This is a genomic window from Promicromonospora sp. NPDC052451, assembly GCF_044547525.1.
Classification (GTDB): domain Bacteria; phylum Actinomycetota; class Actinomycetes; order Actinomycetales; family Cellulomonadaceae; genus Promicromonospora.
Window position 1 is genome coordinate 113,132 of record NZ_JBIUAP010000001.1, and the last position, 57,671, is coordinate 170,802.

47 protein-coding genes (2 of these 47 running past the window's edge) are annotated in these 57,671 nt (G+C 72.5%); 19 read left to right on the forward strand and 28 right to left on the reverse strand.

Features of this window, described 5'->3' with window-relative positions:
• Window positions 1-508 carry the beginning of an immune inhibitor A domain-containing protein gene (locus ACIG47_RS00495; protein ID WP_397429179.1) on the reverse strand. Its footprint begins 1,799 nt before the window's first position, so only the first 508 of its 2,307 coding nucleotides appear in the window; its start codon is at window positions 506-508; the stop codon falls past the left edge of the window.
• Between the two features lie 267 nt (window positions 509-775).
• Between ACIG47_RS00495 and ACIG47_RS00500 the strand changes: the two genes are divergently transcribed.
• Window positions 776-2,008: an MFS transporter gene (locus ACIG47_RS00500; protein ID WP_397429180.1), complete on the forward strand. Its 1,233-nt coding sequence runs from the start codon at window positions 776-778 to the stop codon at window positions 2,006-2,008.
• On the opposite strand, the gene ACIG47_RS00505 is transcribed toward ACIG47_RS00500, so the two are convergent.
• Complete coding sequence (locus ACIG47_RS00505; protein WP_397429181.1) at window positions 1,989-2,534, reverse strand: septum formation family protein; 546 nt, start codon at window positions 2,532-2,534, stop codon at window positions 1,989-1,991. The genes ACIG47_RS00500 and ACIG47_RS00505 overlap by 20 nt on opposite strands.
• A 270-nt stretch (window positions 2,535-2,804) precedes the next feature.
• On the opposite strand from ACIG47_RS00505, the gene ACIG47_RS00510 reads away from it, so the two are divergent.
• On the forward strand, window positions 2,805-4,133 hold the full coding sequence (locus tag ACIG47_RS00510; RefSeq protein WP_397429182.1) for an endonuclease/exonuclease/phosphatase family protein: 1,329 nt from the start codon (window positions 2,805-2,807) through the stop codon (window positions 4,131-4,133).
• A 90-nt stretch (window positions 4,134-4,223) separates the two neighbouring features.
• A complete protein-coding gene (locus tag ACIG47_RS00515; protein WP_397429183.1) occupies window positions 4,224-6,422 on the forward strand; it encodes a S9 family peptidase in 2,199 nt (732 codons plus the stop codon).
• A gap of 53 nt (window positions 6,423-6,475) precedes the next feature.
• Here the strand turns inward: ACIG47_RS00515 and ACIG47_RS00520 are convergent, their stop codons facing one another.
• The 7 genes from ACIG47_RS00520 to ACIG47_RS00550 form a co-directional block, all read right to left on the reverse strand.
• Window positions 6,476-7,780 (reverse strand): glycoside hydrolase family 3 N-terminal domain-containing protein, encoded by a 1,305-nt coding sequence (locus ACIG47_RS00520; RefSeq protein ID WP_397429184.1) that lies wholly within the window; start codon window positions 7,778-7,780, stop codon window positions 6,476-6,478.
• Window positions 7,781-7,864: 84 nt separating this feature from the next.
• On the reverse strand, window positions 7,865-8,989 hold the full coding sequence (locus ACIG47_RS00525; protein ID WP_397429185.1) for a threonine aldolase family protein: 1,125 nt from the start codon (window positions 8,987-8,989) through the stop codon (window positions 7,865-7,867).
• Window positions 8,990-9,069: 80 nt separating this feature from the next.
• A complete protein-coding gene (locus ACIG47_RS00530) occupies window positions 9,070-9,852 on the reverse strand; it encodes an ABC transporter ATP-binding protein (RefSeq protein WP_397429186.1) in 783 nt (260 codons plus the stop codon).
• Window positions 9,849-10,889: an ABC transporter ATP-binding protein gene (locus ACIG47_RS00535; RefSeq protein WP_397429188.1), complete on the reverse strand. Its 1,041-nt coding sequence runs from the start codon at window positions 10,887-10,889 to the stop codon at window positions 9,849-9,851. The genes ACIG47_RS00530 and ACIG47_RS00535 overlap by 4 nt, the downstream gene beginning before the upstream one ends.
• Window positions 10,879-11,865 (reverse strand): branched-chain amino acid ABC transporter permease, encoded by a 987-nt coding sequence (locus ACIG47_RS00540; RefSeq protein ID WP_397412029.1) that lies wholly within the window; start codon window positions 11,863-11,865, stop codon window positions 10,879-10,881. The genes ACIG47_RS00535 and ACIG47_RS00540 overlap by 11 nt, the downstream gene beginning before the upstream one ends.
• Window positions 11,866-11,878: 13 nt before the next feature.
• Window positions 11,879-13,288 carry a branched-chain amino acid ABC transporter permease gene (locus ACIG47_RS00545; protein WP_397412031.1) on the reverse strand — a complete coding sequence of 470 codons (1,410 nt, stop codon included), beginning with the start codon at window positions 13,286-13,288 and terminating at the stop codon, window positions 11,879-11,881.
• Window positions 13,289-13,642: 354 nt separating this feature from the next.
• Window positions 13,643-14,935: an ABC transporter substrate-binding protein gene (locus tag ACIG47_RS00550; RefSeq protein WP_397429189.1), complete on the reverse strand. Its 1,293-nt coding sequence runs from the start codon at window positions 14,933-14,935 to the stop codon at window positions 13,643-13,645.
• 377 nt (window positions 14,936-15,312) lie between these two features.
• Between ACIG47_RS00550 and ACIG47_RS00555 the strand changes: the two genes are divergently transcribed.
• Window positions 15,313-15,516 (forward strand): cold-shock protein, encoded by a 204-nt coding sequence (locus tag ACIG47_RS00555; protein WP_020017413.1) that lies wholly within the window; start codon window positions 15,313-15,315, stop codon window positions 15,514-15,516.
• Window positions 15,517-15,637: 121 nt separating this feature from the next.
• Complete coding sequence (locus ACIG47_RS00560) at window positions 15,638-16,465, forward strand: hypothetical protein (protein WP_397429190.1); 828 nt, start codon at window positions 15,638-15,640, stop codon at window positions 16,463-16,465.
• A 181-nt stretch (window positions 16,466-16,646) separates the two neighbouring features.
• On the opposite strand, the gene ACIG47_RS00565 is transcribed toward ACIG47_RS00560, so the two are convergent.
• Window positions 16,647-17,207, reverse strand: coding sequence for a hypothetical protein (locus tag ACIG47_RS00565; RefSeq protein ID WP_397429191.1), 561 nt, complete (start codon window positions 17,205-17,207; stop codon window positions 16,647-16,649).
• Window positions 17,208-17,454: 247 nt separating this feature from the next.
• Window positions 17,455-21,456, reverse strand: a complete 4,002-nt coding sequence (locus ACIG47_RS00570) for a TM0106 family RecB-like putative nuclease (protein WP_397429192.1) — start codon at window positions 21,454-21,456, stop codon at window positions 17,455-17,457.
• 143 nt (window positions 21,457-21,599) lie between these two features.
• Here ACIG47_RS00570 and ACIG47_RS00575 point away from each other — a divergent pair, with 143 nt between their 5' ends.
• Window positions 21,600-22,778, forward strand: coding sequence for an excalibur calcium-binding domain-containing protein (locus ACIG47_RS00575; protein ID WP_397429193.1), 1,179 nt, complete (start codon window positions 21,600-21,602; stop codon window positions 22,776-22,778).
• A 120-nt stretch (window positions 22,779-22,898) separates the two neighbouring features.
• Here the strand turns inward: ACIG47_RS00575 and ACIG47_RS00580 are convergent, their stop codons facing one another.
• From ACIG47_RS00580 to ACIG47_RS00595, 4 genes are all read right to left on the reverse strand, one after another.
• Window positions 22,899-24,269 (reverse strand): hypothetical protein, encoded by a 1,371-nt coding sequence (locus ACIG47_RS00580; RefSeq protein WP_397429194.1) that lies wholly within the window; start codon window positions 24,267-24,269, stop codon window positions 22,899-22,901.
• Complete coding sequence (locus ACIG47_RS00585) at window positions 24,266-24,886, reverse strand: SigE family RNA polymerase sigma factor (RefSeq protein WP_397429519.1); 621 nt, start codon at window positions 24,884-24,886, stop codon at window positions 24,266-24,268. Before ACIG47_RS00585 ends, ACIG47_RS00580 begins: the two co-directional genes overlap by 4 nt.
• Before the next feature lie 279 nt (window positions 24,887-25,165).
• Window positions 25,166-26,494 (reverse strand): hypothetical protein, encoded by a 1,329-nt coding sequence (locus tag ACIG47_RS00590; protein WP_397429195.1) that lies wholly within the window; start codon window positions 26,492-26,494, stop codon window positions 25,166-25,168.
• Complete coding sequence (locus ACIG47_RS00595; protein ID WP_397429196.1) at window positions 26,491-27,066, reverse strand: SigE family RNA polymerase sigma factor; 576 nt, start codon at window positions 27,064-27,066, stop codon at window positions 26,491-26,493. Before ACIG47_RS00595 ends, ACIG47_RS00590 begins: the two co-directional genes overlap by 4 nt.
• Before the next feature lie 187 nt (window positions 27,067-27,253).
• On the opposite strand from ACIG47_RS00595, the gene ACIG47_RS00600 reads away from it, so the two are divergent.
• Window positions 27,254-28,015, forward strand: a complete 762-nt coding sequence (locus tag ACIG47_RS00600) for a response regulator (protein ID WP_397429197.1) — start codon at window positions 27,254-27,256, stop codon at window positions 28,013-28,015.
• Window positions 28,012-29,049 carry a sensor histidine kinase gene (locus tag ACIG47_RS00605; protein ID WP_397429198.1) on the forward strand — a complete coding sequence of 346 codons (1,038 nt, stop codon included), beginning with the start codon at window positions 28,012-28,014 and terminating at the stop codon, window positions 29,047-29,049. Before ACIG47_RS00600 ends, ACIG47_RS00605 begins: the two co-directional genes overlap by 4 nt.
• Window positions 29,050-29,075: 26 nt before the next feature.
• On the opposite strand, the gene ACIG47_RS00610 is transcribed toward ACIG47_RS00605, so the two are convergent.
• The 10 genes from ACIG47_RS00610 to ACIG47_RS00655 all read right to left on the reverse strand — a co-directional run bounded on the left by ACIG47_RS00610 (window position 29,076) and on the right by ACIG47_RS00655 (window position 38,864).
• Window positions 29,076-29,882 carry an amino acid ABC transporter ATP-binding protein gene (locus ACIG47_RS00610; RefSeq protein ID WP_397429199.1) on the reverse strand — a complete coding sequence of 269 codons (807 nt, stop codon included), beginning with the start codon at window positions 29,880-29,882 and terminating at the stop codon, window positions 29,076-29,078.
• Window positions 29,879-30,850, reverse strand: coding sequence for an amino acid ABC transporter permease (locus ACIG47_RS00615; protein ID WP_397429200.1), 972 nt, complete (start codon window positions 30,848-30,850; stop codon window positions 29,879-29,881). Before ACIG47_RS00615 ends, ACIG47_RS00610 begins: the two co-directional genes overlap by 4 nt.
• Before the next feature lie 103 nt (window positions 30,851-30,953).
• Window positions 30,954-31,883, reverse strand: a complete 930-nt coding sequence (locus ACIG47_RS00620; protein ID WP_397412058.1) for an ABC transporter substrate-binding protein — start codon at window positions 31,881-31,883, stop codon at window positions 30,954-30,956.
• A 281-nt stretch (window positions 31,884-32,164) separates the two neighbouring features.
• Window positions 32,165-32,341, reverse strand: coding sequence for a methionine/alanine import family NSS transporter small subunit (locus ACIG47_RS00625; RefSeq protein ID WP_397429201.1), 177 nt, complete (start codon window positions 32,339-32,341; stop codon window positions 32,165-32,167).
• Window positions 32,338-33,900, reverse strand: coding sequence for a sodium-dependent transporter (locus ACIG47_RS00630; RefSeq protein WP_397429202.1), 1,563 nt, complete (start codon window positions 33,898-33,900; stop codon window positions 32,338-32,340). Before ACIG47_RS00630 ends, ACIG47_RS00625 begins: the two co-directional genes overlap by 4 nt.
• Window positions 33,901-33,975: 75 nt before the next feature.
• Window positions 33,976-35,232, reverse strand: a complete 1,257-nt coding sequence (locus ACIG47_RS00635; RefSeq protein ID WP_397429203.1) for an FAD-binding protein — start codon at window positions 35,230-35,232, stop codon at window positions 33,976-33,978.
• Between the two features lie 46 nt (window positions 35,233-35,278).
• On the reverse strand, window positions 35,279-35,659 hold the full coding sequence (locus ACIG47_RS00640) for an STAS domain-containing protein (protein WP_397412066.1): 381 nt from the start codon (window positions 35,657-35,659) through the stop codon (window positions 35,279-35,281).
• A gap of 278 nt (window positions 35,660-35,937) precedes the next feature.
• Window positions 35,938-36,405 (reverse strand): aminoacyl-tRNA deacylase, encoded by a 468-nt coding sequence (locus tag ACIG47_RS00645; protein ID WP_397412068.1) that lies wholly within the window; start codon window positions 36,403-36,405, stop codon window positions 35,938-35,940.
• Window positions 36,406-36,454: 49 nt separating this feature from the next.
• Entirely contained in the window at window positions 36,455-36,763 is a 309-nt protein-coding gene (locus ACIG47_RS00650; RefSeq protein WP_397429204.1) for a DUF2087 domain-containing protein, read from the reverse strand.
• 79 nt (window positions 36,764-36,842) lie between these two features.
• Window positions 36,843-38,864: a D-alanyl-D-alanine carboxypeptidase family protein gene (locus ACIG47_RS00655; protein ID WP_397429205.1), complete on the reverse strand. Its 2,022-nt coding sequence runs from the start codon at window positions 38,862-38,864 to the stop codon at window positions 36,843-36,845.
• Window positions 38,865-39,174: 310 nt separating this feature from the next.
• Between ACIG47_RS00655 and ACIG47_RS00660 the strand changes: the two genes are divergently transcribed.
• From ACIG47_RS00660 to ACIG47_RS00670, 3 genes are all read left to right on the forward strand, one after another.
• Window positions 39,175-39,447, forward strand: coding sequence for a hypothetical protein (locus tag ACIG47_RS00660; protein ID WP_397412074.1), 273 nt, complete (start codon window positions 39,175-39,177; stop codon window positions 39,445-39,447).
• A gap of 166 nt (window positions 39,448-39,613) precedes the next feature.
• Window positions 39,614-40,123 carry a hypothetical protein gene (locus ACIG47_RS00665; RefSeq protein WP_397412076.1) on the forward strand — a complete coding sequence of 170 codons (510 nt, stop codon included), beginning with the start codon at window positions 39,614-39,616 and terminating at the stop codon, window positions 40,121-40,123.
• Window positions 40,124-40,348: 225 nt separating this feature from the next.
• Window positions 40,349-41,023 (forward strand): HNH endonuclease family protein, encoded by a 675-nt coding sequence (locus tag ACIG47_RS00670; RefSeq protein ID WP_397429206.1) that lies wholly within the window; start codon window positions 40,349-40,351, stop codon window positions 41,021-41,023.
• Between the two features lie 25 nt (window positions 41,024-41,048).
• Here ACIG47_RS00670 and ACIG47_RS00675 read toward each other — a convergent pair whose 3' ends face one another.
• Window positions 41,049-41,684, reverse strand: a complete 636-nt coding sequence (locus ACIG47_RS00675; RefSeq protein ID WP_397429207.1) for a hypothetical protein — start codon at window positions 41,682-41,684, stop codon at window positions 41,049-41,051.
• A gap of 281 nt (window positions 41,685-41,965) precedes the next feature.
• Between ACIG47_RS00675 and ACIG47_RS00680 the strand changes: the two genes are divergently transcribed.
• The 5 genes from ACIG47_RS00680 to ACIG47_RS00700 all read left to right on the forward strand — a co-directional run bounded on the left by ACIG47_RS00680 (window position 41,966) and on the right by ACIG47_RS00700 (window position 50,407).
• Window positions 41,966-43,612 carry a glycoside hydrolase family 76 protein gene (locus ACIG47_RS00680; RefSeq protein WP_397429208.1) on the forward strand — a complete coding sequence of 549 codons (1,647 nt, stop codon included), beginning with the start codon at window positions 41,966-41,968 and terminating at the stop codon, window positions 43,610-43,612.
• 97 nt (window positions 43,613-43,709) lie between these two features.
• Entirely contained in the window at window positions 43,710-48,338 is a 4,629-nt protein-coding gene (gene hrpA / locus ACIG47_RS00685; protein ID WP_397429209.1) for an ATP-dependent RNA helicase HrpA, read from the forward strand.
• 105 nt (window positions 48,339-48,443) lie between these two features.
• Window positions 48,444-48,641 carry a PspC domain-containing protein gene (locus ACIG47_RS00690; protein ID WP_397412086.1) on the forward strand — a complete coding sequence of 66 codons (198 nt, stop codon included), beginning with the start codon at window positions 48,444-48,446 and terminating at the stop codon, window positions 48,639-48,641.
• A gap of 1 nt (window position 48,642) precedes the next feature.
• Window positions 48,643-48,831, forward strand: coding sequence for a PspC domain-containing protein (locus tag ACIG47_RS00695; protein ID WP_397412088.1), 189 nt, complete (start codon window positions 48,643-48,645; stop codon window positions 48,829-48,831).
• A gap of 142 nt (window positions 48,832-48,973) precedes the next feature.
• Window positions 48,974-50,407: an alpha-amylase family protein gene (locus ACIG47_RS00700; protein WP_397429210.1), complete on the forward strand. Its 1,434-nt coding sequence runs from the start codon at window positions 48,974-48,976 to the stop codon at window positions 50,405-50,407.
• Between the two features lie 107 nt (window positions 50,408-50,514).
• On the opposite strand, the gene ACIG47_RS00705 is transcribed toward ACIG47_RS00700, so the two are convergent.
• Window positions 50,515-53,010, reverse strand: coding sequence for an esterase-like activity of phytase family protein (locus ACIG47_RS00705; RefSeq protein ID WP_397429211.1), 2,496 nt, complete (start codon window positions 53,008-53,010; stop codon window positions 50,515-50,517).
• Window positions 53,011-53,250: 240 nt separating this feature from the next.
• On the opposite strand from ACIG47_RS00705, the gene ACIG47_RS00710 reads away from it, so the two are divergent.
• Both ACIG47_RS00710 and ACIG47_RS00715 read left to right on the forward strand, forming a co-directional pair.
• Window positions 53,251-54,552, forward strand: a complete 1,302-nt coding sequence (locus ACIG47_RS00710; protein WP_397429212.1) for an MFS transporter — start codon at window positions 53,251-53,253, stop codon at window positions 54,550-54,552.
• 106 nt (window positions 54,553-54,658) lie between these two features.
• The gene (locus ACIG47_RS00715) at window positions 54,659-55,063 is read left to right on the forward strand and encodes a hypothetical protein (protein ID WP_397412095.1); all 405 of its coding nucleotides are present in this window, start codon (window positions 54,659-54,661) and stop codon (window positions 55,061-55,063) included.
• On the opposite strand, the gene ACIG47_RS00720 is transcribed toward ACIG47_RS00715, so the two are convergent.
• Entirely contained in the window at window positions 55,023-55,856 is an 834-nt protein-coding gene (locus ACIG47_RS00720) for a hypothetical protein (RefSeq protein WP_397429213.1), read from the reverse strand. The two genes, ACIG47_RS00715 and ACIG47_RS00720, sit on opposite strands and share 41 nt — an antisense overlap.
• Before the next feature lie 120 nt (window positions 55,857-55,976).
• Here ACIG47_RS00720 and ACIG47_RS00725 point away from each other — a divergent pair, with 120 nt between their 5' ends.
• Window positions 55,977-57,671: the 5' portion of an SNF2-related protein gene (locus ACIG47_RS00725; protein WP_397429214.1), read on the forward strand. Its footprint extends 1,608 nt past the window's final position; only the first 1,695 of its 3,303 coding nucleotides appear in the window; it begins with the start codon at window positions 55,977-55,979; its stop codon lies beyond the right edge, outside the window.

Here is a 57,671-nt window from a genome sequence, read left to right on the forward strand (position 1 = left end):
TGCCCGCGAACGACTCGCCGTCCTGGTCCTCCAGGCCGGTGAAGAACATCTCCTGGTAGTGCTCGCGCGAGAAGTCGGACTCCCAGTACGTGGAGTTGTCGTCCGCCGCCGGCTCCGGGATCGAGTTGTGCACCGGGCCCGCGGTGGCGTCCGGGTAGCGCTCGTCGACCTCGTCACCGAAGTCCACGAGGATGCTGAAGAGCTGCGCCGTCTCCTCGACCCCGTACTCCACGTACTCGCGCGGGGAGATCTCCACGACCTTGGACCGGTGCTTGCCCGTGCCGCGGGTCTCGACCTTGGCCTCGCCGGTGGCGACCATGTCGACGGCGAGCTGCCGCCGCTCGGTCTGCTTCTCGGCCAGGGCGTCCGGGCGGTTGTCCTCCTTGGCCGGGGCCGCCTGCTGCGGCGGCTCCTCGACGGGCGGTGCCGCGGAAGCGGTGATCGGTACGACGGCGGCCGAGAGCAGCAGTGCTGCTCCCGCGCCGACTGCACAGATACGAGAGTTCATCTTTCCTCCGTGAAGAGAGCCGCGTCCGGGACGAGGAGGTACGTACGGGTCGCCGGACCTGCTGGACACCTTTGTCCACGGAGGAGGAAACCAGGGAAATATTACGACAATGTTGCCTAGGACACACGCCAGGTTCACCCAGTTGTCCGGGTATGCGGGTGCCGAATCGGTTCGATCCCGCGTACCTTGGCGTTGCCGAGTGCCCACCCGTCGCCGGGTCCGGACCGGCCCGCTCTCACAGCGCCGCTCCCACTCCCCGGAGAATGCATGACCTCGAACAGGCCCACCGCCGCCGCGGAGTTCGCCGCTCCCCCGGTGGACCAGCGCCGCGCGATCGTCGCACTGGTCGCGCTCAGCGTCAGCGCCTTCACCTTCGTCACGGCGGAGAACCTCCCCGGCGGCCTGCTCACCCTCATCGCGCCCGACCTGGGCCGCAGCACCTCCGAGATCGGACTGCTCGTCACGGCGTACGCCGTGGTCGTGGTCGTGGCGTCCCTGCCGCTGACCCGCCTCACGCGGCGGTTCCAGCGCCGCTGGGTGCTCGCGGCGACCACCGCGGTCTGCGCCGTCGGCTCGCTGTGGTCGGCCTTCGCGATCGGCTACGCCGACCTCATGGCGGCGCGCATGGTCACGGCGCTGGGCCAGGCGCTCTTCTGGTCCATCGTCACCCCGGCCGCCGCGAGCCTGTTCGCCCCCGCCGTGCGGGGCAAGATGATCGCGCGGCTCGCGGTCGGCAACTCGCTCGCGCCGCTGCTGGGCGTGCCGCTCGGCACCTGGGTGGGCCAGCAGACGAGCTGGCGCACGGCCTTCCTGCTGTTCTCCGCAGTCAGCCTGGTCGCGTGCGTCACCATGGCCGTCTCCATGCCGAACGTCGACGCCGAGCAGAGCGGCACCGCGCGCGGCACCCACCCGGACCTGCGCCGCTTCGTGATGCTCCTGGTCGTCACCGTGCTGCTCGTGACCGGCGGTTTCATGATGATCACGTTCGTCACGCAGTTCCTGCTGGAGACGGCGGGCTTCCCCGACCGCTACCTCAGCGCGCTGCTGCTGGGCCAGGGCGCCGCGGGCCTGGCCGGCACCCTGCTCATCGGTCAGGTGCTCGACAAGCGGCCGTGGCACACCGTGGTCGTGGCGCTCGTCGCGCTGACCGGTGCGCTGCTGCTGCTCCGGACCCTGGGCCACGTCCCGGCCCTCGCGCTGGTCGGGCTGGCCCTGTTCGGGCTGGCGTTCAGCGCCATCCCGCCCGCCCTGTCCTTCCTGTCGCTGCGGGTCGCCCCGGGCGCCACCGAGTCCGCGACCGCGATCTCCAGCTCGGTGTTCAACATCGGGATCGGCGCCGGGTCGGCGCTCGGCGCGCTGGTGGTCGCCACCGCCGGCGTCACGACGGTGCCCCTGGTCGGGGCCGTGTTCGTGCTCGCCGCGCTGGCGGTGCTCGGGGTGGACCTGTGGGCGGCGGCGCGCGCCGCCGCCCGCGGGGCCGCTACTTCGCGGCGCCCTTGAGGGTGCCCGTCACGGGCTCCTCGGAGCTGATGATGCACTGGAGGGTGCGGTCGTCGAGCTGCTCCCAGGTGGCCTGGGTCGGGTAGAAGCCGGTGTAGCCGTACTGCGACTCGTCGTAGGACAGCCCCACGAACTTGCCGAACTCGGCGTAGCACCACTCGTCGAACTTCTTCGACATGCCCTCGTCGCCCGGGTACTCGTCGGTGTCCATGACGAGCTCGGCGAAGACCTCGCCCGTGTGCGGCTCCGCGCACGGGACCACGGGAACCGTCTCGACCTCGTACTCCTCGCCCTCCGCGGCGTCCCCGTACCCGTCGAGCGCCTCCAGGTCGATGCAGTCGCCCTTCAAGATCTGGAACGCGTCCGCCTCGGCGGAGGCGGTGATCTCGCCGCCCGGCTCGTCACGCGGCGCGTCGCCACCCGACGTGATCTGGTCGAGCACACCGCAGCCGGTCAGCAGGGTCAGCGATACGGTGGCGGCGGCCGCGGCCACCAGCAGGCGGGCGGGACGGACAGTACGGTTCATCGACTCTTCCTCAGGATGTGCCCGACGGCGCACGCCAGCGGGGCGGCGGTACGGCCGCCCCGGAAAAGTACCGTCCGCCACTGACACACCGGCGCCGGAACGGCAACGATCCGGTCACGACCCCGCCCCGGCAGCTCCCGGTACCCCGGCACAACGGTGTTCACGCGGTGTTCACCCCGGCGGGACGACGGCGACCTACCGTGGCTCGCGGGCACCCGGGTGGTGCCCGAGCAAGCCCCCGAAGCACGACACCCCGAAGAAGGAGCAGTCATGCGAGCCAGTACCCCCGGGCGCCTGACCGGCGCCGCCGCCGCAGCGGCCCTGCTGGCCGGCGCCGTCCTCGTCCCGGCGGCGACCGCGGCGACCGCGGCCCCGGCGTCGGCGTCGGCGTCGGCGTCGGCGAGCCAGCGCGACGTCCCGGCGGCAGCCGGCGCGACCACGGACCGGGGCCTTGCCGGCCACGGCCACCGGACGCTGCGAGCGGCCACCTACAACCTGTCGCTCAACCGGGCCACGCAGGGCGAGCTCGTCGCCGACCTGTCCACGGGCGACGACGCGCAGGCCGCGACGGTCGCCGAGGTGATCCAGCACGCGGACCCCGACGTCGTGCTGCTCAACGAGTTCGACTACTCCGGCGACGCCGACCCGTACGCCGCCGCGGACCTGTTCCGCGAGAACTACCTGGAGGTGCCGCAGGGCACCGGCGAGCCGGTGGAGTACCCCTACGCGTTCGTGGCGCCGTCGAACACGGGGATCCCCAGCGGGTTCGACCTGAACAACGACGGGACCGTCGGCGGAGGCGACGACGCGCTCGGCTTCGGCCTGTTCCCGGGGCAGTACGGCATGCTCGTGCTGTCGAAGTACCCGATCCGGCACGACCGGGTCCGCACCTTCCAGGACTTCCGGTGGGCAGACATGCCCGGCGCGCTCCTCCCGGACGACCCGGCCACCCCTGCCCCGGCCGACTGGTACTCCGCCGAGGAGCTGGCCGTGCTGCCGCTGTCGAGCAAGTCCCACTGGGACGTCCCCCTGCGCGTGGGCCGCGAGACGGTGCACGTGCTGGCGGCGCACCCGACCCCGCCGTCGTTCGACGGGGCGGAGGACCGCAACGGCCTGCGCAACCACGACGAGATCCGGTTCTGGGCCGACTACGTGCGCGGCGGTCGCAGCGCCCGGTACCAGTACGACGACGAGGGCCGCCGCGGCGGTCTGCGCCCCGGGTCCTCCTTCGTGATCGTGGGCGACTACAACGCCGACCCCGTGGACGGCGACTCCGTGGACGCGGCCATCGACCAGCTCCTGGACCACCCGCGGATCACCGACCCGCAGGCCACGTCGGCGGGCGGGCCGGAGGCCGCGGCGCTCCAGGCGGGCGCCAACCTGACCCACCTCGGCGACCCGGCGCTCGACACCGCCGACTTCGCGGACACGACGCCGGGCAACCTCCGCGTCGACTACGTGCTGCCCTCGCGCGACCTGCGGGTCCGGGGCGCTGGCGTCTTCTGGCCGGCCGCCGCCGACCCCCTGTCCCGCCTCACGGGCGTCTACCCGTTCCCGAGCAGCGACCACCGCCTGACCTGGACGGACGTCACGCTCTGACGCCACCAGGCGCGGGGGTCGCGCCGTCCGGGCCTGCCCGGCAGGCGGGCTCCCGCGCCCGGCGTCAGAGAGCGCGGATAGGCTGACGCGGTGTCTGATGCACTGACATCCTTCGGGACCGAGTCCTCCGCCGACGCGCCGCCCGCCACGCCGCGCCGCCCCCACCAGCGCACCTTCCACGGCGACACCTTCGTCGACGACTACGAGTGGCTCCGTGCCAAGGAGGACCCCGAGGTCGTCGCGCACCTGGAGGCGCAGAACGCCTGGACCCTGGAGCGGCAGGAGCACCTGGCACCCCTGCGGCAGACCCTGTTCGACGAGATCAAGGGCCGCACGCTGGAGACCGACCTCTCCGTGCCGTCGCGCGACGGCGACTGGTGGTACTACGCGCGCACCGTCGAGGGTCAGCAGTACGCGATCCACGCGCGCTACCCCGCCGCCGGGCCGGACGACTGGACGCCGCGCGTGCTCGAGCCGGGGGCGCCCGTGCCGGGCGAGCAGGTGCTGCTCGACCAGAACGCCGAGGCGGAGGGGCACGACTTCTTCGCGCTGGGTTCGCTCGACGTGTCCGAGGACGGGACCCGCCTGCTCTACGCCACCGACACGGCGGGCGACGAGCGCTACACGCTGCGGGTCCGCGACCTCGCCACGGGGCAGGACCTGCCGGACGAGGTGCGGGACACCGCCCCCGGCGCCCTGTTCGCGCCGGACGGCGAGCACGTCTTCTACCTCACCGTCGACGAGGCCTGGCGCCCCTGGCGGGTGTGGCGGCACCGGCTCGGCACCCCCGGGTCCGACGACGTGGTGGTCTTCGAGGAGCCCGACGAGCGGTACTGGGTGGGCGTCGGCCTGTCCCGGTCCCGCACGTACCTGCAGATCGAGCTCGGCTCGAAGGTGACGAGCGAGTCGTGGCTGCTGGAGGCGGACGACCCGACCGGCGAGTTCCGGGTCGTGTGGCCCCGCCGCGAGGGCGTGGAGTACACGGTGGAGCACGCGGTGCTGCCGTCCGCGGACGGGCCGCGCGACACGCTCCTGATCCTGCACAACCACGACGCCCTGAACTTCGAGCTGGTCAGCTCCCCGGTTCCCGCGCCGGGTGCACCGATCGCCCCGGAGGCGGCCACCGTCGTCGTGCCGCACGACCCGGCGGTGCGCCTGGACGGCGTGAGCGCGAGCGAGCGCTACCTGGTGCTCTACTACCGCCGCGAGGCGATCTCCCGGTCGGCCGTACTGCAGCTTCCCGCACAGGAGCCGGTGACCTGGGACTTCCAGGAGATCTCCTTTGGCCAGCCGCTGGAGTCGGTCGGCGCGGGCGTGGGCGTCTGGGAGCAGCCGAACCTCAAGGTCGGCTACACGTCGTTCGTGACGCCGCAGTCCCTCTACCTGTACGACGTCGCGTCCGGCGAGCGCACCCTGCTCAAGCAGCAGCCCGTGCTCGGCGGCTACGACCCGGACGACTACGACCAGCGCCGGGAGTGGGCCGTGGCCGACGACGGCACGCGGGTGCCGGTCTCGCTGGTCTGGCGCAAGGACAAGGTGCGGTTCGCCGACGCCGGCGACGCGCCCGCCGACCCCGCACCCCTGCTCCTGTACGGGTACGGCGCCTACGAGTACTCGATCGACCCGTACTTCTCCGTGCCCCGGCTGAGCCTGCTGGACCGCGGCATCGTGTTCGCCGTCGCGCACGTGCGGGGCGGTGGCGAGATGGGCCGCGCCTGGTACGACGACGGGAAGCTCGGCGCGAAGCGCAACACCTTCACCGACTTCGTGGCCTCCGGGCGGCACCTCGTCGACACCGGCTGGACCACGCCGGACCGCCTCGTGGCGGACGGCGGCAGCGCCGGCGGCCTGCTCGTCGGCGCCGCCGTCAACCTGGCGCCCGAGCTGTTCGCGGGGGTGCTGGCCGGCGTCCCGTTCGTGGACGCCCTGACCTCCATGCTCGACCCGACCCTGCCGCTCACGGTCACCGAGCGGGACGAGTGGGGCGACCCCCTGAACGACCCCGAGGTGTACGCGTACATGCGCTCGTACACCCCGTACGAGAACGTGGCGGACGACGCCACGCACTACCCGCGGATCCTCGCCACGACCAGCTTCAACGACACCCGCGTGCTGTATGTGGAGCCCGCCAAGTGGGTGGCCCGGCTCCAGGCCGCCGGGGCGCCCGCGATGCTGAAGATCGAGATGTCGGCCGGGCACGGCGGCGTCTCGGGGCGCTACTCGGCGTGGGAGCAGATCGCGTTCGAGCACGCGTGGGTGCTGGACGTGCTGGGGCTCGCGGACCGCTGAGAGCGCCGGGGCCGCCGGGACCTGGTCCGGCGGCCCCGGCCGGCCCGTACCGGTCAGAGCCCCGACTTCGCCGCGACCACCCGGGCTGCCGCGGCGTCGACCTTCGCGGCGAACGCGGGGTCGTCCTGCGCCCTCGCCACCAGCGCATCCACCATGGACGCCGCGACCGACGGCTTCGCCGACGCGAGCACCAGGTCCACACCCGCGTCGACGGCGCGCACCGCACGCTCGCCCGCGGGCACCCCGGTGACCTGCACGGCCGCGGACAGGTCGTCGGTGATGATGACGCCGTCGAAGCCGAGCTCCCGGACCAGCCCGACCGCCGCCGGGCTGAACACGGCGGGCGCGTCGGGGTCGATGCGCGTGTAGACGGCCGACGACATCATGACCAGCCCGGACCCCGCCGCGATGCCCGCGTCGAACACGTCCACCGAGGGCGCGTCGGGTCCGGTCACCGTGTCGGTCACGCCGGCCGTGGTGTCCGTGTTGGCGGTGACCCGGCCCAGCCCCGGGAAGTGCTTGATCGAGGTCTGCACGCCCGCGTCCCGCTGCCCCTGCGCGAACGCGTTGCCGTGCACGATCACGGACTCGGCCGTGTACCCGTAGTTGCGGCCGAAGACGCCGATCGGCGGGTTGCTCTGCGCGGAGTCCTGCGGCACGAGGTCCAGGACGGGCGCCAGGTTGAGGTTGACGCCCGCCGCGGCGAGCTCCTGGCCCCAGACCCTGGACCGGGCGCGCAGGTCCGCGGGGTCCAGCGTCGCCTGGTCGACGGCGCTCGGGATGTCGCTGAACCCCGTGCCGCGCAGCACCTGGACGGCGCCGCCCTCCTGGTCGGTCGCCACGAACAGCGGCTCCCGCTCCCCCGCGGCGGCGTCGACGGCGGCGTCCACCAGGTTCTTCACCGGCTGACGCCCCGCCTTGGTGCGGCCGTGCAGGAAGACGCCGCCGATGTGGTCGTCCCGGACCATGTCGAACGTCGGCTGGAACGGTCCCTTGACCGGCAGGCCCACCATGACGACCTGCCCGACCTTCTCCTCCAGGGTCCAGCCGGCCACGAGCGACAGGTCCGGCTCCCCGGGGCCGGTGCCCGGCTGCGTCGTCGGGCCCGGCGTGGGTCCACCGGTCGGGGTGGCAGTCGGGATGGGGCTGGGCGTCCCGGCCGAGGGTGTGGGCGTCGGGGTGCTGGACGGCGACGGCGACGTGCCGCCCGGCCGACCGCTCGGCTGCGCGCTCGACTGAGCGGGCCCGGGCAGGGTCGTCGGATCGGGCTCCGTCGTGGGCCCGGCGCAGCCGCCGGCCAGGGCCGCCACCGTGAGGACCGCTGCGGCGACCAGGCCGAGCGGGCGAAAACGAGTCATGACCCCCAGTGTCGACCCACGGTGCCTCGGATGTTCAATCCGACGCGAGGTCCGTCCCGCCGCCTGCCGGTCGATGCGGCGACGTCAGAGGGCGGCCGCGACGAGGGCGACGAAGGCGTCGACGTCTTCCTCCGTGGTGTCCCAGGCGCACATCCAGCGGACCTCGACGCGGTCGGGGGTCTCGCCCGGGGACCAGTCGTAGAACCGCACCTCGGCCCGGAGCCGGTCCGCCGCGGCGCGCGGCAGGGTCGCGAAGACGACGTTCGCCTCGGTCGGCCGGGAGATCCGGACGCCGCTCCGCCCGGCGGCGCCGCCGTCGTCCGTCAGGCCCGCCGCCTCGAGGCCTGCGCGCAGGCGCGCCGCCATCGCGTTGGAGCGCTCGGCGCTGCGCAGCCAGAGCGGCGCCCCCGCACCGCTGCCCGACGTCGGCGTACCGGGCTCGCCGAGCAGCGCCAGGAGCTGCGCGGACACGAACCGGGTCTTCGACGCGAGCTGCATCGTGGCCTTGCGCAGATAGGGGACGGCGTCGGCCGGCCCGGTCCCGCCGTCGGCCCGGAGGCCGCCCGGCAGCACGACCACCGCCTCGCCGAGCATGCCGCCGTTCTTCGCCGCGCCGAGGGACAGGATGTCGACGCCGACGTCGGTGGTGATCTCCCGCAGGGAGGCGCCCAGCGTGGCCGCGGCGTTCGCAAGGCGTGACCCGTCCATGTGCACCAGCAGGCCGGCGGCGTGGGCGGTGTCCGCCAGGAGCTTGAGGTCGGCCACCGGGTAGACGGTGCCGAGCTCGGTGACCTGCGTGAGGCTGAGCACGGCGGGCTGAGCGCGGTGCACGTCGCCGAGGTCGCCGGTCCAGCGGTCCACGGCCTCGGGCCCGATGCGGCCGTGCGTGGCGGGCACGGTGAGCAGCTTGAGGCCGCCCACCCGCTCGGGGGCGCCGTTCTCGTCGGTATGGACGTGCGCGACGTCGCTCGCGATCACCCCGCCCCACCGTGGGGCGGCGGCCATCAGGCTGACGACGTTGGCCCCCGTGCCGTTCAGCACGGAGAAGATGCGGGTGCCGTCGCCGAACACCTCGGCGGCGCGGTCCCCCAGGCGGGCGGTGACGGGGTCGTCGCCGTACGAGACGGCGAACCCGTGGTTCGCCGCGGCGACGGCGGCCATGACCTCGGGGTGGACGGGGGCGTAGTTGTCGGAGGCGAGCTGCAGCACCCTCCGATTCTCCCTCTCGGCGGAGACGCGCCAGACCCTCGGGTCACCGGGTGGCCCGAGGGTCTGGCAGAGCACAGAGGTCAGGAGGCCTTGTCGACGTCCTCCGCCAGGGTGCCCAGGTACAGGGAGATCACCTTGGGGTCGGCCTGGAGCTCCCGGCCGGTCCCGGTGTGCGCGTCCTTGCCCTGGTCGAGCACGTACCCGCGGTCGCAGATCTGCAGGCAGCGCCGGGCGTTCTGCTCCACCATGACCACCGACACGCCCGCCTTGTTGATCATGCGGGTCCGCAGGAACGTCTCGTCCTGCCGCACGGGTGACAGGCCGGCCGACGGCTCGTCGAGCAGCAGCACCGACGGGTTCATCATGAGCGCACGGGCCATGGCGACCATCTGGCGCTCACCGCCCGACATGGCGCCCGCGCGCTGGGCACGTCGCTCGCCCAGCGTCGGGAACAGGTCGGTGATGAACTCGAACCGCTCGGCGAACATCTGCGGCCGCAGGTACACGCCCATGCGCAGGTTCTCCTCGACGGTGAGCGAGGGGAACACGTTGTTGTTCTGCGGCACGAACCCGACGCCCTGGGACACCAGGGTGTTCGCCTTCTGGTTCGTGATGTCCACGCCACCCAGCGTCACGGTGCCGGAACGCACGGTGACCAGGCCGAACAGCGACTTCAGCAGGGTCGACTTGCCGGCGCCGTTCGGGCCGATGATGCCGACGAGCTCGCCCTTGGCGACCTCGAGGTTGCACCCGTTCAGGATGTTCACGCCGGGCAGGTACCCAGCCACGATGTCGGTCGCCTTGAGCAGGACCTCCCGCTTCTCGGCGGTGGGTGCGGCGGCGGGCGCGGCTGTCTCGGTCATCGCTTCTCCTCCTCGGCCTCGAGCCGGGCCAGCACCGCGGGGTCGAGCAGCGAGTCGTCCCCGAGGTCGGTGTCGTGGTGGGCACCCAGGTAGGCGTCCACCACCGCCTGGTCCTGCATAACGGCGGCGGGCGGACCCTCGGCGACGATGCGACCCTCGGCCATCACCACCACCCAGTCCGAGATGTGCCGCACGGCGTGCATGTCGTGCTCGACGAACAGCACGGTCATCCCGTCGTCGCGCAGCGCCTGGATGTGACCCAGCAGGGACTGCACCAGGGCCGGGTTCACGCCGGCCATCGGCTCGTCGAGCATGATCATGGTCGGGTCCGTCATGAGGGCCCGGGCCATCTCCAGCAGCTTGCGCTGGCCGCCGGACAGCGAGCCCGCGAAGTCGTCCTTCTTGGTGTCGAGCTTGAACCGCGACAGGATCTCGAGCGCCTTCTCGGCGTTCTTCTTCTCCGTGCCGGACCACAGCGGCTTGACCAGCGAGGCGAACAGGTTCTCGCCGGGGTTGTCCATCGCGGCGAGCTGCATGTTCTGCAGCACCGTGAGGCGGGACAGCGCCTTGGTGAGCTGGAACGTGCGGACCATGCCGTTGCGCGCCACCTTGGCCGCGCTGATCCCGGCCAGCGACGTGCCCTCGAAGGACCACGAGCCCTGGTTGGGCTTGTCGAACCCCGTGAGCAGGTTGAAGAACGTCGTCTTGCCCGCACCGTTGGGGCCGATCAGCGCGGTGATGACGCCGCGCTGGACCTCCAGGTGCTCGACGTCGACGGCGGTCATGCCGCCGAACCGGCGCTGCACGCCGTCGGCGACCAGGATCGCGTCCGGCTTGCTCACGCCCACCGTCGGCTCGACGGCGGCCAGCACGTGCTCCGCGGCCTTGGCCGCCGCGGAGTCGCTGCGCTCGACGGCGTCCAGCGCCTCCACGGTGCTCTCGGGCTCGGTCACCTCGGTCACGTCGACCTCCGTCGTCTCAGGGGGCGTCTCGGCCGCCGTCTCGGGCGGTGTCTCTCGGGGCATCTCAACGGACATCGAAGGCGAGCTCCTTCTTGTTCCCCAATATCCCTTGCGGACGGAAGATCACCAGCAGCATCAGGGTGAGGCCCACGACCAGACCACCGATGTTCTCCACCTGGTCCGGGGCGAGCGTCCCGGCCAGCCCCTCACGCATGCCGGCACGCAGCAGCATGAAGACCGCCCAGAAGATCATCGCGCCGAGCACGGGCCCGAACAGGGTGGCCGCACCACCGAGCAGCAGCACGGTCCAGACGAAGAACGTCATCGACCGGGCCATGCCGTCGGGCTGCACGGCGCGGGGCAGCACGTACACGATGCCGCCCAGCGAACCGAGCACACCGCCCAGGATCAGGGCCTGCATCTTGACGGCGTAGACGTTCTTGCCGAGGGCGCGCACGGCGTCCTCGTCCTCGCGGACGCCCTTGAGGAGGCGGCCCCACGGGCTGCGGGTGAGCAGCCAGACGAACAGGAGGGCGAGCGCGACCAGCGACCACCCGACGATCCGCACCCACCAGGAGTCCGACCCGTTGTTGAGGTACTCGAACGGGCCGATGGTGGTGCGCCCGTCGGGGAGGGGCGACAGTGCAGCGAACGTGTCCTTGAACTCGTTGCCCCGCAGACCCGCCTGACCGCCCGTCCACTCGGCGAGGCCGCTGGAGCGACCGAGCATGCGCACGATCTCGGCGGCCGCGATGGTGACGATCGCCAGGTAGTCACCCCGCAGCTTCAGCGTGGGCATACCCAGGATCAGGGCGAACAGGATGCTCGCGACCAGCGCGACGAGGAGGGCCAGCCAGAAGGGCGCCCCCGCGATCGTCGTGATCGCGAAGCCGTAGGCACCGAGCAGCATGAAGCCGGCCTGGCCCATGTTGAGCAGGCCCGTGTACCCGAAGTGCAGGTTGAGGCCGATGGCGGCCAGGACGTAGGCAGCGGTGGTCGGCGCGATCAGCTCGCCGGCCGCTTGCGTGAGGATTCGGCTCAGTTCTTCCATGGTGGTTGTCCTTTCAGCCGATCCGCTCGCGCCGGCCGAGCAGGCCCTGGGGCCGCAGCAGCAGGACGAGGATCAGGATCGCGAGCGCCGTGGCATAGCGGAGGTCGTTCGGCATGCCGGGGATGAGCGGCGACATCTCGACGACGATGCCGATGACCATCGAGCCGGCCAGTGCGCCGTACGCCGTGCCGAGGCCACCCAGGGTCACGGCCGCGAACATCAGCAGCAGCATCTGCATGCCGGTGTTCCAGCCGAAGGTGCCCACGGACAGGCCGTACATCAGTCCGGCCAGGCCGGCGAAGCCGGTGGACATGGTCCAGACGATGCGGATGATCTTGTCCGGGTTGATGCCGGTGGCCGAGGCGAGGGCCGGGTTGTCCGACACGGCGCGCGTGGCCCGGCCGATGCGGGTGCGGGTCAGGAACCAGCCGATGAACAGGATGGCGATGACGGCCACGCCCATCGAGGCCCAGGACCACGTCGAGAGCGTGATGCCGGCGATCGTCATCGACGTCGGGTTGGTGCTGAGGATGCGCTCGGACCCGTTGCCGATCATGAGCTGGATCGTGTACTGGAGGGTCAGCGAGAGACCGATGGTGATGATCATCAGCTGTGTCAGCGGTGTGCCGCGTTGGCGCAGCGGCTTCCACAGGACGACGTCCTGCAGGAACCCGGTGGCGGTGCAGATGACGACCGCGAGGATCGCCGCGGGCCAGAAGGACAGGCCCCACATGTTGATCCCGATGAAGGCGAACACCGCGCCGAGCGTGAACTGCTCGCCGTGCGCGAAGGTCGACAGGCCGGTGGTGCCGTAGATCAGGCTGATGCCCACCGACGCGAGGGCGAGCAGGAGACCGAGGCGGATGCCGAGCCCGAACTTCTGCCAGGCGTTCGCCAGGGAGAAGCCGCCGGAGGTCGCCTCCTCGGATCCCGCCTCGCCCGCGGCAGGCGTCTCGGCGCCGCCGCCCGCGCTCTCGCCCGGCTCGGCCGACGGCGACGCGTCGACGGGCTGGTCGCCGAGCGTGATCGCGCCGCGCGCCGTGGAGCCCGTCTGTGCCGTCACCTCGACCTGGGGCGGGTCGGGGAACAGCCCGTCGGGCAGCGACGCCTCGTCGAGCGCGATCGTGTAGATCCCGACGGTCGGCACCTCCACGGACACGGGGCCGTCCGCGGTCGTGGCGACCTCGGCCTCGAAGTCGTCGCCCGTGATCGTGACGGTGACGTCGGGGACGAAGTTGCGCTCCTCGTCCATCACGACGGCCGCGACGCAGGCGGTGGTGCTGTCGGATGTGCAGTCTGTCGCGACGGGCGCCGTGGCTGCCATGGCGGGCGCCGCGGCGAGCAGGGCCGGGAAGGCCGCTGCCGCGAGCGTGGCCACGACCCTGCGCGCGGCCGTCGCGAGGTTCGGTCGGTCGGCTGTCATCTGCCGGGTCCTCCGTCGGTTCTGGTGGGTGGTGCCCCGAGGTCTCGGTGCCGCACGACGCCACGAAGATTTAGCCCTGCTTAACCAGGCCTGCATCAAACTGATGGCATCAGCGTGCCGAGAGTGTAGCCGCACCGTGTGTCGTGGATTACACGTGCCGTGTGACACACGGTTTCGGCGGCTGTATAGGGGGCGATCGAAACGATCCGCGTCGTTGCGGACCGGCTGCCCCACGGGTGTCCGACGGCTGGCAAGAGGCGCGTTGTCCGGTTCGCACCCGCTCTTGATCGCGGTTCTGCAACGATCAGGCCCGGCCACCCGAAGGGGTGACCGGGCCTGGTCGCGGTGCAGTGGTCAGGAGCCCTGGACGGAGCCCTCGACGACCTTGGTCCAGACGTTCTTGTTGGTGTCGTCGTACTCGTAGACACCGATGAACGCGGACGACGGGTCGTTGTCCTCGTTGAGCGGGCCGATGCCCGCGACGCCCTTGTAGGCGATCTCGTCGCCCGCCTCGAGCGCCTCGACGCCCTCCTCGAACGTGGAGACCTCCGTGGCGCCCTCCTCCGAGCCGGAGACCGCACGGATGTTGTCCGCGAGGGTCTGACCGTCGGTGCCCTCGCCGCGGACGGCGGCCAGTGCGATGAGGATGGCGGCGTCGTACGACTCGGGGGCGTACGCGTAGTCAGCCAGCTCCTCGCCGTTCTCCTCCTGGTACCAGGTGTTCAGGCGCTCCTTGAAGTCCTCCGGGGCGTCGGCGCCGGGGATGGTGCCCTTGACGCCCTCGAGCGTGCCCGGGTCGAAGTCCTTCGAGTAGTCGGCCGTGTTGCCGTCGCACAGGTACGTCTTGCCGGCGAACTCCCACTTCTGAGTGACCAGCTCGGCGATGGCCGCCTTGGTCTCCTCGAAGGCGAAGATCGCGATCGCGTCCGGCTTGGCCGCCAGCGCGTCGGAGACGACGTTGGCGAAGTTGGTCTCCGCCTGCGCGAACTCGGTGCCGTCGCCGGTGCCGCCGTAGACGACCTCGCCGCCGCCTGCCTCGACCGCCTTCTGCACGTTGTCGCGCAGACCGGTGGCGTAGTCGTCCTGCATCGTCAGGAAGGCGACCTTCTGGTGGCCGTCCTCGAGCATGAGCGAACCGAGCGCCTGACCCTGGACGGTGTCCGGCGGGGCGGTGCGCGCGAACAGCGGCGAGTACCCCGACAGGGTGGTCGAGGTGTTGGCGGGCGACACCTGGAGCACGCCGGCCTCGGTGACCGAGTCCACGACGTTCAGGGTCACGGTCGAGGACGCGGCACCGATGATGGCGCTGACGTCCTGACCCAGCAGGTCGGTGACCGAGTTGGTGGAGACGTTGAGGTTGTCGCCGTCGCCGGAGTCCGAGGGGGCGATCTCGACGTCGTTGCCAAGAACGCCACCGGCGGCATTGATGTCGGCCACGGCCTGGCCGACGCCCGCGACCTCGGGCGGACCCAGGTAGGCGAGGTTTCCGGTGAGCGGGAGCAGGGTGCCGATCTTCAGCGGGTCGGCCGAGCCGGAGCCCGAGCCGCCGCCGTCTCCGCCGTCGGACGTGGTGGCGCAGGCCGCGAGGCCCACACTGAGGACTGCCGCGACCGCGAGACCGCGAGCCGCCGTGGAACGTCGAATCATTTCTGCTGGTCCCCTTCGAGCGGGAGTGAACCTGACGTGGCGACTTGCCTCGTCGTGGCGATGAACGTAGCCACCTTGTGTGACGTTGATGTGACTAGTCCGTCACACACCCTCGATCGTTACGAGGATGTTACCCAGCCATGCAGCGACCCTGAATCCGGATGAAATCGGGCACGAACGGGGTAAGGATCGGCACGAATGCAGCCCTCGAGCACGCTCGGGAAACTGTCGGGCGACAGACGCGGGCGATTTGCGCGACGGGCAGGTAGAGTTGTCGGCGTTGCAGTGCCTCGATCGTTCTTCCAAGAGATGACGACGACACCGTGATTACAGCGATCCCGACGGTCGGGGTCGTCGCATCTTGCAAGGAGCAGTACATGGCATTCGGAACCGTCAAGTGGTTCAACGCCGAGAAGGGCTTCGGGTTCATCGCGCCCGAGGACGGTGGGCAGGACGTGTTCGCCCACTTCAGCGCCATCCAGTCGAGCGGCTACCGCTCGCTCGAGGAGAACCAGCGCGTCGAGTTCGACGTGAAGCAGGGCCCCAAGGGCCTGCAGGCGGAGAACATCCGCCCGCTCTGATTCTCACAGAGACTTCGCGGCCCGCGCGCTGAGCTCGTCCTGAGCCCGGTGCCGGTCGCACGACGTCGGCCCGGCCACCTCTTGAGGCGGCCGGGCCTTCGTGTTTCCCGGGTTCTCCCCTGTGACCTGGAACCACGGGCTCGCGCGGGGCGTTCCCCCGTGGACCGTCATCCACGCGCCACCGACGAAGGACAAGATCATGGGCTTCCTCGACCGACTGCTCGGCCGCGAGCCGCGCGACCAGACTCCCGGCATGTACCAGGGCGGCGGCACGCCGCAGCCGCAGTACCGGCAGCAGCCAGCACAGGCTCCCGCCTACGGCACCGCGCCGACCTACGGCTCCGCCGCGAGCACCGGGCGCAGCGAGGACGAGGTGGCGATCGAGCGCTACCGGTACCTGCTGCGCACGGCCCCGCCGGACCGGGTCGAGGAGGCGCACGCCGAGGCGTTCGCGCAGCTCACGCCCGAGCAGCGCAACCAGGTGCTGGCCCAGCTCAGCGAGACGGTCCCGCCGAACGAGCGCGCGACGTCGGACGACCCACGTGACCTGGCCCGCATGGCGACGCGCGCGGAGATGCGCAACCCCGGCACGCTGGAGCGCAACTTCGGCCAGAGCCGCGGCCCGGGCTTCGGCTCGATGCTCGGTGCCAGCATGCTCGGCACCATCGGCGGCATGGTCATCGGCTCGGCGGTGGCCGACATGATGTTCGGCAGCTCGTTCGGCGACCCCTCCCAGGACTTCGCCGGTGGCGAGGAGGGTGAGGCCGGCGGAGCCGAGGAGGCCAGCGGAGCCGAGGAGGCCGGCGCCGAGCCCGTCGAGGCGGCGGGCTCGGACGCGGGTGCCGACGCCGGCGGGGACGCGGGCGGCGGCTTCTTCGGGGACTTCGGCGGGGGTGACTTCGGCGGGGGTGACTTCGGCGGGGGTGACTTCGGCGGCGGCGAGTTCTAATCAGAACGTGACCCGCTGAAAGCGTTCTCAACACCAGGGGATCGGCGACTGGCGAACTAACCACTCGGGGGTTGGTGTCGGCTATCAAAGCAGCCAGGCACCAACCCCCGAGGCCCAAAGAAGCGGCTTAGCCTGGCACCATTAGCCAGAGCCAGCTAGCGCAACTTCTAGCGCAACTTCCTCAGGTCCGGCATGCAAGGGACTTGGTTACGAAGACAGGTAGAGTTTCCGAACCCCAAACGCCGCTGTTCCCCCACGTCGTCGAGGTGCCACTGTTGCAGGTTGTGCTCGCCATGTACAAGGTCCCGCTGACGATGCTGGCACCCAGGGTCGTGCACTCCCCCTTGGGGAACCAGATCCCGATCTTTTCGCCAAGGTCCTGACACACGGTGCGCTTTCCGCAGTCGGCCGACTTCTTGTACGTGATCTTCCCATGCACCTTATTGTTCAGCTTGTAGGGCGGATCAGTCTTGATCGACTGTGTGCAGGAAGCTGACACGCCGGTCGTGATGGTCGTACCTTCGCCGGTGGTGTGCTGCACCTGCTCACCCAGCGCCACGAGTTCCGGTTCTGCTGCACTGCGGTCGGCTACAACTAGATAGGAACCACCTGCCTCATCGAAACCAGCGTCGACAATCTCCTCGTCGACCCCGACCACCACCCCCATCTCGGATGCCAGCGATGCGAAATCCTCGGTGGTGCTGGACGCATACGACGGTGCTGCAGCGAGCGATGCGATCATTACTGCTGCGGACGTGAGTGCAATACGCGCACGCAAGATATTGACCCCTCCATTCACCTCACCAGACGTTCGCTTGAACCACGAACACGCGTAGGTTACATGGTTCATATTTCCGGCACAAGGGAATGTCTCTCCCGCGCTGCTCGAACATCCAGCATGTAGTAGTCGGCCCCTCTCCATCCGAGAGCTCGAATGCGCTGGGTTGTGGAGGTACAGATCCAGATGCGTTGTACTGCACATGAAGTTCTCAGCCGCCGATGAGGCGGAGGAAGCCGCCCAGCTCCAGGAGGCGGCGGACGCCGTCGGCCTCCAGGTCGCCCGGCAGGTAGTCGGTGAGCCGTGGTGACGAGATCACCACGGCTCGCCACTGCGCCCGGGAGACCGCCACGTTGACCCGGTTGCGGGAGAGCAGGAAGCCCATCCCCCGCGAGACGTCCTCGGGCGTCGAGGCGGCCAGCGTCAGGATCGCCACCGGGGCCTCCCGGCCCTGGAACATGTCCACGGTGCCGACGGGCACCACGCCGAGACCGGCGGCGCGCAGCGCCTGGCGCACCAGGTGGACCTGCGCGTTGTAGGCGGCGACCACGACGACGTCGTCCTGGCCGAGCGGGCGGGGTGGGCGGCCGCCACCCGGCTCCCACCTGCGGGCGAGCACGCCCTGGACCTGCCGCACCACCTCGGCGGCCTCCTCCGGGGACGAGGTCGAGTGCCCCTCGTGGGCGACGGGGACGTGTGCCACCCCGGGCGCCACGCCCTCCAGCGACCGGGTGGTGGTGACCGGGTGGGCCGCGAGCCGGCCCGCGTAGGCCAGCTCGGACACCGCGGCGCAGACCTCGGGGTGCATCCGCCAGGACTCGGGCAGCAGGTAGCCGAGTCCGTCGGGCAGCACGGAGCTGCCCGCGGCGAGCCAGGCGAGCGCCGACTCGTCGACCGGCTCGGGGTGCCGCCCCTGGCTCACCTGGGGCAGCTGCTGCGGGTCGCCGAGCAGCAGCAGGCGTTGCGCGGCCCGCCCGACGGCGATGGTGTCGGCCAGCGAGAACTGCCCCGCCTCGTCCACGACCAGGAGGTCCAGGCCCTCGGCCGGCCACCGCCCGTGGGCGAAGTCCCAGGCGGTGCCGCCCACCACACAGCCGCCGGAGCCGTTCGCCGCGAACTCCGCGAGCTTCTCGCCGCTCACCTCCTGCCACGGCTGGGCGGTGTCGCTCTCGGTGCCCCTGGCCCGCTGCTTCTTGGCCACCTGGTCGGCGGGCACCCCCGCCTTGCGCACGACGGCGCTGAGCATGTTCTCGACGGCGGCGTGCGACTGGGCCACGACCCCCACCCGCCACCCGTCGCCCACCAGCCGGGCGACGACGTGCGAGCCGACGTGGGTCTTGCCGGTGCCGGGCGGACCCTGCACCGCGAGGTAGGAGCGATCGAGCCGCTCGACGGCCGCGTGCACCGCGCCCTCGAGGTCGAAGCCGTCGCCCTCCGCCCCGAGCTCCGGCAGGCCGCCGCCGTCGATCATCCGCGGCGGGCGGCGGCGCAGCAGGTCGACGGCGGCGCCGTCGGGCAGCGTGCGGTCGGCGTCCCAGGCCGCGAGCGCCGCGCGGGCGGCGTCCTCGACCGCCTGCTCCTGCGCGTCGTGCGCGGGGCCCGACTGCAGCGCGAGCGCGACGGGCGGCTGGTCGTGCGGCTCCGCGCCGCCGGAGAGCCGCTCGCGCAGGACGACCACGTCGTGGCCCCGGAGCAGGCCGCGCTGCTCGCCTGCCTCGCCGCGGGTCGCCGCGGGCGGTGCGGTGGGCCCGTGCGCCCCGCCCTCCGGCGAGAGGTCCGGCACGCCGCCGCCCGGCACGTCGTCGGGGTCGCGGACCGCCAGGATCGTCCCGCCCGAGTGTTCCCCGCGGACGGCTCGCGCCGTCGGCTCTTCAGCGCCCCGGGGCAGGGCGACGGGTGGTACCGGCGGGTCGTAGAGCACGTGGACGCCGTCGCCCGTGCCGAGGTCGGAGCCGTCCACGCGGGATCCGTCGAGCATGCGCCCCACCAGCTCGAGCTCGCGCGACGGGAGCCGGTCCCGCCCCACGACGTCCCAGTCCCGGAGGACCGTCGACTGTTCCACGTGGAACGTCGACCTGCGGCCGGGCCACTCGTCCAGGGGAAGCTCCAGCCGCGCGTAGTGCTCCTGCCAGAACGGCTTCATCTCGCGCTGGTAGTACCCGACGGCCGCGCCCAGCAGCGCGAGCGCCTGCACCTCGAGCGACCTCACCCCGCGGTTCTCGCCGACCCGCGCGGCGATCTCGGCGCCCAGCGCGAGCCTCCGCTCCCGGGCCTCGCGGCGGGCCGCCGCGCGCGCGTCCGCGGCGTCGCCGTTCCCGGAGACCGTCACACCGACCGGAGCCGGGGCACCGCCGTCACCGACGCCGGCGGAGGCACGGACGTCGTCGGCCGCAGGGGCGCCGTCGCCGACCAGGGCCGGAGCAGCACCGCCAGGGGCGCCGTCGCGGTCGGTGGCCGGTGCACCACCACCGGACGACACCCCGCCGTCCGAGCGCGTAGGACGGGCGTAGGCCCGCGCGGACGGGGTCGCCGCGGACCCGGTGACGGAGTCCCGCGCGGCGCGCAGCCAGTCGAGCAGCCGGAGCGTCGAGCGGCAGTCGTACTCGTTGTAGTCCAGGATCCGCTGCCGCAGCCCTGCCGCCCGCTCGTCGCCGGCGGCCGCGAGCTCCGCGTACTCGGCGTACTCCGTGACCGACGCGGTGGCGCTCGTGACTCCCTCGCGCGCCGGGTCGTCCTGCATGTAGAGGGGCTCGAGCTTCTTGATCGACTTGGACCGGTTCGAGATGCGCAGGCTGGACCGCACCACCGCGTAGAGGTCCACCAGCACGCCGTCGCGCAGCAGCTGGTCCACCTCGTCCTCGTACACCCCGTGCCGGGCCGCGATCGAGAGCAGGTGCGTCTTCTCGTAGGCGGCGTAGTGGTAGACGTGCAGGTCGGGGTACATCTCCCGGCGCCGGGTGAGGTAGTCCACGAAGCGGACGAGGGCGTCGCGCTCCCCCGCCAGGTCGTCGGCCCAGAGCCCGTGGAACGGCGGGGTGCCGTCGCCCGGGCCGGGCCGCTCGACCCAGCCGAAGAGGTAGTCGAGCCCCATGGCCGGCGCCTGGTCGTCGCCCGGCAGCCGCGGGGCCTCCCACAGCGGGTCGCCCTCGAAGTCGAAGAACACGTCCCCCGGGCTCGGCGGGGGCAGGCGGTCGATGGCCTCGGTCGCGACGAGCTGCCAGCGGAGGCGCCCGTCGGGGCCGTCGGGGTCCACGCCGTCGGGCAGGTGGTCGAGCGCCACCGACCCGTCGCCGTCGTCCAGCCCGAGCTGGAGACGAGCCTGCGCGCGCAGGCCCTCGAAACGGGCGGCGGCCATGCCGTCGGGGGGCTCCTCGGCCGTCGCGAGCGCGTCGATCGTCGAGATGCCGGCCGCTGCCAGCCGCACCCGCTGCGCCCCGTACACCCCACCGACGAGCAGCACGTCGCGTTCCTGGGCCACGGCGTCCGCGCAGTCCGGGCAGTCGCGCAGCCGGCCGCAGGCCAGGTACCGGTCGTCGCCCCAGCGCACCGGGGCGTCGTCGGCCACGTGGGCGTCCAGGACGTCGAGCAGCCGGGCGCGCCGCCGCCGGAAGACCGGCAGCAGGTCGGCGAGCCGATGCGACGTCGTCTCCCCCGTGCCGAGCACGAGGTGCACCTGGTCGGTCGGGTCGATCCGCGCCGCCATGAGCTGGTCCGCGTACGCGGCGAGCTGGAGCAGGGCGCGGACCTTCGTGCGGCGCGCGAGCTTGGAGTCGTGCACGGCGTACCGGAGCCGGCCCGCGAGCGGGTCCCGCACCAGGAAGTCGGCCCGGCCGTGGAACCGGCCGTCGAAGAACGAGGCCTGGTAGACGACGTCGGCCTCCTGTTCCAGGGCGGCCAGCGTGCGGGCGTGCGCGTCGGTCAGCTCGTCGCGGGACATGCGCCGCGCCGGGGCGATCTCCAGCACGCCGCCCGGCCGCCCCGCCGTGGCCGGGCCGTGGGCGCGCAGGTGCGTGTCCAGGACGCGTCGCTCGTGCTGCTCGCCGAGGGCCGCGGTGCGGGCGAGCATCGCGTCCTCCTCCCGCGGTCTGCGCGGGCTCCTGCCGAGCAGCTCGTCGAGCCGTCGCAGCAGGCGGAACTCGCACTCGCCGGCGGTCACGAGATCGCTCGCCGAGTGCACCAGGGTGCCCGCGTCGTCACGCTCCAGGAGGAACATGCCCCCAGGTCTACCAGTGACCACTGACACGAGCACGCTACTGTCGGGCGCACAGGCGGTAGATATGTCCGGTTCGACCCCCGTTCTAGCGCCGACCCGCTCGGATGGCCGATAGTGGGGCCGACCGTACAGAAGGAGCAACCATGCCCGTGCGCTTCAACCCGCCTCCGGGTTGGCAGGTGCCCCCGGGATTCCGACCCGACTCCGCCTGGGCTCCGGACCCCTCGTGGCCGCCGGCCCCGCCCGGCTGGAACTACTGGGTGGACACTCCCCGGCCGGACGGTGCCGACCGCGCCGCCACGCCCCCCGCACCCCCGGCACCCCCGGTCCCGGCTCCGAGCGGCGCCGGTCCCGACAGCGGCGCCGACACGAGGACCGTCGCGATCCAGGTGATCGACGCGCCGCCCGCACCCCGCACACCCGGCCCGGCCCCGTCGCCCGGAGCGGCGGGGTCGCCCGCACCGGCCCCCGCGGACGCCCTGGGGTCGACCATCACCATGGCGCCCATCAGCGCACCTCCTGCGCCCGGTCCGCCCGGTCCGCCCCGGCCGGGCTCCGGCCCGCAGCCGGTCTATCCCCCGCAGCCCGGCACGGCACCACCCCCGCCGCCGCCCGGGGCACCGCGCTCGGGTCCCACCACCGGGGTGCTCGCGGCCCTGAAGAACCTCGGCGGCAAGGGGCCGACGCCGCCGGCCCCGCCGCCCTCGTCCGGCCCCGGCCCGCTGAGCATCGACGACGCGAACCACCACGACCCGCGCGGCCCCCTCCCCGTCGCGGCCGTGCCCCCGGGGCCCCGGCCGGGCCGGTCCGGACGGCAGCCGGGGTCGCGCGGCCCGGGTGCCGGTCTCATGGTCGCCGTCGCCGTGGCCGGTCTCGCCCTCGGCGTGATCATCGGCGTGGTGGTCACGGCAGGCCAGCAGGCCGACGCCAACCAGGCCATCGCCGAAGCACAGACCGCGCAGTCGGGGATCGACGAGCAGCAGGCCGAGATCGACATGCAGCGGGCCCAGATCGACAAGCAGCGCGACGACGTCGCGGCCCGCGAGCAGGCCCTCGGTGAGCGCGAGGCGAAGCTCGAGGAGCGGGAGAAGGCGCTCGAGCAGCAGGAGCAGCAACAGCAGCAGGAAGAGCAGGAGCAGCAGGAGGAGGACTGGGGGGACGACGGGAACAACGGGAACGGCAACAACCCCGGCACCGTCTTCTACTGGAACTGCGACGCGGTCCGCGCCGCGGGCGCCGCACCGCTCCCGGCCGGGCAGCCGGGGTATCTGCCGCACCTGGACGGGAACGGCAACGGCATCGCCTGCGAGGACGGCGAGTAGACCGGGCAGACCGCACGCGAAAAGGAGCGGGCCGAGGCAGATCCCCAGACTCTGCCTCGGCCCGCTCGTGTGTTCCCGGCCCACGCCATCTCCCCAGACGAGACGTGGACCGGGAAGTCTTCATCCCCCGAAGAGTCCCTCCAGGAGTGCCCCGAGGCCCAGAGGATCGGAGTCCTCCTCCTCGGGCGTCTCGGACGGTGTCGGGGTGGGGCGCGCCGGGCTCGGCGACACCTCGCCGTCGGGCTGCACCTCGCCGGTCGATGCGAGCTGCAGCGCCTCGCTCAGGTCGATGAGGCACAGCCGCCACACGGCGGCGTCGACACCCTCGGGCGCCCGCCAGAACGACTTGCCGGAGAGCTCCGGCGGCGCCGTCCAGGCCGTGCCCGTGCGCTGCGCGACGCAGGACTCCATCGCGGGGACCTCGTTCGCCTCCGCGTCCTCGACCAGCATCGGGGCGAGCTCCGCGACCATGGGCGCGGGCGCCGCAGCCTTCGGCGTGGTCACCGTGTGCCCGGCGACGTCATGGATCACCGCGCACTCCGGCGACGTGGTCCGGCACCAGGAGGCGCTCCAGGTGCCCTCCTTCGCGTAGACGAAGCCGCGCGGCTCCGCCGTCTCGCGGTCCACCTGCAGCACGCGCATCCACACGCTGCCGTCGCCGAGCACGTCGAACGGCGTGACCGGGAGCGACGAACCCGCCGCCGGGGCGGCAGAGCCGGTCCCGGCATCCGCGGACGTCCCGGCACCCGGTGACGCGGGCGCCCCCTGCGCGCCCGCGGCACCATCGGTCAGCGGGTCGTCGAAGACCAGGTGCTGCGCGCCCTCCGTCGCCGCGGAGGAGAAGCCGAACACGAGCGCCGGACCGCCGCCCGCGGGCAGGACCATCGCGTCGGACGTGACGCCGCGCCACAGCAGCGTGCCGCCGAGGTTGCCCTCGCGGAGGTTCTGCAGGGCGGTCTCCCCGCCCGCGACGAGCTCCAGGTCGGTCGCGCTGTGCCGCCCGTCGATCTTCGCCAGGGTCACCACGGCCAGGTAGCGGTCGCCGCCCCCGGCGGGCAGCCCGAGGTCGAGCACCACGGTGTCGGCGTCGACGCGGTACGTCGCAGGCTCGGCCACCGTGCGCACACCCGGTGCGAGGTAGGCGAGCTCGGCCTCCGGCTGCGGCGAGGGCAGGTCCGTGGGCGACGGCGCCGGCGGCTCGACGTCCACCTCGCCGTCCTCGAGGATCGAGGGCGGTACGGCGCTCGGCGACACCTCGACCGGCGTGCTGCTCCACAGGCCCGGGATCCCCGGCAGCGCCCCGGCCGCCCCGGCCCCGACCGTCGCGAGCGCCAGCGTGGAGGCCACCGTGACGCCGGCACGGCGCGCGGTGTGCTTGCGCCGGCTCGTCCGCAGCACGCTGTCGAGGTCGAGCGTCGACACGGGCACCGCCGCGTGGGCCGAGTCGCGGAGCCGCGCGACGAAGTCGTCGTCGGTGTGGTTCGTGGTCATCGGATCCCGCCCAGGGCGTCGATGTCGAGGATCGCGCGCAGGTGGGCGAGGCCGCGCGAGGCCGTGGACTTGACGGTGCCGAGCGGGATCCCGAGCTCCGTCGAGACCTCGGACTCCGACAGGTCCAGCAGGTGGCGCAGCACGACGACGCGGCGCTGCTTCAGCGGCAGCCGCAGGAGCGCGCGCACGACGGCGTCCCGGTCGTCCACCGTGCGGGTGGGCGTCCGCGTGGCGGCCCGCGGGGCGACGACGTCGTCCTGCGGGAGCTCGTCGGGACCGGTCAGGATCTCGCGCCGGGTGCGGCGCCAGGTGTCGATGCGCAGGTTGGCCAGCACACGCCGGGCGTAGACCAGCGGGTCGCCCTCCCGGGCCTTGTGCCAGTGGCGGTAGCACCGCTCGAACGTCTGCTGGGTGAGCTCCTCGGCGCGGTGCGCGTCACCGCTGAGGAGGAACGCCATCCGGTGGAGGGGATCCTTGGCCTCTCGCATGAACGCGGTGAACTCGTCGTTCTTCGAGACGGCCGCGGTCCTGCGCGCGTGAGTGGCCCGGGGCCGATCTGTCCGCACGGGCAGCGAGGTTACGTCATCATCGGCCTCGCCCGCCCCACCTCGGACCACCGTGAGCGGCCGGGTGGCGGGAGCAGCCCCGGGATCCGCCGTGGCGGACCGGGCACCGGAGAGGACGGGGGGTGTCGTGGTGGATGGGGAGTCTGGGGTGTTCTGCTCGGTGGTCACGGTCTCCAGGTCGTCCGCAGAGCTGGAGTCGGCACGTACGACGCGCAGCACCACGGGCCGCTGGGCCCGGGGTTCTGGCGCGAGGACGCGCGGACTCGTGACTGTCACGAACGGAACACGGCCCGGCTACGGCGAAGGTTCCATCGAGTTTCGACTCTTTTGTCAGCGGCGGAAGTCCAGCGTCCCCAGGAAGGTGTGCAGGTCGCGCCAGCCCTGCTCGCTGCCGTCGAAGTCGGCGACGAGGAACAGGTTCTCCCCGCGGTCGGCCTGGTGCACGTAGATGCTCACCGAGTAGGTCTCGGGCTCCCCTGCCGCGTTGTAGAGCGTCGGCTGCACCTCGGCGTAGTCCGCCCCGGGGACGTCGATCACCTGGGACTCGGGCGCGTCCATGGTCCGGGTCCACCAGTTCCCGCCGGGCTTGCCGCCCTGGACGTAGACGCGTTCGCCGGGGACGCCCTCGCGCGCCGTCGTCGCGGTCCACTCCACGCCCGGCGAGAACTCGCCCTCCGTCGGTTCCGCCGTCCAGCCCTCCGGCACCCCGAACGTCAGGCCGTTGTGCTCGGTCCGCTGCCAGCCTGCGGGGATGCCGTGCTCCAGCGGTTCGAGGGTCGGGTGCTCGTAGGCGGGCGCGTACCAGTCCGGCTCGCCCGCCTCCTCCAGCCAGAGGTTGCCGACGAAGTTGCGCAGCATCGTGTCGCCCTCCGCGCCCGCCGGGAACCGGGTCTCGATGATCCAGCCCTCGGTCCCGCTGCGGATCCGGATGGTCGCGGGTGCCACCGCGCCCTCCCGCGCGTGCCGCTCGATGACGACGAGGTCCGCCCCCTCGATGTCGACGGTGGTGGCCCCGGAGTCCCGCGCCGGCACGGTCCAGCCCGCCACGTCGGTCACGTTCCGTAGCTCGAGGGCCGCGTCGACGTCGTCGATGCTCATGTCGAGCGAACCGTTCGCCCGCGGGTCCTCCGGAGCGAGGAAGCCGGCCACGCCGCCCGCGTTGACGTCGCCCACCGCGTACCAGCCGCCCGCGGGCACCTCGTACCAGAGACCGCCCAGGATGTACGGGGCGGCACCGTCCCCCTCGACGATGCCGCGCTCCACACCCGGCAGCACGGGCAGCTCCCCGCCGCCGGTGCGCAGGTACCGGGTGGGTTCGGGCACCGGTACGGCGCTCGGGCTCGCGGACTGCCCCGACCCGCGCGACGGCGGCGCGCTCGCCGGGGTCGGCCGCGCCGTCGTCCGGTCCGTGCCGGGCACGGGCTCCTGCCGGTCCGCGAGGACGGAACCGGCCACGCCGATCCCCGCGCCCAGCACCGCGAGCGCTGCGGCCCCTGCCGTGACGGCGGTCAGGACGCGCCGGCGGCGCACGTGACGCACCGCGCGCACCGCCATGGTCGTGGGATCCAGCGACCGCGGCGGCTCGATGGTGGTGCTCGCGGCACGCAGCCCGGCGAGCATCGCCGCGTCCCGCTTGGCGTTGATGTCGTGGACGTTCACGGTCGGCTCCCTTCCCCGTCGGTGGCCACCAGCGCGCGCAGGCGCGCCAGGGCGCGTGAGGCCGTGGACTTGACGGTGCCCGCGGAGATCCCGAGCTCGGCGGCGGTGTCGGACTCCGACCGGTCCAGGAGGTAGCGCAGCACCACGACGCGGCGCTGCTTGACCGACAGCGCCATGAGCGCGCGGACCAGGCGGTCCCGCTCGGCCAGCTCGACGTCGGACGCCGGGGTGCTGCGCTCCCCGAGGTTGCTGCCCGGGTCGTCCGTGAGCACCTCACGGCGGGTCCGCCGCCACGTGTCGATGCGGGCCGTCGCCAGCACCCGGCGGGCGTAGGCGAACGGGTCGCCGTCGCCCACCTTGCCCCACGCCTTGAACGTGCGCTCCAGCGCGAGCTGCACCAGGTCCTGTGCGCGGTGCGGGTCCCCGCACAGCAGGTAGGCGATCCGGTACAGGGCCGGTGTGCTGGTCTGGGCGAACGCCGTGAAGTCGGCGACGGGGTCCACCCCGCTCCGGATGACGGCGATCTCGCCGCTCCTCAGCTGCGTCTCCCGCCCCACCGCCACCTCGCTCATCCGCGACACCGCCCGGTGTCCCCCGGCGCTGGTAGGCGGCGCCCCGCGCGCCGCGTCGTCTGCGTCATGCACCATAGACGCAGCCGGGTACCGCCGGGGTTCCGCTTCCCGCCACCGGGTTCTTACGTGCCGCTGACGGTCCCGGCCCACGCCCGCCCGGCCGGCCCGGCGGGCCGTACCCTGAGACGTGGCCCGAGCACTCGTGATCGACGACGACGCCACCGTCGCCCAGGTGGTCGTCGCCTACCTGGAACGTGCCGGGGTGGACGCCGAGCACGCCGCCGACGGCCCCGCGGCGCTGGCGGCGGCCGCGGCACACCCGCCCGACGTCGTGGTGCTCGACCTCATGCTGCCCGGCGTCGACGGCCTGGAGGTCTGCCGCCGGCTGCGGCTCGCCCGCCCGGAGCTGCCGGTGCTGATGCTCACCGCCCGCGGCGAGGAGGAGGACCGCGTGCTCGGCCTGGAGACCGGCGCCGACGACTACGTGGTCAAGCCCTTCAGCCCCCGCGAGCTCGTGCTCCGGGTGCAGTCGCTGCTCCGCCGCGCGGGGACCACCCCGGCGGGCATCCTGCAGGACGGCGACCTCCGGCTCGACCCCGCGGCCCACCGCGTCACCCGGGCGGGCGCCGACGTGCCGCTCACCGCCCGGGAGTTCGACCTGCTGCGCTGGTTCCTCGCGCACCCGGGCGAGGTGTACGACCGCGAGGCCCTGCTGCGCGGCGTCTGGGGCTGGGAGCACGGCGACCGTTCGACCGTCACGGTGCACGTGCGGCGGCTGCGCGAGAAGGTCGAGACCGACCCGTCGCGGCCGAGACGGCTGGTGACGGTGTTCGGCGTCGGCTACCGGTGGGACGCGGCACCGGGTCGCACGGGGGCTGCGGCACCGCCCGGCAGCGGGGCGATCGTCCGGCGCACGGTGGGTGACAGCACGGCCGGGGACGGAGCGTGAACGACCTCGCCGGCATCGTCCTGTCCGGCCTCGTCGCCGCGGTGGTGGGCGCCGCGGGCGCCGTCGCCCTGTTCGCCCTGGCGCGGCGCCGGGTCGCGCTCGCCGCGACCCTCGCCCCGCTCGTGGTGGTCGCGTCCGTGGCGACGGGCGTCTACGTCAGCGCGCGGGCGATGTTCCTGTCGGCCGCCGACTCGACGACCGTCCTCCTGCTGCTGGTCGCCACCGTGCCGGTGGCGCTCGCCGTCGGGCTGGTGGTGATGGCGCGGATCCGCTCCGTGACGACCGCCGTCGCCGCCGAGCGGGCAGCGCGCGAGCGGGACCGGGAGGTCGAGCTGCGCCGCCGCGAGCTGGTCGCGTGGGTGTCGCACGACCTGCGCACGCCGCTGGCCGCGGTGCGCGCGCTGGCGGAGGCGCTGGAGGACGGCGTCGGGCCGGCGGACGAGCACGTGTCCCGGATCCTCGCCGAGAACCGGCGCATGACCACGATGGTCGACGACCTCCTGGCGCTGTCCCGTCTCCAGTCCCCGGCGACGTCGCCGCACCGGGAGCCGGTGGCCGTGGCCGACCTCGCCTCCGACGCGGTGGCCGCCGCCCAGCCGCTCGCCGACGCGGGCGGCGTCGTCCTCGCCTGGGACGTCGCCGAACCCGTGGTCACGGCGCTCGACGCCCGGGACGTCGGGCGTGCGCTGGAGAACCTCCTCGTGAACGCCGTCCGGCACACGGGCTCGGGTGGCACGGTGCGCGTGACGGTGTCCCGGGTGGACGTCCGCGCCGCCGACGGGACACCGGGCGACGCGGTGGCGATCGCCGTCGAGGACGAGTGCGGCGGTATCCCGGAGGCGGACCTCGACCGCGTGTTCGAGGCCGGGTGGCGCGGCACGGGCGCGCGGACGCCCAATCGTGCGGACACGCCCGGGAGCGGGGCGGGCCTCGGCCTGTCCATCGTGCGCGGCGTGGCCGAGGCCCATGCGGGGACCGCGACGGTCGCCAACACCCCGACGGGCTGCCGCTTCACCCTCACCCTCCCCACCTAGCCACCAAGAGGGTCGGAAGACGCGGGTCAGAGGACGTGGGAGAGGAAGTTCTTCGTGCGCGTGTGCTGGGGGTCGTCCAGGACCTCCTGCGGCGGGCCCGACTCCACGATGACGCCGTCGTCCATGAACACGACGTGGTCGGCGACCTCGCGGGCGAACCCGATCTCGTGCGTCACCACGATCATCGTCATGCCGGACCGGGCCAGGTCCTTCATCACGGACAGCACCTCGCCCACGAGCTCCGGGTCGAGGGCCGACGTCGGCTCGTCGAACAGCATGAGCTCGGGGTCCATGGCGAGCGCCCGGGCGATGGCCACGCGCTGCTGCTGCCCCCCGGAGAGCTGGGCCGGGTAGTGGTCCGCCCGGTCCGAGAGCCCCACGCGCTCGATGAGCTCGGTGGCCCGCTGCCGCGCCGCGCGCTTGGACAGCCCGCGCACCTGCACGGGCGCCTCCATGATGTTCTCCAGCGCCGTCATGTGCGGGAACAGGTGGAAGCGCTGGAAGACCATGCCGATCCGGGAGCGCTGCCGCGCGATCGCCTTCGGGTGCAGCCGGTGCAGCACGCCCTTGGCGTCCTTGCGGTACCCCATCAGGTCGCCGTCGACGACGATGGAGCCGCCGGTGATCTCCTCCAGCTCGTTGATGCAGCGCAGGAGCGTGGACTTGCCGGAGCCCGACGGTCCCAGGATCACCGTGACCGAGCCGCGCGCGACGTCGAGGTCCACGCCCTTCAGCACGTGCACGGCGTCGTTCCCGTGGCCGAACACCTTGTGCACGGCACGCACGGACACCATCTCGGTGGCGTCGGCGGGCGGGTGCGCGACGGCGCTCATGGGGTCACCTCCCGGTTGACGTCTTCCTGCACGGTCCCGGCGGCCGCGATCGCCGCCTGCTTGCCGCCGGGGCCCCTGCCGCGGCCCCGGCGGCGGGTGGTGGTGCCGAACCCGCGGCCGTAGTACTGCTCCAGGTAGTGCTGGCCCACCATGAGGATCGAGGTGATGAGCAGGTACCAGAGCGCCGCGATCACCAGGAACGGGATGGGCAGGAACTGCCGGTTGCCCATCGCCGAGGTCGCGTAGGTCAGCTCGAAGGTGAGCGGCACGGCGACCACCAGCGAGGTCGTCTTGAGCATGGAGATCGTCTCGTTGCCGGTCGGCGGCACGATCACGCGCATGGCCTGCGGCAGGATCACGCGGCGCATGATCTTGCCGTCCTTCATGCCGAGCGCCTTGGCCGCCTCGGTCTGGCCCGGGTCCACGGAGGTCAGGCCCGCGCGCACGATCTCGGCGAGGTAGGCCGACTCGTTGAACGCCAGCCCGAACAGCGCGAGCCAGAACGCCGTGAGCACGTCGTCGGTGCGGAACGAGAAGAACTCCGGGCCGAACGGGATGCCCAGCGACAGCCGCGGGTACAGCACCGCGAGGAGACCCCAGAAGATGAGCTGCGTGTAGATCGGGGTGCCACGGAAGAACCAGATCCAGGCCCAGCTCACCCAGCGCATGACCGGGTTGTCCGACCGGCGCATGATCGCGAGCGTCACGGCGAGCACCACGGCGATGGCCATGGACCCGAAGGTGAGGATCAGCGTCCACATGACGCCGCGGACGATCACCACGTCGCGCAGGTAGAGCCAGACCACGTCCCAGCGGAAGTTCTGGTTGGTGACCAGGGCGTTGGCCGCCATGGCGGCCAGCACCAGGACGACGGCGGCCGCGACGAGGCGGCCGGGGCGCGGCACGGGCCGCGCGTGGATGCGGTTGGGCACGGGATCGCTGCCCGACGGCGACGGCTGCGTCGTCACGTCACCCATTCCTTTCCTCGAGGATGCCTGAAAAAGCTGGGTGCACGGTACCCGCAGTCACGCACGGGGCGGACCGCGGGTGCCGTGCACCCGGCGGACGGGGTCACTCGGCCGGGTTGAGCTCCGCCTCGTCCACGACCGGGTCGGCGCTGCCCCAGGCGGCGAAGATGTCCGCGAGCGTGCCGTCGTCGATCAGCTTCTGCACCGCGGCCTGCACGGCCTCGGTCAGCTCCTCGTCGTCCTGCGCGACCACGATGCCGTAGGGCGCCGCGTCCACGATGTCGCCGATGGTCTCGACCTCGCCGCCGGTCTGCTCCACCGCGTAGGCGGTGATCGGCGAGTCGGCGTACATGGCCTGCAGCTTGCCGCCCACGAGGTTGGTCGTGACGTCCGCCTGCGACTCGTAGCGCACGACGTCGATGGCCTCCTCACCGTCGTCCTCGCACGCCGCGGTGGCCTCGGTGAGCTCCTCGTCCTGGATGGTCGAGGTCTGCACGCCGATGGTGGCGCCGCACAGGTTCTCGGGGTCGAAGTCCTCGGGGTTGCCCGCCGCGACGCCGTACTGCGAGCCGGCGACCGCGTAGCTGATCATGTTGGCCTCGGCGGTGCGCTCGTCCGTGATGGTGAACGCGGAGATGCCCAGGTCGTACTTGGAGCCGATGGCGGGGATGATGCCGTCGAACGCGGCGGACTCGATCTCGACGTCCAGGCCGAGCACGGCGGCCACGGCGGTGACCGTGTCGATGTCGAAGCCGACCGGCGTCTTGCCGTCCGCATCGATGAACTCGGCGGGCGCGTACTCGGTGTTGGAACCGACGGTCAGCGTGCCCTTGTCGGCGATCTCCTGCGGGAGCAGCGCCGCGATCTCCTCGTCGGCCTCGACGGCCGACGGGTCGAAGGACGCCTCGGCGCTGGCCTCGTCCGAGGCGCCGTCGGAGCCGGTCGGCTGCTGCGACGCGTCGGTGCAAGCGGTCAGGACGAGGGCGGCAGCGGTGAGCGCCGTCGCAGCGGTGAGGGCGGGAAGCCTGCGCATCAGGGGTCTCCTGGGTCGATTCGATTCCGTGTCACGAGGCCCGGACGACCCGACAGATCTCTGTCGTCAGGGGAGCAGAGGACCCGACGGCGCACCTGGCGCCTCGTATGCGAGTCTCACCTAACCGTGACGCCCCGCTGACGTAAACCCGGCGGTTCGAGACTGATGTCACATTGTGATGTATGACGCGTTACTGACGCGTTTCACCCGTGTGGATAAGGTCTGACCTGCTTAAAGTACCTCGGAAAGCCGGTCAGGAGCTGACTTGCCGAGGCACCTCGTCAGGTGTCGTGCTCGACGGGCTCGTCGGGCCGGTCCTCGGGGCCACCCTCGTGCTGCCAGCCGTGCGGGTAGTCGGTGCGCTCGGGCCGCCGGGCGAGGGCCACGATGCTCACGAGCAGCCCTCCCCACACGACGACGAGCGCGACCACCAGCAGGACGATCGCCGCTCCACTCATGACTTACCTCCGAACGTGGGCCAGGCGACGAAGTCGTCGGGATCGGTGCGCCACCGGGTGAGGGTGAGCACGACCGCCGCGACGACGAACAGGGCGACGGCGCCCCATCCCATGACGGCGAGGTACCACGGGGCGTAGCCCTCGTAGCCCTCCACGAGCAGGGTGACGATCCGCGAGACCAGCATCGCGGTGAGCACCACCGGGCCGAGCACCACGATGCAGAACGACCACCACCGGCCCATCGGGATCGTGGAGACCCCGTTGAGGTGGAACCGCATCTCCTCCGTGCGCCGCAGCACCCAGCCGATGACCACCGTGGTCACGATCGCGGACGCCACGATGCCGATGTTGTTGGCCCACTGGTCCACGGTGTCCAGCGCGATCAGCCCGGTCGTGGTGGAGAACGTCAGCACGGAGACCAGCGCCGCGACGACGCCGATGCGGAGCGAGGCCTGGGTGCGCGTCCAGCCGAACTTCTCCTGGAACGACGCGGACACCACCTGGAGGATGGACAGCAGCGACGTGAACCCGGCCATCACCAGCGAGCCGAAGAACAGCGCTCCGAACAGGCCACCGACCGGCATCTGCGACACCAGCGCGGGGAACGTCACGAACGCGAGGATGGGGCCGCTGATGCCCTCCAGCTCGGCCACGGCGATGCCCTGCTCGTGCGCCAGGAAGCCGAGCGCGGCGAAGACGCCGATGCCTGCGAACAGCTCGAAGCCGGAGTTGCTGAACGCCACCACGAAGCCCGGCGACGTCAGGTTGGCGCGCCGCCGGCGGTAGGAGGCGTACGTGATCATGATGCCGAACGCGATCGACAGCGAGAAGAAGATCTGGCTGTACGCGGCGATCCAGACGTTCGGGTCCGCCATCGCGCCCCAGTCCGGTGTGAACAGCGCGTTCAGGCCGTCGGCCGCACCCGGCAGGAACAGCGCCCGCACCACGAGGGTGCCGAAGGCGAGCAGCAGCAGCGGCATGAACACGAAGTTGACCTTCTCCAGGCCCCTCGCGACGCCGGCGGCCAGCACGACGATGGCCGCCACCCACACGAGCACGAGCGGGATCAGCACCGCGGGCACGAAGTCGAGCGTGAACCACGGGTCCGCGCCGCCGGCGTCGGCGAGCTGGAGGTAGGTGCCGGTGAAGAAGCCGGCCGTGTCGTCGCCCCAGCCCAGGTCGAACGAGTAGACGAAGTAGCTGAGCGCCCACGCGATGATGACCGCGTAGTAGACGGCGATCGCGAAGCAGATCGCCACCTGGAACCAGCCGAGCCCCTCGAGCCACCGCTTGATGCGACGGAAGGCCAGCGGGGCCGACCCGCGGAACCGGTGGCCGATCGCGTAGTCCAGGAAGAGGATCGGGATGCCCGCGGTGAGCAGCGCGATCAGGTAGGGCACCAGGAAGGCGCCACCACCGTTCTCGTAGGCCACTCCGGGGAACCGCCAGATGTTGCCCAGCCCCACGGCGGAGCCCACCGCGGACAGGATGAAGCCCAGCTGTCCGCTGAACTCCTCCCGCTTCGCGGGCTCCGCCGTCGTGCTCTGCGCGTCGCTCATCCCCCGATCCTCCGAGAAAATCACCCGAAACGCGAACTTGACCTCGTGCGGCAGGTCTGGTGGGGCGGCGACCGGTCAGCCGGCCAGCAGCTTCTCCACGTATCCGCCGCGGAAGACACCCTCGGGGTCGAGGCGCGCGGCCAGCGCGGCGAAGTCACCGAACCGGGGGTACAGGCCCGGCAGCTCGGCCACCGGCACCGTGAAGAGCTTGCCCCAGTGCGGCCGGGCGCCGAGCGGCAGCAGTGCCGCCTCCAGCTCGGGCAGCACCTCGCGGACGGCCGGCCAGTCCTGCCGCCACGTGAAGTGCAGCGCCAGGCTGTCCTCCGGCGTGGTGCTCAGCCACTGGTCGTCGCCGGCGACCGTGCGGATCTCCGAGGTGAGCAGCAGCGGGCCGATCCGGTCCCCGAGCCCCCGCACGGCGCGGACGGCGTCGGCACCCGCGGTGCGCGGCAGGAGGTACTCCGACTGGAGCTCCTCGCCCAGGGACGGCATGAAGTCCAGCCGGAAGTGCGGCAGGCGCTCGAACCACGGACCGGGCACCCCGCCCTGCTCGGTACAGGCCACCGCGGCGACGTCGGGCAGGGGGTGCATGGCCCGGGTCGCCGGCGCCGCCCCCAGCTCGGTGAGGAGCGCCGGGGCAGCACCCACGCCGTCGTCCACCCGGGACTTGCACCAGACCATGCGGACGTCCGGCTCGAACCAGCTGGTGAAGACGCTGACCGAGTAGGCGCTGCCCATGACGGCGTCGAGGTTCTCGGTCAGCGCGTCCCAGGACAGGCCGGTGAACACGTCCTGGCGCACGTCGAACGCCGGCACCGTGGCCAGCTCGACCCGGGTGACGACGCCGAGGGCGCCGAGCGCCACCGCGGATCCCGGGAAGTCCTGGTCGCCCCGGCGCAGCGTCCGCACCTCGCCGTCGGCGGTCAGCAGCTCCACGCCGACGACGTCACCCGCCAGCGACCGCGTGCCGTCGCCCGAGCCGTGGGTGCCCGTCGCGACGGCACCGGCCACCGAGATGTGCGGCAGCGACGCCATGGCCGCCAGGGCCCGGCCGCGCGCGTGCAGCTCCGGCGCGAGCTCGCCGTACCGCAGGCCGGCACGGACCGACGCCACACCGGTGGCGGGGTCCACGACGAGGGGTGCGCGCCCGTCGTCGAGCTGGTCCAGCTGGACGTGCACGCCCGTCGTGTCGGCGACGTCGCAGAACGAGTGGCGTGACCCGAGGGCCCGGACGCGGGGCTCACCGGCGACGATGCCGGCGAGCTCCGCGAGGGTCCGGGGGCGCTCGATGCGCGCGGAGGAGTAGGTGAGGTTCGCAGCCCAGTTCTTCACCGGACCAGGGTGCCACTCCTGAGTGGTGCGCCGGACCGGGGGTCCGTCAGGCGCTGGCCGTGGCGTTGCGGACCACGGGGATCCGCTGGCTGATACCGACCATGTCCAGGACCTCCATCACCACGGCGGACGGCTCGCGCAGCAGGACGGGCGAACCCGTCTCCTCCCCGAGCACGAAGACCTGGAGGATGAAGGCGACCCCGGAGGAGTCGATGAAGGTGACGTCCCGGGCGTCGACGATGACGGGGTCGGGATCAGGCCGTGCCGCGAGCGTGGCCATCGCCGAGCTCGCGTTCTCGCGCAGCAGCGCGTCGATGTCGCCCCAGAGGGTCAGCACCGTGCCCTCGTAGGTGTTCCGGCAGGCGATACCGGATCCCGAGCGGCCGGGAACCAGGTCCTGCGCTGAGTCTGACGGGAGAGGGTCCATGGGGTCATTCGCTCCGTCCTGCATTGGTCGGGCCTCGACTTCGGTAGACAGCTTCGCTGGCTCTGACTGGCACACACGTGCTGGGGGGCGCTCACTTGGACACTTCTTGGTGCTCTCCGACCCCTCCGCGGGGAGGAGGGGCAAGAATTGCCTATGGCGAGTGTTCACCCGGCACTGGGCTTCCGTCCACCCCCCAGGCGTTACGGTCACGTTGCACCGCGGAGAACTGGTGCCCTCCGCGCCGCCGCGGACCTGCCCGACAGCCCGCCCGAGACGGCTCAGGCAGGGTCGGTCACGTCCGCGACCGTGGCGTCGAGCGCCGTCGTCAGGTCGACGGCATCGACCGTGGCACCCACGCCGTGGGCACCCCCGCCGATCGACACGGGCCCCGGCTCGCTGAGCCGGGAGTCCGCGACGACGGGCCACTTGTGCAACGACCCGAACGGGGTGATGGTTCCCCGCTCGTAGCCCGTGACCTCGAACGCAACCTCCTTGCTCGGCATGGACAGGCGCGAGACGCCGAGCAGCGCACGCAGCTTGGGCCACGAGATCTGCCGGTCGCCGGGCACCAGCACGAACAGGAAGTCGTCGTCGGCACGGCGCACCACGATCGTCTTGAGCACCCGCGACGGGTCGACGCCGCGCGCCGCGGCTGCCTCCGCGAGGCTGCCGACGCGGCCGTGCCGCGTCATCTCGAACGGGATCCCCGCAGCCTCCAGCGCGGCGACGGCACGTTCTTCGCTCATGTCAGTTCCCTATCCCGAAATTTCGAGTCTTCGATGTCTCAGCATATGGTCAAGACTCGTCGTACTCGGTGCGCTCCGTGCGCCAGTACTCGGCGCCGTCCCGGGTGCGCTGCGCCAGACCCTGGTCCACCATCGCACGGCGCAGGCCGGCCGGGTCGAGGGTCAGCTCGCTCAGGCGGTCCGTGAGCTCCCGCTCGGTGACCGGCTCCAGGAGCACGGGCATCGCCCGGACCGCCAGGTAGCGGGTCACGGCCAGCTTGTCGCGCCACCGCCGCGGCATCGTCTCCAGGCGGCCCGAACGGAGAAAGCGCTGCGGGTCGCCGGGAAGCTGCCGGGCCGGGGTCGGTTCCGTGGTCACGTGCTCGATCAGTCCTCGCTGTCAGGTGGGGTACCGCGGTGCCGTGCGCCGGAGTCCCGCCCGGCGGCGCAGGCGGGGGTCACTCCTCGGCGTCGCCGTCGACGACGCCGAGGTCCTCGTCGGGCAGCTTCGCCGCCGTGGTCGAGGTGGCCGTCGGGGTCGGGCCGGGGGTGGGCTCGTCCGTCCCGTCGTCCGGGCACGGGTCGGTGGTGCCGGGGTCGGTGGTGCCGGGGTCCTCGGAGCCCGGGTCCTCCGTGCTGCCGGGGTCGGTGCCGGTGCTCGTGCCGTCGTCCGTGCCGCCGTCGGTCTCCGTCGTGCTCCCGGCCGGGTCCTCCGTGCCGGTCTCGCACTCGGCGGGGTCGGACGGGTCGTCGGACGGATCGGGGTCCGGCTCGCTCGGCGAAGGACTCGGCGACGGCTGGCTGGGCGTAGGACTGGGCGATGGCTCGCCCGGCTCCGACGGCTCCCCGCTCGGGTCGCCAGGATCGGTCGGGTCACCGGGATCGGTCGGCTCGCCCGGATCGGTCGGGTCACCGGGATCCGTCGGGTCGCCGGGCGACGTCGACGGATCGCCCGGATCGCTCGGCTTCGGCGTCGGCTTGGTCGGCTTCTGCGACGGCGGGTTGCCGCCGGGCCGGTCCGAGGGCTTCTCGTCCGGCTCGTTCGCGGACCCGCCGTCGTTCGGCTTGGGCTTGAGCGGCGGCTTGTAGTGCGGGGTGGCCGAGTCGGACGGGTCGTCGGGCGACCAGGTGCCGACGTCGCCGGGATCGATGGCGCGGTTCGGGATCGAGCCCGCAGCGAAGAACTCGAAGTGCCAGGGCTCCGGCTTGACGCCGTCGAGCCGTGCCCACGAGGGGTTGTCCCACCCGTAGTCCGGTCCGTGCAGACGCATCCAGACGTACTCGGCGGAGTGCCCGCCGGCGATCGGGTTGCCCAGGTCGACGGCCAGGCCCCAGCCGTGGTTCGAGGTACCCGGGATGGCCGCCAGGTGCGGCTTGACGCCCGCCAGCACGACCTGCATCTCGTACGACCGGTAGGAGTCGGTGATCGGGATCGGGTAGCCGAACTCCTGCTCGAACTCGGCGCTCAGCGCGGTCAGGCGCTCGGCCGCGTCGCAGCGGAGCATGTGCCCGGGAGCGAACTCCAGCGGGCACAGCACGTCGGTCGGGATCCGGCCGTTCGCGTAGCCGGTCGTGGTACCGCCGAACAGGTTCACGATGTCGAGCAGGCTCTCGCGCAGCGAGAAGCCCCCGCGCTCGGCGCCCTCCACCTCCACGAGGGCGTTCGGCACGGAGGGGTCCAGCATGTTCGCCAGCCGCACGGCGGCGATCACCACCTGGTCGTACGTGACGTAGCCGGCCGTCGGGTCAGCGTCGTGCGGGTCGGCGACCGACGTGATCTCGTTCGAGACCTCCACCGCGGGCGCGGACTCCTCCGGCTCGGGCCGGTCGTCCCTGGTTTCGTTCCTGGCGTCGTCCTCGGCGCCGCCGGACGTGTCCCGGTCGTCGCCCTGCTCGTCGTCACCGGCCGCGCCCTTGCCGTCCTTGCCCGGGCCGGACTCCTTCGCGGCGTCGTCGTGACCGCCGCCGGACGACGCGTCGTCGTCCGACGGGCCGGACCCGCGCGCGATCGGCGCGTCCTCGACGCGCAGGCCCTCGTTGTTCTCACCGAACGCGAGCTGCTGCATCTGGTAGGTCGTGTAGAGCATGCCGAGCTCGGCGGCGGCCTGTGCCACGGCGGGACTGAACGCCGCCCCCTGCTCCTGCGCCATCTGCTCGGCGCGCTCCAGCACCGCGACGATCTGGCCGAGCGTGACGCCCTCCGGTGCGGTGTCCGTCTCGCCGACGCTCACGCTCTCGACCGACCCGTACAGCCGGATCGGCGGGTCGCCGTCCGGCCCGGACGGCCCCAGGCCGGGCACGCTGGCGGATGCCGTGAACAGCACGGCCGCGGCGATCGCCGTCGCAACCGTCCCCGTACCGAGGGAACGGAGGAAGCCCTTGGCACCGCCGCGCGAGACCACGAGCCGGTAGGCACGCGGAACCGCGTGGGTGAAGGTCCGGAGAAAGCCCGGGACGGGCGTCTTCGCCGTGTCGCTCACGCGTCATCCCCTCGGTCGGTGCGCGGCCTGGAAGGTGCGCGGTACGTGCCGTTCGGATCCTGCTACAGGACTATCACGTCCAGGTGAACTCGGAGGGAGTAATTTCCAGCCCCCGGACGAACCGCTCCCGAGAGGACGCGCGCCGCCGAAGCGGGTGACGCCCGAGCGTCAAGGGTAACGATTCGGGCGTACCGCGCAATGGGGTCTTCACGCACATCACGGGATGCTTCACACTGACCCGGGTCCGTACGGGCGCACCGGCGCCCGCAGTCGAACGGCCGGAAGAGTGGCCGTGAAAGGAAGTCCCTCCATGTCCGAGACTCCGTCCGCCCCCGCCGTCCAGGGCACGGTCCAGGACCCGCAGGCCAACACGCTGGCCATCGTGGGCTTCGTGCTCGCGTTCGTCGCCCCTCCGATCGGGATCATCGTCTCGGCGATCGCCACGTCGAAGGCAGGCAAGGCCGGACTCGACAGCAAGCTCGCGAAGTGGGGCCTCGGCCTCTCGATCGTGTTCACCGTGCTCTACCTGGTATTCGTCGGTCTGGGCGTCTGGGCGGCGCTCTCCGTGCCGACGACCATGTGACCTGCCCCGGCGCAGGACTCACCCGGTAGCAGAGGCTGCCGTCCCTCCCGGGACGGCAGCCTCTGGTGATTCACCGGTCGATACCGGTCTATCCAAGACCTTTCGGATACTCCACAATATGGCCTGACATTTCCACAAGACCTGCAACCAGGGGAGCACGACCACCATGACCACGCCCGACACCACGACACCCGCGGCTCCGACCTCCGAGGCTCCGCTCGACGAGAGCACGACCCCGGTCGCGGCCGAGGCCGTGGCGACCGAGCCCGCCGCGCCGGAGGCGACCGCGGTGACGTCCGAGGCGCAGGCAGACACCCAGGCCCTCGCGGCCGAGACCACCACCGCTCCGGCGCCCGCCGCCGAGCCCGCAGCTCCCGAGGCGGCCGCCGGGTCCGCCGTCGCCACCGCCGTGGTCACCGAGACCGCCGTCGCCGCACCGGTCGCCGAGGAGGCCGAGGAGGACCCGCAGACCACGGTCTTCAGCCTCCTCACCTTCTTCCTGGCCGCACTGCCCGTCATCGGGGTCGTGCTGAACGCGATCGCCGTCGCCCGCGCCGGCAAGGAGGGCTTCGACCTGTGGCTCGCCCGCTGGGGCCTCGCGCTCGCCATCATCGAGACGGTCGGCGCCCTCGCCCTCGTCGGCCTCGGCTACTGGCTGGGCGTCGCCACCTCCTGACCACGCTCCCGGCCGTCCACCGGCCGGCCGCGCACAGGTCCGCCTCGAGAGGACGGTCCGGCATCGCTCCGCCCCGGACGCCGTGCCGCACCCCCTTCGAGGCGGACCTTTTCGCTCGAACAGACCGGGTGAAATTTCGGTTATCGTCACATCATGGTCATTTCGGGGTCATCAGCCCGGACCACCATGAAAAGCGCCCGGTCAGTCTCGAGGAAGGTCTGTCCCATGCCGCAACCCACCGTCCCGCCGCACCCCGTCCGGGCGTCCCGCGCCCGCCACCTCGTCGCCTCGGTCGCGGCGCTCGCCCTCGTCGCGCTCCTGACGGTCCAGGCGCAGCCCGCCGGGGCGTACCCGCCCGACCTCCCCTCCAAGGCGGTGGCCCAGTCCGAGCTGGACGGCCTCACCGTGCAGGCCGAGGGCGCCTCCGCCCCGTACGACCGGGACCTGTTCCCGCACTGGATCACGGTCGACGGGTGCACCACCCGGGAGACCGTCCTGCAGCGGGACGGTGACGGCGTCGAGGTCGGCAGCGACTGCTACCCGACGTCGGGCAGCTGGTACAGCGAGTACGACGGTGAGACCCGCACCGCACCGGCCGACATCTCGATCGACCACGTGGTGGCGCTGGCCGAGGCCTGGTACTCGGGCGCGAGCGGGTGGACGACGGATCGCCGGCAGGACTTCGCCAACGACCTCAGCGGGCCGCAGCTCATCGCGGTCACCGCCGAGGTGAACAGCTCCAAGAGCGACAAGGACCCCGCCGAGTGGGTACCGCCGCTCGCGAGCAAGCGGTGCGCGTACGCGAAGATGTGGATCCACACGAAGGCCCGCTGGGACCTCACCGTGGACGCCGCCGAGAAGTCCGCCCTCCAGCCCCTGCTGGACTCCTGCACGTACTGACGGCGCCCCGGGCCGGCCGGGTGACTCAGACCCGCAGGCCGCCCCAGCGGCCCGAGGAGCGCACCCGCACGTGGGCGAGCGCCGCGTAGAGCGCACGCTCGGCGTCGTGCACCGCCTGGTAACCGTCCTGGCACGCGGCGTACCCCGCGCACGCCAGGTCGAGCACGTCGATCGCGGCCCGGACCGTCGCCTCCACCGCACCGTGGACGGCGTCGTCCCGGGTCGCGTCCCGCCCTGGCGTCGCGGCCGCCGGGTCCGCTCCGGCCCCGCCGTCGGGCCGCGCCGTATCGGGGCTTGTGCCCGGGGACCCGATCGCCGGCAGCCCGGCCGCACCCCGGCGCGCGGAGCGCAGGTGCGCCAGCCCCGACGCGTGCCGGACCTGACCGGCCTCCAGGGCCATCGCGTAGGTCTCCAGCACGTCGGCCACGACGGCGAAGCCCACCACGCCCTCCCGGACGCTCCGCGCGCCGACGCGGAGCGCGACGGGGTCACCCTCGGGCGGGCGGAAGACCACCGCGTCCCACCCGGACGCGGCCTCCCGCAGGTCGTCGACGAGCCGGCCGACCCGCTCGGGCCCCATACCCTGCTCGAACGCCAGGCGGGTGCGACTCAGCCCGTTGATCCGGTTCTCGCACAGGGCGATGAGCGCGCCGTGCGTCATGCGGGCCTGCCGACGCCGGCCGAGCCGACCACGGCACCGCCCGTCGAACTGTCAGCCATACCGCTCCCCTCCGGCACCGCGGTGCACGTCACCGGGCCCCCGAGAGCCTAGGCAGGTCAGGGCCGGTACGACATGGGGAGCGATACCCATGTCGCCACGCACCTTGACGCACCACCGGTTCTGGGTGAATCTGGTCCGGGCCGCCGCACCGTCGCCGTGGCCGACCGCTCCATCGCTCCACCTCTCCACCCCGGAATCCAGGACGAGCACAGGGAGATCGCATGACACCGCTGTCAGAGCGTCGGCCGCGCTCGCGCGGCGTCACGGCCGGCGCAGGGACCAGGCCCGGCACCCGCACCCGCTCCGCGCACCGCACCGCGCGCCCGCGCCGGGCGCTCGTCGTCGGCCCGCCCGTGGCCGCGGCCCTGGCGGCGCTGCTCGCCGCCCTGCCCGTACCGCTGGCACAGGCCGCGTCCCCCGATGCCGCACCGTCCGCGAGCGCCCCCGGCTCACGGGTGCCCGGGGCGCCGGCCGGTGCCCCGGACCGCACCGCGGCACCTGCCGCCGTGATCTGCGACATCTACTGCGACGCCCGCGACCCGGCGACCGCGGCGGGCGACCGGGTGCCGGTGAGCGCGGGCATCCACGGCCGCACGCTCCGGCTGCACGTCTCCGACCCGGACGTCATGGGCTGGGGCTCGATCGACGGCGGGCAGCCGGGTGACGAGGTATGGCTCGACCGGTCCTTCGACGGCGGCAGGACGTGGGCGTCGGGCAGCAGGCTCGGCGCCACCGCGATCCCGGCGGGCTCCACGGGCTGGCGCACCCAGATGTACAACGTGGACGACTGGGGCACCGCGGGCGTCGGTGCACTGCGAGCCTGCGGCAAGGCGGCCGACCGCGCCGAGATAGCGTGCACCGGCTGGGCGCGCAACGACCGCAACGCCTGGAGCCGGTCGACCGAGGCCGCCACGGCGCTGATGATGCTCTGGGACCGGGACACCGGCCTGTTCGAGACCGACGGCTGGTGGACGGGTGCCAACGCCCTGACCGCCGTCGTCGACAACGCGCGGATCAGCGGCATGGGCAGCTACCGGTACGCGATCGGGCAGACCTACGACAAGAACGTGAACGCACGCCAGGGCCAGTTCCGCAACGAGTACCTGGACGACACGGGCTGGTGGGGCCTGGCCTGGATCGCGGCGTACGACCTGACGGGCGAGAGCCGCTACCTGAGCACGGCCCGCGCCGACGCCGACCACATGCGGGCGTACTGGACCGGCACGTGCGGCGGCGGGGTCCAGTGGAACACGGGCATCGCGTACAAGAACGCGATCACCAACGAGCTCTACATCCAGCTCAACGCGGCGCTGCACAACCGCATCCCGGGTGACACGACCTATCTCCAGCGGGCCCGGGAGGGCTGGGACTGGTTCCGGGCGAGCGGCATGATCAACTCCGGCAACCTGGTCAACGACGGCCTCAACGACTCGTGCGTGAACAACGGCGAGCCCACCTGGACCTACAACCAGGGGGTGATCCTGGGCGCGCTGGCCGAGCTGCACCGGGCCACGGGCGACGCGACGCTGCTCGAGACCGCGCGGGACCTGGCCGACGCCTCGACCACGTCCGCCGCCCTCAACCCCGGCGGCATCCTCCGCGAGGTCGACGAGGGCGACGACTGCACCAGCGACGGCGCGTCCTTCAAGGGTGCCTACGTGCGTGGCCTGGGCAAGCTCGACATGGCGCTGCCCGACCGTCCGTACAGCGCCTACCTGGACCGGCAGGCCGACGCCGCCGCCGCGAACGACCGCGACACGCTCGGCATGTACGGCCCCCACTGGGCCGGGCCGCTGGTGCCGGTCACCGCGGGGCACGGCTGTCAGCACGGCGCGCTCGACCTGTTCAACGCGGCGGAAGCCGGCTGACGGCGAGCGCCGCGCCGGGTCCGCGGGCCGTCCACCGGCCCGTGGGCCCGGCACGGTTCGGCAAATGGCCTTGCCGAGCCTGGGAGAATAGGGGGTTGTGAGCAGCGAGCCTTCTTCCACCCCGGTGTCCGACGGCGACCGTGGCCGCCCGGGCGGGGGCCGGAACCGGCGCCGCGGGTCGGGCCGGCGCTCGGGCGACCAGCCGGGCCGGCAGCGTCGCCAGCCGGAGGGACAGCAGCCGGAGGGACAGCAGGATCACCAGGGCGACCGCCGGACCACGGAGCGTCAGGGCCGCAGGCCGCGCCGGACCGGGCCCCAGCGGGTCACCGCCGCACAGCTCGAGGCGGCCGCCGCCCGGCGTGCCGCCGTGGACGTACCGCCCATCACCTACCCCGAGCAGCTGCCCGTCTCGGCGCGCCGGGAGGACATCGCGGCAGCCATCCGGGACCACCAGGTCGTGATCGTCGCGGGCGAGACCGGTTCCGGCAAGACCACGCAGATCCCGAAGATCGCGCTGGAGCTCGGCCGAGGCCGGCAGGGGCAGATCGGGCACACCCAGCCCCGGCGGCTCGCGGCCCGCACGGTGGCCGAGCGCATCGCCGAGGAGCTCGGCACCCCGCTCGGCGACGTGGTGGGCTACCAGGTGCGGTTCACCGACCAGTCGAGCGAGCGGACGCTGGTCAAGGTCATGACCGACGGCATCCTGCTCGCGCAGATCCAGCGGGACCCGCAGCTGCTGGCCTACGACACGATCATCATCGACGAGGCGCACGAGCGGTCCCTCAACATCGACTTCCTGCTCGGCTACCTCTCGCGGCTCCTGCCCCAGCGGCCGGACCTCAAGCTGATCATCACGTCGGCGACCATCGACTCCGAGCGGTTCGCCGCGCACTTCTCCCCCGCCGCGCTCGCGCAGCGCGGCGGCGCGCCCGACTACGTCACCGACGTGCTCCCGGACCTGGCCCCGATCGTCGAGGTGTCCGGGCGCACCTACCCCGTCGAGATCCGGTACCGCCCGCTGTCCCCGGACGAGGGCGAGACCGGCGCCGGGACCGAGCCGACGGCGTCGGGCAAGAAGAAGGGCAAGGCGCGGGGCGCCGAGGAGAAGGACCTCGTCACCGGCATCATCGAGGCCTGCGACGAGCTGATGCGCGAGGGCAGCGGCGACATCCTCGTGTTCCTCTCGGGCGAGCGCGAGATCCACGACGCCGCCGACGGCCTGGCCGGCCACTACAAGGAACGTGCGCGGGACCCGAGGCACCCGCAGCACATCGAGATCCTGCCGCTGTACGCACGGCTCTCCAGCGCGGAGCAGCACCGGGTCTTCCAGTCGCACGCCTCGCGGCGCATCGTGCTGGCCACGAACGTCGCCGAGACGTCGCTCACCGTGCCCGGCATCCACTACGTGGTCGACCCCGGCACGGCACGCATCAGCCGCTACTCCAAGCAGACCAAGGTGCAGCGGCTGCCCATCGAGCCGGTGTCGCAGGCCTCGGCCAACCAGCGCAGCGGCCGCTCGGGCCGTGTCGCGGACGGCATCGCGATCCGCCTGTACTCCCAGGAGGACTTCGAGGGCCGCCCCGAGTTCACCGAGCCCGAGATCCTGCGCACGTCGCTGGCGTCGGTGCTGCTGCAGATGATCTCGGTCGGGGTGGTCAGCACGCCCGACGACGTGGCCCGCTTCCCGTTCGTCGAGGCCCCGGACACGCGGGCGATCCGTGACGGCGTCCAGCTCCTCACCGAGCTCGGCGCCCTGGAGGAGGTCGACGGCGGCACCCGGCTCACCGCGACCGGTCGCACGCTCGCCCAGCTCCCCATGGACCCGCGGCTGGCCCGCATGGTCATCGAGGGGGCGCGGCACGGCGTGGCGCGCGAGGTCGCCGTCGTCGCGGCGGCGCTGTCGATCCAGGACCCCCGCGAGCGCCCCGCCGAGCAGCGGGCGCAGGCCGACCAGCAGCACGCCCGGTTCGCGGACCCGCGCTCCGACTTCCTGACCTACCTCAACCTCTGGGAGTACGTGCGGGAGCAGCAGCGCCTGCTGTCGGGTTCGGCGTTCCGCCGCCTGTGCAAGGCGGAGTACCTGAACTTCCTGCGCGTCCGCGAGTGGCAGGACGTCGTGGCGCAGCTCCGGGACATGGCACGTCCCCTGGACATGGACATGTCCGTGCACCCCACGCCGCCGCTGGTCGTGGGCGCGGTCGGGTCCGCGGCGGGCGGGACGACGCAGGAGACGCAGCAGGTCTCCTACCGGTACGGGTGGGACGAGGACACGATCCACCGCTCGCTGCTGGCCGGCCTGCTGTCGCAGATCGGCATGCAGGACACCGGCGAGGTGAAGGCGTCCGCCGTCGCGCACCTGCGGGGCGAGGCGCGCGAGCGCGCGCTGAAGCGGGCCAAGAAGCAGGCCCGCAACGAGTACGTGGGTGCACGCGGTGCGCGGTTCGCGATCTTCCCGGGGTCGCCGCTGTCCAAGAAGCCACCGGTGTGGATCATGGCGGGCGAGCTCGTGGAGACGAGCCGCCTGTGGGCGCGCGACGTGGCCCGGATCCAGCCGGAGTGGGCGGAGGAGCTGGCCGGCCCGCTCGCCCGGCGCACCTATTCGGAGCCGCACTGGTCCACCAAGCAGGGTGCCGCGATGTGCACGGAGAAGGTGCTGCTGTACGGCGTGCCCATCGTGTCCGACCGGCGCGTGCTGTACGCCAAGGTGGACCCCGAGGCGGCACGCGAGATGTTCGTGCGGCACGCGCTCGTGCAGGGCGAGTGGACCACGCACCACCGGTTCTTCCACGACAACCGCGCCCTGCTGGAGGAGGCCGGCGAGCTGGAGGCCCGCTCCCGGCAGCGCGGCCTGGTCGCGGACGAGGACGACCTGTTCGCGTTCTACGACGAGCGCGTGCCCGAGTCGGTGGTCTCCGCCGCGCACTTCGACCGCTGGTGGTCGCGGGCCCGCCGGGAGACGCCCGACCTGCTCACCTTCACCATGGAGCAGCTCGTCGGCGACGCCACCGTCGACACCGCCGAGTTCCCCGAGGCGTGGCCGCAGGGCGAGCTCTCCCTGCCGCTCACCTACCAGTTCCAGCCCGGGTCGGACGCCGACGGCGTGACCGTGCACGTACCCGTCGCCGTGCTGGCGCGCGTGGTGCCGGACGGGTTCGACTGGATGGTGCCCGGGCTGCTGGAGGAGCTGACGGTGGCCACGATCAAGTCCCTGCCCAAGACGGTGCGCCGCGAGCTGGTGCCGGCGCCGGACGTGGCGCGGGAGGTGGTCGCCTGGATCCGGGAGGAGTGTCCCGCCTGGGCGGACATCGTGCGTGCGGGCGACATGGCGGAGCCCTACACGTCGGCGTTCACCCGAGCGGTGCGCGCGGTGCGCGACGTGGTGGTGCCGCCGGAGGTGTGGGACACCGCGCGGCTCGAACGCATGCCGGCGCACCTGCGGGTCACGTTCCGGGTGGTCGAGGAACGCGGTCAGGGACGGTCCGCGTCGTCGGTGGTGCTGGACGAGTCGAAGGACCTGGTGCTGCTGCAGCGCAAGCTCGCCTCGCGCGCCGAGGCGGCCGTGCGGTCGGCGGTCCGGGGCGCCGTCGGGGCCGCGCTGGCGGAGGCGCGGGCGGCGGCCGGGGCCTCGGGCGGGGACTCCGGGCCGGGCGGGGCGGGAGCGCCGTCCGGGCCCGTGGCGTCGCCCGCCGCGGCGGCCGAACGCCGCACCGGCGGTTCCGAGGCCGCTCCCGGTGTCCCCGCGGGTGCCGCGAGCGTCGTCGGCGAGCGGACCGGGCTGACGTCCTGGCCCTCCGGGCTGCCCGACGGCGGGATGCTGCCGGAGTCGGTGTCCACCGACGTGGGTGCCGGCATGGTGGTGCGGGGCTTCCCCGCGCTCGTCGAGGAGGCGGCGCCGAAGGTCAAGGGCCAGGCCCGCACCCACGGGGTGGCGCTGCGGATCCTCGCCGACGAGCAGGCCCAGGCGGCCGCGCACGCCGCCGGCGTGCGGCGGCTGCTGGTGTCCGAGGCCGCGCTGGGCACGGGGCGGATCACGTCGCGGTGGACGGGCACCCAGTCGCTGACCATGGCGGCGTCGCCGTACCCGAGCACGGAGGCCCTGGTCGCCGACCTGCAGCTCGCCGCCGTCACGGCCCTGACCTCCGGTGCGGACCAGGTCCGCTACGACACGCCGCCGGGTGGCCCGGACGCGGCGGACGTGCGGTCGGCGTCGGCCTATGCGGACGCGCTCGCGTTCGTGCGCCGGCACCTGGAGGACGAGGTGCACCGTGTGGTGGGGCACGTCGTGGCCGCGCTGTCGGCGAGCCGTGCGCTCGAGGGGGAGATCCGCGCGTCGGGCAGCCTCGCCCTGCTGAACACGCTCCAGGACCTGCGCGAGCACCGCGCGGCCCTGGTGCACGACGGGTTCGTGTCCGCGACGCCGCCCCGCCGGCTGCCGCACCTGGCCCGCTACCTGCGCGCCGACTCGCACCGGCTGGTCAAGGCCGCCGAGAACCCTGCGCGCGACGCGGACCTCGCGTGGCGGATCGGTGACGTGACCTCGGCGTACGAGAAGGCGCAGGCGGCATACGCCGCCGGTGCCCCGGACGCGGCGCGTGCGGCCGAGCTCGCCGAGGTGCGCTGGATGCTGGAGGAACTGCGCGTCTCGCTGTTCGCGCAGCAGCTCGGCACCGACGGCCCGGTCAGCGAGAAGCGGATCCGGAAGGTGCTGACACCAGGGGGCTGGTGACGCCCCCTGACGGACATCCCCCTGGGAACCGGCGGGGCGCGATCAGGGGCGAACCCGGGGGTTACCCGATGGTCCCCGGACCGTGCCGCGCCTACCGTCGAAGACATGAGCACACCGACACTCTCCCGCCCTCGTGACGACCGCATGATCGGTGGCGTCTGCGCCGCGATCGCCCGACGTTTCGGCTGGAGCACGACGGTGGTCCGCGTGGCCACCGTCGCCTCCATCCTCATCCCCGGCCCGCAGGTGCTCGCGTACCTGATCGCCTGGGCCGTCATCCCGAACGAACGCCAGACGGCCTGACATGAGCACACAGACCCTCTCCCGCCCGCGCCAGGGGCGCATGATCGCCGGTGTCTGCGCCGGGATCGCGCGTCGGTTCGGCTGGGACCCGACGCTCGTGCGGGTCCTCGCCGTCGTCTCGGTCCTCATCCCGGGGCCGCAGTTCCTCGCGTACATCGCGTTCTGGATCCTCATGCCCACCGAGGACTGATACCTCCGACACGCCAGCCCGGGTTTTTCACCCGGGCCTCTGGCGTGTCGCCGCACGCTTCTGCAACGCTTGCAGCAAGATCCGGAAACGGCCGTGCAACGCCGCACGCGCCTCAGCCGGGACAACGCCGCAAGGAGCCGCCATGACGCGCCGTCCGAACGTGCCCCGACGCCTGTTCGCCACTCTGACGACCTTCGCCACCGCGCTCGCCGTGGGCCTGGTCGCCGCCTCGCCCGCCGTGGAGCAGGCCGACGCCGCCACCCCGCCCCACGGCGACGGCGACGTCATCCTCAACCTGTTCCAGTGGACCTGGGACTCCGTCGCCGCCGAGTGCGAGGACGTGATCGGTCCCGCCGGGTTCGGCTACGTGCAGGTGTCCCCGCCGATGGAACACATCCGGGGCACCCAGTGGTGGACCTCGTACCAGCCGGTCAGCTACCGGATCGAGTCCAAGCTGGGGACGCGTGCCGAGTTCGCGAACATGGTCGCCGCGTGCGACGCCGCCGGGGTGGGCGTGATCGCGGACGCCGTCGTCAACCACATGGCGGGCGCCGGCCAGTCCGGGACCGGCGTCGCCGGCACGCAGTTCTCGGACGACAACTTCGCCGGGACGTACAGCGCCGCTGACTTCAACGACTGCCGCAGCAACATCTCGGACTACGGCGACCGCTACCAGGTGCAGAACTGCCGCCTGGTCTCGCTGCAGGACCTGCGCACCGGCTCCGACTACGTGCGCGGCCGGCTCGCGGCGTACTTCGACGACCTGGTATCCCTCGGCGTCGACGGCTTCCGGATCGACGCCGCGAAGCACATCCCGGCGTCCGACCTCGAGGCGATCAAGGCTCGGATGAGCAACCCGGACGTGTTCTGGGTGCACGAGGTGATCGGGGCGGCGGGCGAGCCGATCCAGCCGTCGGAGTACCTGGGCAGCGGCGACTCGCACGAGTTCGACTACGCCCGTCAGCTCAAGCGCGACTTCGACGGGCAGATCAAGAACCTGCGGTACATCGGGGACGGCAAGCTGCCGTACGACCGGGCGGGCGTGTTCGTGGACAACCACGACACGGAGCGCAACGGCGAGTCGATGAACTACACGTGGGGCGCCAAGTACGTCCTCGCCAACACGTTCCTGCTGTCGTGGCCGTACGGCTCACCGTCGGTGTACTCGGGCTACGAGTTCTCGGACGACGACGCCGGAGCGCCGGGCGCCACCGAGACCACGGTCCCGGACGCGACCTGTGGCACGGGCAGGTGGACGTGCACGCAGCGCTGGACCGAGATCCGCGGCATGGTCGGCTTCCACAACGAGGTGGCCGGCACCGAGGTCACCCACTGGTGGGACGACGGCGGCAACCTGGTCTCCTACGGCCGCGGTGCCAAGGGGTACGTGGTCCTCAACAACACCGCCGCGGCCGTGCAGCGCTCGTTCCAGACCTCGCTCCCGGCGGGCACGTACTGCGACGTCGTCGCCGCCGCGGACTGCTCGGTGAAGCGGACGGTGGACTCGGGCGGCTGGTTCACGGCCTCCGTCCCGGCCTACGGGGCCCTTGCTCTTCACACGGGCGCACGATCCTGACCCTCCCCCCGAACGACGCTCGCTGAGTGCTGGATGTTCGCCCTTTCTCGTGCGCGAGAAGGGCGAACATCCAGCACTCAGCGAGAGCGGGTCAGAACGAGGGTGGGTCAGCGGAAGATCTTGCGGGCGGCGCCCAGGTCCAGGAACACCGTCTCGCCGGTGGCGTCCTGGACGCCGTCGTTGTCGGTGATCGCATAGACGCGGCCGTTCCCGCCGATGGTGAGGCCCTCCAGCTTCTCCTGCGTCCAGCCGTGGGTGGCACGGAGGGCGGGCAGCACGTCGATCGCGAGCTTCTTGCGCAGCACCGGAACGGTCCCGGGGCGCGGGTCGCGCTTCGGGAGGTCCACCGTGTAGACCGCCTTGAGGGCGGCCGCCGGACCGTTCAGCTTGTCCCGCTCGATCACGGCGAGCGTGTCCCGGTCCACGACGGTCACCTCGGACAGGCCGATCCAGTCACCGTCGGCCGTCGGCTCGGACAGCTCGTAACCGAACCAGGTCCACTCCTGCGTCTCGACGTCGTAGCGCCCGATCCGGGCATAGCCGCCAACGCCGTCGTCGCTGGTCAAACCCCGCTGGAGGGCGACGAACAGGTGCTCACCGGCACGGTCCACCATGCCGGTCACACCCTCGATGCCCCACTTGCCCAGGCCCGCGGCGACATCGTCGGGCAGGCTCACGCGCTCCTGCACGCGGCCCGACGCCGACACGCGCACCAGCGCGTTCTCCGCACCGGTCGCCCCCTCGACGCCGAGCCAGAAGCCGCCGGCCCGGCCGTGGACGGTCGGCCGGGCCCAGATGCCCTCGGCGTCGAGCCCCACGGGCCCCCCGTCCTCGGTCACCACGATCTCGCGGTCGATCACGGCGGGGCTCTTCCTGGGGCCGCGTGACCCGGCGGTCTCGATCGCGAGGATCGACGTCGGCGACTTCGCGGCGTCGGTCACGGTCCACAGACGGTCACGGTCCGCCGGGTCGGCGGAGAGCGCACCGAGGGCCGTCCAGCCGATCGGCCGGCGGTCACCGGTCGCCGTCCGCGCGTCGGCGGACACGATCGACGGGAACTCCGCGGCCGAGGAGTGAGCCTGCGAGCCCCGCAGAGCCGCGGCACCGAGCGGAGCCGTCCCGCCCGAGCGGGCGTACCGCTGACCCTTGCCGAACACCGAGACGGAGGCCCGGACGCCGTCCTCGGCCGCGTCCTCCTCGGAGGAGACGACCAGCAGGTTCCGCGCCGGGACCGGCAGGATCCCCTCCGGACCGTTCGTCGTGGCCAGCACCTGCACGAACCGCGGCTCGGCCGGACGCGAGACGTCGTAGACGGCCACGAAGTTGGACCGCTCGGAGCCCACGAACGCGTAGCGGACGCCGTCGAGGGTCGCGACAGCGAGCCCTTCCATCTCCACGCCCTTCTTGCCGGCGCGGTCCTCGTTGTGCAGGCCGACGCGGACAGCGAGCTCCTCGACCGAGGCCCCGGCGTCCCACACGACCTCACCGGTCGCGGCCTCGAACACCGTCCAGCCGCGCGTGCCGCCCTTCCAGTCGCCCTCGTTCGCGGTGGCGACGTGCTCGTCGTCGATCCAGCCGATCGCGTCGGGCTCGCGCGGGGCGGCGTCGACGGCGCCGGTCTGGTCGATGGCCCCGTCGTCCTCGGCGTCCACGCCCTCCAGGGCGACGTCGCCCGCGGAGAACACGTTCTCGAGCGCACCCGACTCGACGTCGAGCACGGCGACGCCGTTGTTCTCCTGCAGCGTGACGGCGACCTTGGTGTCGGACGGGTTGATCGAGACGTACTCGGGCTCCGGGTCCTGCGGCGTGTCCAGACCGGCGGCCGCGAGCGCCGCCTCGTCGAGCGCGACGGGGCGCGCCTGCCAGGCCGCGGGGTCGGTGCCGGGAAGGTCGACGAGCTGCAGGAACCCGGCGGGCGCCTGCGGCAGGTCGCCCTCCTCCCCCGCGCCCGTGTCGGGCAGCGCATCCTCGTCGCGCTGGTTCTCCATCGCGATCACGGCGTGGGTGCCGTCGTGCGTCACGGCGATGGAGTCGGGCTGGCCGCCCAGGTCGATCGAGCGCACCCGGGTGCGGGTGGCCAGGTCCACCACGTCGAGACGGCCGGACGGCGCGGTGAACGACGTCGAGCTGTCGACCACGACGAGCACGTGGTCCCCGACGACGGCGACGGACGTCGGCTCGTCGTGCTCGGAGCCGAGCTCGGCGAGCGAGAGCGTGCCCAGGCCCTGGGGCGCGGCCGGGTCGCTGATGTCGACGAAGCCGATGCGGCGGGCGGCGGCGTCGGTGTGGATCAGGGTTCGGCCGTCCTCGCTGACGGCGGAGATCTCGGCGACCGTCTCGTCGGCGGGGTCGGTGCCGGCCGGGACGTTCTGGAAGACGGGGTAGGTGGCGAGACGGTGGAAGGTCTCGCGCGGGCTGGGCGAGGCGAATGCGCCGGCGCCGGCTGCGCTCGTTCCGCCGAGGGTGGTGGGGCTGCTGGTGGGGCTGCTGGTGGGGCTGGTGGGAACCAGCTGGCCGGCCGCATGGGCCGGGAGGGCACTCAGCCCGAGGGCGAGGACCGCGCCGGAAGCGAGGACGGCCGTGTGGCGGCTGTTGGGAGACACACAGGGCAGGCTGACGCCGACCCATGGCAGCGGGGCTGACCTCAGGTGGCGGACACGTTGCGCTCAGGTGAACTTCTCTGGAGCCCTGGACCGGGGCGGGCCTTGCCGCAGACCTGACCGTATCTCTCCGCTTCCGCAGCGTTCTCCCGGCCGAGGCTGGACAGCGCTCCCCTGCAACCGCGGTGACAACCGCCGTCGTCGCGCAGGCCGAACGGGCGGACGGGCTACTACTGTGAGCGGGTGACCGTCCTCGGCGAGCTACGCGCCCTGTTGCGCCTGCCCGGGTTCCGCAAGCTCTTCGCGGTACGGCTGGTCTCGCAGGCCAGCGACGGCATGTTCCAGGTAGGGCTCGCGAACCTGCTGTTCTTCAGCCCCGAGTCGCAGGGTTCCGCCGGAGCGATCGCCGGCGCGTTCGCCATCATGCTGGCGCCGTTCACGGTGGTGGGCCCCTTCGCGGGCGTGTTCCTGGACCGGTGGCAGAGGCGCCAGGTCCTGGTGGTGGGCAACGCGGTGCGCGTGCTCATCACCGGCACGATGGCGGTGCTCATGCTCACCCAGGGCGTCACGCCCGCGATCTACGTGCTGGGCCTCGCCGCACTGAGCGTCAACCGGTTCCTGCTGGCGGGTCTCTCCGCCGGCCTGCCCCGCGTGGTCCAGGGTGATCTGCTGCTCACCGCCAACGCGCTCACACCGACCCTCGGTGCGGGCGCCGCCTTCCTCGGTGGTGGCGTCGGCTTCGTGCTCGGTCTCCTCATGCCGGCCGGCCGCATCCAGGACGCGACGGCTCTGGCCTGTGCGTGCGTCGTGATGGGTTGCGCCTCGCTGCTCGGGCTGCGGATGTCGCGCACCCTGCTGGGGCCGCTGCGGCCCGCCGACGGTTCCATCCGCAACGAGCTGGTCGCGGTGGCCCGCGGTCTGGCCGACGGCGCCCGGTACCTCGCCGCCCGCCGCACCCCGGGACAGGCACTGCTCGTGATGGCGCTGCACCGCTTCCTGTACGGGGTGGTGTTCATCGCCTCGATCCTCATGTCCCGCAACCTCCTGGCCGAACCGGGTGACCGCACCGCGGGCCTCGCCACCTTCGCGACGGTGATCGGCGCGACCGGAGCGGGCGGGGGCCTCGCGATCCTGCTCACCGCCGTGCTGGCCCGGCGGATGGCACCGCAGACCTGGATCGCCGTGATGCTGCTGGTGGCCGGGGTGTCGCAGCTGATCCTCGTGCCCGAGCCAGGTCTCGTCACCGTGGTGGCCGCCGCCGCGCTCCTCGGGCTCGCGGCCCAGGGCGCGAAGATCGCCGTCGACACGATCGTGCAGCGCGACTCCGAGGACACCTACCGCGGCCGTGCCTTCGCCTTCTACGACGTGCTCTACAACGCGGCGTTCGTGGGTGCCGCGGCCCTCGCGGCCTTCCTGGTGCCCGACGCCGGCTGGTCGCCCGGACTCTTCGTCGCGCTCTCCGTGGGGTACGTCACGGTCGCGATCCTGTTCGGTCTGCGAGGCTCTCGCACAGCAGCCCTGGTGAGGCAACCGGAAAGGGGGTGAATTTATGGATGAGGTCCGGTCCCCGACGCCAAAGATGCCTGTTTTGGCTGCCGAACGGTGCAAGGATTGATGCACTTACCTACAGAGGGACTGGAGGCATCTGTACATGTCCGACGCACCCGCCGTCACCCCCACACCCACCTGGGGTGAGGTGTTCCCATGGTTCCGCGAGGTCATGGCCGAGGACGACGCCTGGTACGTCGGTCAGGTCGACAGCAAGACGGACATCGGCGTCGCCCGTCTGGCGGACGCCGCGGTGACGCGACTCAAGCCCTTGCCCGTCGGCCGGCTCTTCCCCGCAGTGCGGCGGGTCGAGCGGCTCGACGAGCTCACCTGGCCCAAGCACCGGCTGCTCAACGCGCTGCACCGTGGCGGCTGCTTCACCGGTGACGACCTCTCCTACATGGTGATCGCCGAGATGCTCTCCTGGGAGTCCGTCGGCCCGGTCATCGTGAAGCAGATCCTCGAGGTCATCGCGCTGGAGGAGATCCGAGCGAGCTCGGCGAGGTGACGTCCGCCGCTCGCCGGGACGCCGTCACACGGCGAGCGGCGACGACGGCGAACGGCACGACGGCGAGCAGCAGCAGTCCCTGCACGATCTGCACGGCACCGTACGCACCACCGTAGACACCCATCACCCCCACAGCTCCCGCGATCCCGAGCACGCCGACGACGCCGGCCAGGACCGCACCGACCCGACGGGTCACGGGCGAGGCCCAGCCGCACAGCACCGCGGCGGCGACGGCCAGCAGGTTCAGGAACATGATGAGCAGGTACGAACCGATCATTCCCGGCAGCGGTCCGCCGTACGGCATCATCGCGATCACCGGCTGCAGCACGCTCGCCCACAAGATGTAGAGCAGGGCGCCCGCGAGCACGACCCAGAGGCCGGTCCGGCGCGCCGACGTCGGCTCGTGCAGCAGACGCGCGAGCAGCGCGCCGGCCAGCACGAGCACCAGCTCGAGCATCGCGAGCAGGGTGCCGAGCAGGAACTCGGGACGGGCCCCCTGGACCAGCTGCACGGTGGCGGTGCCGACCTGGACCAGCAGGTGCACCCCCACCACGACGATCACGGCCGTCAGGACCCGCCGGGCACGCAGCACCGTGGCGCCGACAGCGAGCACGATCGTCCCCGCCATCGCCGCGTTCTCGATCACGTAGACGGCGTTGGCCGTGGTGAAGCCGAGATCGAGCTCCGTCCCGGGGACGAGCAGGCGCAGCGGGACCGACATCCACACCGCGACGGCGAGGAGCAGGACGCTCAGGGCGGCGGGGCGCCGTCCGGCGTCGGGCAGACTCTTCATGCGGACACTCTCCCAGACCTCACCGACACCGTGGGGTCCGAAGCACGGGTGAAGGCAGGTTCGACGGCGCGCTGCGGTCGGCTGCACGAGGGTGTCAGAGGGGCGTGGAACCATGAAGGGGTGTCCACGCCCGTACCCGTCCCGCGCATCCACCCGGCGGCCATCAAGCTCCTGGTGGGTAGTGGTGCGTTCCTGCGCGGTGAGGACTACCAGAAACAGGGCCGGGTCATCTCGTGGGAATGGCTTCCGGCCGAGCTGCTGCTCGTCTCGTGGGTACGCGGCAGCGGGCGCAGCACCTACTCGTGCTCCGTCGAGTTCGGGACGGCCGGGTCCGGGCCGCCGGTCGTCGTCGGGTCGAGCTGCACGTGCCCCGTGGGTTCGGACTGCAAGCATGTCGCGGCCACCCTGATCGAGGCCAGTTCCGACGGGCTGGCCTCGATGGTCCGGTCCGCGTCGTCCCTGAGGCGCGCACCGCAGGTCCCCGAGTGGAAGGCGGCGATCGAACGGCTGGTGCCCGCGACGCCGGTCGCGAGCGCACCGGCAGGCGACGCCGCGCCGCAGCTCGCGCTCCAGTTCCGGGTCGACGGCAGCACCGCCGGGGACAACCTGTCGCTGTCCGTCCGGCCGGTCGAGCGCAACGGCCGGGGAGCCTGGGTCGGCGGGTCTGCGTCGTGGAACTACATCCGCAACGGCTTCCTCCGCGGCGTCGAGCCCGAGGTCCGGGAGTGGTTCACCACCCTTGACGCCCTGCGCGCCACGAGCCCGCGGGGCTACGGGTACGTGAGCGCGGGCGACTGGCTCGCCCTGGACGACGTGCTGCCACGACCGTTCTGGCGGCACCTCGCCGACGCCGCGAACCTCGGCATCGAGCTCGTCGGCAAGTCCAGGCGGGACTCCGTCCGCGTGGCCCGCGAGGCCACGGTCGCCCTCGACCTCTCCCTGCCCGACGGCGGCGCGCGGCTGGAGCGCACCGTCGCCTTCGACGGTGCGGCGACCGGCGCGACGTCCGTCGGGACGCTCGGCCGGCACGGCCTGTTCGCGATCGAGGAGTCGCCGTCGGGCCGCACGATCGTCCTGGGTCCCACGCCGGCGCCGCTCACCGACCAGGAGCACGCCGCGGTCCACCTGTCGGAGGTCGCGGTGCCGGCCGAGGCCCTCGACGAGTTCCTGGCGGACTACCTGCCGCTGCTGCGCCGCGAGGTACAGGTCCGGGCCGACGACGGCGTCGAGCTGCCCGACCTGCCCCGGCCGCAGCTCGTGGCGTCCGTCGAGGTGGTCTCACCGGCGGAGATCAGCGTGACGTGGCGGTGGGCATATCCGCCGTCGGACAAGGAGTACCCGCTGACCACGGCGCTGGAGCCGGGTTCGGAGCTCCGCGACCTGGAGGCCGAGGCGGCGACCCTGGGACGGGTGGTCACCGCCGTCCGCGAGGTGCCGGGCTTCGACCACTTCCGGGTGGCGCCCGAGGTCTTCCGTGACCTGCGGGCGATGGACTTCGCCACGCTGGTGCTGCCGGCGCTCCGGCGCGTGCCGGACGTCCGTGTCGACAGCGCACGACTGCCCGAGTACTCCGGGCTCGAGGCCACACCCGTGGTCAGCATGCGCGCGTCCGACAGCGGCGACCTGGACTGGTTCGACCTCGGCGTCACGGTCACGGTCGACGGCCGGGAGATCCCGTTCGGTCCGGTGTTCGACGCCCTCGCCCGTGGCAAGAAGCGGTTCATGCTGACCGACGGAACCTGGCTGCGGACCGACCTGCCGGTCTTCGCCCGGCTGAAGGCGCTGATCGAGGAGGCGCAACGACTGTCGGACCGG

Coding starts and splice junctions, on each gene's coding strand:
- ACIG47_RS00500 (WP_397429180.1), top strand. CDS start 776: ATGACCTCGAACAGGCCCACCGCCGCCGCGGAGTTCGCCGCTCCCCCG.
- ACIG47_RS00505 (WP_397429181.1), bottom strand. CDS start 2,534: ATGAACCGTACTGTCCGTCCCGCCCGCCTGCTGGTGGCCGCGGCCGCC.
- ACIG47_RS00510 (WP_397429182.1), top strand. CDS start 2,805: ATGCGAGCCAGTACCCCCGGGCGCCTGACCGGCGCCGCCGCCGCAGCG.
- ACIG47_RS00520 (WP_397429184.1), bottom strand. CDS start 7,780: ATGACTCGTTTTCGCCCGCTCGGCCTGGTCGCCGCAGCGGTCCTCACG.
- ACIG47_RS00530 (WP_397429186.1), bottom strand. CDS start 9,852: ATGACCGAGACAGCCGCGCCCGCCGCCGCACCCACCGCCGAGAAGCGG.
- ACIG47_RS00535 (WP_397429188.1), bottom strand. CDS start 10,889: ATGTCCGTTGAGATGCCCCGAGAGACACCGCCCGAGACGGCGGCCGAG.
- ACIG47_RS00540 (WP_397412029.1), bottom strand. CDS start 11,865: ATGGAAGAACTGAGCCGAATCCTCACGCAAGCGGCCGGCGAGCTGATC.
- ACIG47_RS00545 (WP_397412031.1), bottom strand. CDS start 13,288: ATGACAGCCGACCGACCGAACCTCGCGACGGCCGCGCGCAGGGTCGTG.
- ACIG47_RS00550 (WP_397429189.1), bottom strand. CDS start 14,935: ATGATTCGACGTTCCACGGCGGCTCGCGGTCTCGCGGTCGCGGCAGTC.
- ACIG47_RS00555 (WP_020017413.1), top strand. CDS start 15,313: ATGGCATTCGGAACCGTCAAGTGGTTCAACGCCGAGAAGGGCTTCGGG.
- ACIG47_RS00565 (WP_397429191.1), bottom strand. CDS start 17,207: ATGATCGCATCGCTCGCTGCAGCACCGTCGTATGCGTCCAGCACCACC.
- ACIG47_RS00570 (WP_397429192.1), bottom strand. CDS start 21,456: ATGTTCCTCCTGGAGCGTGACGACGCGGGCACCCTGGTGCACTCGGCG.
- ACIG47_RS00575 (WP_397429193.1), top strand. CDS start 21,600: ATGCCCGTGCGCTTCAACCCGCCTCCGGGTTGGCAGGTGCCCCCGGGA.
- ACIG47_RS00580 (WP_397429194.1), bottom strand. CDS start 24,269: ATGACCACGAACCACACCGACGACGACTTCGTCGCGCGGCTCCGCGAC.
- ACIG47_RS00595 (WP_397429196.1), bottom strand. CDS start 27,066: ATGAGCGAGGTGGCGGTGGGGCGGGAGACGCAGCTGAGGAGCGGCGAG.
- ACIG47_RS00610 (WP_397429199.1), bottom strand. CDS start 29,882: ATGAGCGCCGTCGCGCACCCGCCCGCCGACGCCACCGAGATGGTGTCC.
- ACIG47_RS00620 (WP_397412058.1), bottom strand. CDS start 31,883: ATGCGCAGGCTTCCCGCCCTCACCGCTGCGACGGCGCTCACCGCTGCC.
- ACIG47_RS00625 (WP_397429201.1), bottom strand. CDS start 32,341: ATGAGTGGAGCGGCGATCGTCCTGCTGGTGGTCGCGCTCGTCGTCGTG.
- ACIG47_RS00630 (WP_397429202.1), bottom strand. CDS start 33,900: ATGAGCGACGCGCAGAGCACGACGGCGGAGCCCGCGAAGCGGGAGGAG.
- ACIG47_RS00640 (WP_397412066.1), bottom strand. CDS start 35,659: ATGGACCCTCTCCCGTCAGACTCAGCGCAGGACCTGGTTCCCGGCCGC.
- ACIG47_RS00645 (WP_397412068.1), bottom strand. CDS start 36,405: ATGAGCGAAGAACGTGCCGTCGCCGCGCTGGAGGCTGCGGGGATCCCG.
- ACIG47_RS00660 (WP_397412074.1), top strand. CDS start 39,175: ATGTCCGAGACTCCGTCCGCCCCCGCCGTCCAGGGCACGGTCCAGGAC.
- ACIG47_RS00665 (WP_397412076.1), top strand. CDS start 39,614: ATGACCACGCCCGACACCACGACACCCGCGGCTCCGACCTCCGAGGCT.
- ACIG47_RS00670 (WP_397429206.1), top strand. CDS start 40,349: ATGCCGCAACCCACCGTCCCGCCGCACCCCGTCCGGGCGTCCCGCGCC.
- ACIG47_RS00675 (WP_397429207.1), bottom strand. CDS start 41,684: ATGACGCACGGCGCGCTCATCGCCCTGTGCGAGAACCGGATCAACGGG.
- ACIG47_RS00680 (WP_397429208.1), top strand. CDS start 41,966: ATGACACCGCTGTCAGAGCGTCGGCCGCGCTCGCGCGGCGTCACGGCC.
- ACIG47_RS00690 (WP_397412086.1), top strand. CDS start 48,444: ATGAGCACACCGACACTCTCCCGCCCTCGTGACGACCGCATGATCGGT.
- ACIG47_RS00695 (WP_397412088.1), top strand. CDS start 48,643: ATGAGCACACAGACCCTCTCCCGCCCGCGCCAGGGGCGCATGATCGCC.
- ACIG47_RS00700 (WP_397429210.1), top strand. CDS start 48,974: ATGACGCGCCGTCCGAACGTGCCCCGACGCCTGTTCGCCACTCTGACG.
- ACIG47_RS00715 (WP_397412095.1), top strand. CDS start 54,659: ATGTCCGACGCACCCGCCGTCACCCCCACACCCACCTGGGGTGAGGTG.
- ACIG47_RS00720 (WP_397429213.1), bottom strand. CDS start 55,856: ATGAAGAGTCTGCCCGACGCCGGACGGCGCCCCGCCGCCCTGAGCGTC.